The following is a 57,435-nucleotide window of genomic DNA, read 5'->3' as shown; positions in this document are numbered from 1 at the left end:
GCCTGACCGAATGGATCATGAGCCGCCCGCAGATCCAGGAGGAGGCCGTCGTCATGCTGGCCAACGAGCTGGAGTCCCGCGTGAACCCCGACGGCCTGGCCATCGTGATGGACGCGGACCACTTCTGCATGCACTGGCGCGGCGTGAAGGACATGGACTCCACCATGATCAACAGCGTGATGCGCGGCTCCTTCCTGAAGGATCCGACGTTGCGGGCGGAGTTCCTCTCGCTGATCCGCAAGAAGGGCTGAAGTCCGGAACCGCGGGAGGGCCCGAGGGCCGAGGCGACGGCGGGATGCCGTCGCGGGCCCGGCGCGTGCTCAGAGGCTGCGCGCCTCGCCGAAGCCGACGAAGCTCATCAGCACCCGCGTCGGGAACTGGCGCACCGCCTCGTTGTAGGCCGTCACGGCCTGGTTGAAGACCTGGCGCGAGAACGCGCGCTGGCGCTCGATCAGCTTGAGCTCGTCGACCGCGCCGCCCAGGTCCGGGTCGGCGCTGAGCTCGGCGTGATGCTCGACCAGCGACACCAGCCGCGTCAGCGCCGCGCCGTGCACCGCGGCGGCCACCGCCAGCTGCGCCACCGGATCGGCCGCATGCGGACGCGACCGCACCGCCTGCGCGGCGGCCTTGGCCTCGGCCTGCGCGGCGGCCAGCGCGTCCAGGCTGGCCTGCTCGCTGGGCAGGCGCTCGCGCAGCTTCTCCAGCAGCAGATCGGCCTGCGTGAAGCGGCGCGTCAGCGCGTCGTCGAATTGCGCGAAGGCCTTGGCGATGTCGCCGCGCAGCAGCATGACGCGGTTGTAGGCGCCGATGCACCAGAACAGCAGCACCGCGCCCAGGCCCCACAGCCACCAGTTCCAGTGCATCACGTCCCCAGCGACAGGCCCGCGGCCTTGGCCTGCTGGAACTCGCGCCAGCCCTTGGCGCGCAGCTCGCAGGCCGGGCAGTGGCCGCAGCCCCAGCCCCAGTCGTGGCGGGTGCTGCGCTCGCCCAGGTAGCAGGTGTGGGTGTGCTCGACGATCAGGTCGTTGAGCGCCTCGCCGCCCAGGGTCTCGGTGAGCGACCAGGTCTGGGCCTTGGTCAGGAACATCAGCGGCGTGTCCAGCGTCATCGGCGCGTCCAGGCCGAGCGACAGGGCCACCTGCAGCGCCTTGAGCGTGTTGTCGCGGCAGTCGGGATAGCCGGAGAAATCGGTCTCGCACATGCCGCCCACCAGCACCGACGCGCCGCGGCGGTAGGCCAGGGTCGCGGCGAAGGTCAGGAAGAGCAGGTTGCGGCCGGGCACGAAGGTGTTGGGCAGGCCGTTGGCCTGGAGCTCGATGGCGCGCTCCTGGGTGAGCGCGGTGTCGGAGATCTGGCCCAGCAGGCTGAGGTCGAGCAGGTGGTCCTCGCCCAGCTTGGGCGCCCAGTGCGGGAACCGGGCGGCGATCTCGGCGCGCACGGTCTTGCGGCAGTCCAGCTCGACGCGGTGGCGCTGGCCGTAGTCGAAGCCCAGGGTCTCGACCTCGGCGAAGCGGTCCAGCGCCCAGGCCAGGCAGGCGGTGGAGTCCTGGCCGCCGGAGAACAGCACCAGCGCCTTGCGGCGCGAGGCGTGGACGGGCGGGATCGGGGAAGTGGCGTCGGACATGGGGAACGGCGGGTTGATCAGGGATTCTTGGGCAGCCGGAAGTGTGCCAGCACCGTGCTACCGTCGCCGGCCACAGGGAGGAAATCCAATGCAACGACGTGTCCCGAAGCCGGGCCCGACCCAGGGTCATCGCATGTCCCGGAGGGGGCTGGCCGCTGCCATCGCCGCCGCCTGCGTCGCGTCGCCCGCCGCCTTCGCGCAGACGGCGCAGACGGCGCAGTCGTCCTCGATCACTCAGGTGCTGCTGTATCCCGGCGGCGCGCAGGTGGACCGCAGCTTGCGCGTGCCGGCTGGCGCGACGCAGGCGCGTTTCGCCTGCCTGCCGGCGGCCTTGGAGCGCGACGCGCTGCAAGTGCAGGCACCCACGGGCGTGAACCTTGGCGAGCTCAAGATCGAGCGCGTCGCCCGCGACTCTCTGCCCGAGTGCCGCCAGCGCGATCCGCGCGTGCGCGAGATCGAGCAGCAGCGTGCCGCGGTCGAGGCCGAGATCGCCGGCGTCGACGTCTCGCTCGGCTATCTCAAGGGGCTCTCGGACCGCGAGGCCCGGCCGGGTCCGGCGTTGGCCGCCAGTCTGGAGGCGCTGCGCCGCAACGCGCAGGATCTGACCTCACGAAAGCAGGTGTTGCAGGAGCGACTGACCGACCTCGGCCACGAACTGACCGCCGCGAAAGCCGCCGCGCCGACCGCGTCGACGCAGGTGTCCGTGGCGACGCTGCGTCTGTCGACCGCTCAAGCAGCCGACATCGGGCTGAGCTACCGCCTCTCGAGCGCCGGCTGGCAGCCGCAGTACCGAGCCCGTCTGGACACGGCGACCGGCGGCTTGGTGCTTGAGCGCCTGGCCCAGATCGCGCAGACCAGTGGCGAGGACTGGAACGAGGTGAAGCTCAAGCTGTCGACGGTCCGACCGCGGCAGGCGAAGGAGCTTGCGCCCTTGCAGCCCTGGACGATGTGGCTGCACCAGCCGTCCGCTCGCTCCCGTACGTTCCTCGACGACGCCGCGCCGGTGGCGGCGGCGGCTCCGGCCGCGCCGGATCTGAGTTCGGTCCAGATCACCGGCTCCGCCGTCGGACAGGTGCGTTTCGACCCCAGCGTCTTCGAAGGCGAGTTCGGCACCGAGTACGACTTGCCGCAGCGCGTGACGCTGCGCGCCAACGGGGCGATGTCGACGGTGGACCTGGGGCGGACGGCGGCGACCTCGCGCGTGCTGGTCCGGGTGCAACCCGCGACCGATGCCGCCGCCTATCTGCTCGCCGAGCTGCCACGACCGCAGGGTTCGTGGCCGGCCGGCCCGCTGCAGTTGTTCCGAGATGGCGCGCTGATCGGCGAGGTGCTGCTGCGTTTCGGAAGCGAGTCGACCTGGACCGTGCCGTTCGGGCTGGACGAGCGCATCCGCGTGCGGGTCGAGCCGGACAAGCGCGAGGGCGCGGACACCGGCTTCATCGGTGCGCGCCGCGAGGTGGTGCTGACGCGCCAGTGGCAGGTGGAAAACCTGCGCGGTCGGCCCGTGACGCTGCAGGTGCTGACCGCCGCTCCGGTGCCGCAGCACGAGGACATCCGCGTGCAGGCGCAGTACGCGCCTCCGGTGACGCAGGCGGACTGGCGCGATCGTCGCGGCATCCAGATGTGGGAGCTGCCGCTGGCGCCCAACGAGACGCAGCGCTTCCAGGCGACGTACAGGATCAGCGTGCCCAAGGATGCGATCGTGACGGGCATGCCCTGAGGAGGGGCCGCCCGGGCGCTCGGTCGCGGGCGTCTGACCGGATCAGCCCCGGATCTCGCCCTGTCCCAGCACCACCCACTTCATCGAGGTGAGGCCTTCCAGCCCGACCGGACCGCGGGCGTGGAACTTGTCGGTGGAGATGCCGATCTCCGCGCCCAGTCCGTACTCGAAGCCGTCGGCGAAGCGGGTGCTGGCGTTGACCATCACGCTGGCGGAGTCGACCTCCCGCAGGAAACGCATCGCGTGGACGTGGTTCGTCGTCAGGATCGCGTCGGTGTGGTGCGAGCCATGGCGATTGATGTGGGCGATGGCCTCGTCCAGCGAGTCCACCACCTTGATGCTGATCACCGGGGCCAGGTACTCGGTGTCCCAGTCCTCGGGCGTGGCGGGCTTGAGCAGCTCGCGCGGGACCGCTTCCAGGTGCGCCAGCGCGCGCTCGCAGCCGCGCATCTCGACGCCCTTGGCCGCGAACACCATGCCGATGCGCGGCAGGAAGTCCGCCGCCTGCTTCGCATGGACGAGCAGGGATTCGGTCGCGTTGCAGGGGCTGTACTTCTGCGTCTTGGCGTTGTCGACGACGGTCACCGCCAGGTCGACGTCGACCTCGGCGTCCACGTAGCTGTGGCAGTTGCCGTCCAGGTGCTTGATGACGGGCACCCGGGCCTCGCGGCTGATGCGCTCGATCAGGCCCTTGCCACCGCGCGGAATGATCACGTCGACGAAGGCCGGCATCGCGATCAGCAGACCGACCGCGGCACGGTCGGTCGTGTTGATCAGCTGCACCGCGTCGCGCGGCAGGCCGGCTTCCTCGAGCGAATCGGCCACCAGCGCGGCCAGCGCCAGGTTGCTGTGCAGCGCCTCGGAGCCGCCGCGCAGGATGCAGGCGTTGCCGCTCTTGATCGCGAGCGACGCCGCCTCGATGGTCACGTTGGGGCGGCTCTCGTAGATCATGCCGAACACGCCCAGCGGGACGCGCATCTGGCCGACGCTGATGCCGGTCGGGCGGCGCTTCACGCCGGTGATCTCGCCGATCGGGTCGGGCATGGCGGCGATCTGCTCGCAGCCTTCGGCGACGGTGGCCAGGACCTTGGGGGTGAGGCGCAGGCGGTCGACCATCGGGGCGTCGAGTCCAGCCTCGACGGCGGCCGCGAGATCGCGCTCGTTCGCGGCGGACAGCGATGGACCGGCTTCGCGCAGGCGGCGGGCGAGCGCGAGCAGGGCGGTGTTCTTCGCGGCGGTCGGGGCGGCGGCCATCAGCGTCGCGGCCGCGCGGGCCGCCTCGCCGACGCCGGTCATGTAGGCGTTGAGGTCGGTCATAGGGCGTCGATTCTGACCGATGGGCCGGAGGCGCCCTCCGGCGGGGCCATCGCAAGCGGAAAGTGGAGCCTTCGTGCGTGGGGGGAAAGGTGTTACCCATGTCCTGGCACGGGTGTTACCCATGTCCTGGCACATGCGCTCCGTACCCGCGAACCGCCCCATCTGGCTCCCTCTCCCGCAAGCGGGCGAGGGTGCCGTTTCTCACCCCGGGAATGTCCCAGGAAGGTGGTCCTTGCCTCGGTGCGAGCGCATCTTCTACAGTCGTAGTACGACAGCTGTAGAAGCGTAGGGATGGCGATGGACGAGATCAACGACAGCGACGGCAAGGGCGACGTCTCGCTCAGCGAGTTGCAGCTCGCGCTGATGCGCGTGCTGTGGACGCGCGGGCAGGCCAGCACCGCCGAGGTGGCGGAGGCGCTGCGTGAGCAGCAGCGGCCGCTGGCCCACACCACCGTGGCGACGCTGCTGACGCGGCTGGAAAAGCGCGGCCTGCTGCTGAGCGAGCGCGACGGTCGCGCGCTGGTCTACCGCCCCGCAGTGAGCGAGCCAGAGGTGCAGCGCTCCATGGTGTCGGGGCTGCTGAGCACGCTCTTCGGCGGCCAGCCGGCGGCGCTGCTCAGCCATCTGGTGGCGGAGGGCGAGCTCGGCGACGACGACCTCGCCCAGATGCGGGCGCTGCTGAACAAGAAGGGCGGGCGCCATGCTTGAACTCCTCACCAGCTGGTTGCTGAACTACCTGCTGCACAGCACCGTGCTGCTGGGTTGCGTCTGGGCGCTGGAACGCGCCGGCGCGCTCCAGCACCCCGCATGGCGCGAGCTCTGCTGGCGCTGGGCCTTCTTCGGCGCGGTGCTGACCGCCAGCGCGCAGCCGCTGCTCCAGGTCTCGGGTGTGGACCTCCCCGTCAAGGGCTTCGGCACCAGCCTCGAGGCCCCGCAAGCCGCTCCGGCCGCGCAAGCCCCGCAAGCTCCACAGGCGCAGAGGGCCGCGCCGGTCTCGGCGACGGCTCGTCGCGAGGCGAGCGCATCGACCGCTTCGCCGGCACCGTTCGTGCGGGCGCAGCCCCGGCCCGAAGCGAGTCCCCAACCCGAGGCCGAGCCAGGTAGGACGACCGCGCGCATCGACGCCACGACCGACGAGATCGATCAGGCCGCCAGCGCCGACGCCGCGGTGCCGACCACGGTGGCCGATCGCATGACCGTGGTGACCGACGGCCTCTTCGACCTCTCGGGCGAGAACGCCATGCGCCGCTGGGAGAGCCTGCGCGCCGTGGTGGCCGCCTTCGCGCTGGCCTGGCCGCTGCTGGCCGCCTGGGGCCTGCTGCTGACCTTGGCGCGCTGGATCGCGCTGCGCCGCCAGGTGCGGGCGCTGCCGCTGGTCGAAGATGCCGAGCTCCAGGCCGCCGCCGCCGATCTGGCGCAGCGCGCCGGGGTGGCGGTGCCGACCCTGCGCGTGAGCCCCTTGTGGCCCAGTCCGCTGGTCGCGCCCGGCGCCCAGATCTGCCTGCCCGCGACGCTGATGCGCCGCCTGGAGGCCGGCCAGCGCGTCGCCGTGCTGGCTCACGAGATCGCCCATCTGCGCCGCCGCGACGTGGCCTGGCGGCTGGCGGCCCGCCTGGTCGCGCAGATCGGCTGGCTGCAGCCCTTGAACCGTCTGGCCTTGCGGCGCCTGGATCTGCTGGCCGAGCTGGCCTGCGACACCTGGGCCGCCGAGGAGGCCGGCGCGATGCCGCTGGCGCAGGGCCTGTACGTCTGCGCGAGCGATCGCGTCGAGCACGCCGCGCGCCGCGACGCGCGTCGCCAGCAGGGGCCCTCGCTGCTGCGCTGGCTGCCCACCCGCGGCGCGGCCCCGATGCCGGCGCTGGCCAGCGCGATGGCCGCCGCCCGCTCCCCGTTGATGCAGCGCATGCACGCGCTGCTGGAGGATGGACCGATGAGTGATTCCCCTTCCGCCGCCAAGCGCCGCGTCGGGCGCTGGCTGATGGCCGGCGGCCTGTGCGCCGTGGCGCTGGCCGTGCCGATGATCGTGATCGGCAAGGTGCCGCGCATCAGCCTGGACATCGGCGGCGCGATGGCCAGCCTCTCTGGCGCCAAGGTCACGCGCCAGATCACCCGCATCGGCAGCCTGGAGCGCCACGTCACCTACGACGGGGAGCTGGTCTTCAACGACGAGGACAACGACCTCGTGTCGCTGGAGCACCAGCTGGTGGTGTCGGAACGGGCGGGGGGCGTCACGCGCAAGTTCGAGATCACCCGCGACGGCCAGAACGCGATGACCCGCAAGTACTGGGTCGACGGCGAGTCCAAGCCCATCGACGACGAGGCCCGCCGCTGGATCGGCGAGCAGCTCACCCTGGTCGCGGAATCGGCGCAGGGCAGCGAGAAGCGCGCGCGCCGGCTGCTCGCTCGGGGCGGTGTCGATGCGGTGCTGACCGACGTGGACAAGGCGCAGGATCCGATGACCCGGCGCAGCCGCATCGAAGGGCTGCTCGCCACCGGCCCGCAGGCGGACGAGACGATGACCCGGCTGATCGCGCTGACCAGCAAGTTCGGCAGCGACGACTTCCAGCGCCGCACCGCGCTGACCGCGCTGATCGAGCACCAGGCGTTGACGCCGGCCCACCAGCGGCAGCTGCTGTTGGCCGCCGATCAGTTGCATGGCGCGTTCGACCGGCGCGAGGTGCTGGTCGCGCTGGCCCCCCAGCTGTCGATGGACCGCGAGGTGCTCGCGGCCTGGCGGCAGACGGTTCAGGGCGTCGATGGCGACTTCGACAAGCGCACGGCCATCGTGGCGCTGATCGAGGAGGGGACGCCGGCGACGCGCGCCGAGCGCATCCGGGCGGCGCTGGACGCGACGCAGCTCGTGCAGGGCGACTTCGATCGCCGGACCGTGCTGGAGACGGTCAGCCAGCGCGAGGGCGGCGTCGCTGCCGGCGACGTCGCGCGCTATGCCGAGGCGGTGCGGGCCATGTCCAGCGACTTCGACCGTCGGGTGTCGCTGACGGCGCTGCTGGAGGGGAGCAAGGTCGATCGCGAGGTCGTGACGCAGGTGCTGCGCGCGGTGGAAGGCATGGGCAGCTTCGATCGCGCCGAGGTGCTGACGAGCCTGGCGTCGCACATGCCGTCGGATCCCGCGCTGGTCACGCAATGCCGGCATGCGGCGCGTGGGTTGAACACCCACGATCGTGGGCGCGTCGAGGAAGCGCTGGATCAGCTGACGCCGTCCTGAGGGGCGTCGCGAAGACCCTCACCCCCGCCCTCTCCCGCAAGCGGGAGAGGGGGCCGCCGGCGCTCAGGCGTGATCGTTCGGCACAAGATTGGCGCCAGGGCTCCCATCGCCCACGAAGAGGGAGAGGGGTTGGTCCAGAATGCACCCTATGGCGCTGCACACCTGGACCCTCTATCTGCTGGCCGTCCTCGGCCTGTCCCTCACCCCTGGCCCGAACAGCCTGCTGGTGCTCGCGCATGGCGCGTCGCACGGCAGTCGGCGGACGCTGTGGACCATCGTGGGCGGCGCCTTGGGCTTCATGTCGCTGATCGGGCTGTCGATGCTGGGCATCGGCGCGCTGCTGCAGACGACCGCGAGCGCGCTGCTGGTGCTCAAGATCGCCGGTGGCGCCTACCTGATCTGGCTGGGCATCCAGCTGTGGCGCTCCCCCGCCATCCAGTTGCGACCCGCGCAGGCCGATGCCGACACCCACGTCCGCGGCCGCGTGCTGTTCCGCCAGGGGCTGTTCTCGGCGGTCTCCAACCCCAAGGTGCTGCTCTTCTACGGCGCCTTCCTCCCGCAGTTCATCGACCCGCAGCGCGACCTCTGGATCCAGTTCGCGCAACTGGCCGTGACCTTCGTCCTCATCGAGGCGCTCGTCGAGTTCGTGATCGCCAGCCTCGCCCACCGGGTGCGCCCCTGGTTGGAGCGCTCGGGCCGCGGCTTCAATCGTGTCTGCGGCGTGCTCTTCGGCGCGATGGGCGCCGCGCTGCCGCTGACGCGTTGACCCGCTGACGCGCTGATGCGCGGACCCGCTGACTCCTGACTCCTGACTCGCTGATGCGCTGATGCGCTGAGAGGTCGTCGTCGCCCTGCGTGCAAGCCAGAGCGCCTCTTGCTCCCTCGCCCGCTTGCGGGAGAGGGCGGGGGAGAGGGTCTTTGGGATCGCCGCCGCCGCTCAAGCCGGCTCCGGAAATGAAAAAGGGGTGCCCCCGGGCACCCCTCGTCGATGGCGGCGGGCCCTCGAGCCCACATGCCGATCAGCGCTTCAGACGCGCTTCGCCGATCGCGACCTTGACGGTGTCCGCGACGTTCTCGGCGGTGAAGCCGAAGTGCTTGAACAGCACGTTGGCCGGCGCCGACTCGCCGTAGGTGTCGATGCCGACGACGGCCGACACGCCGTACTTCCACCAGTAGTCGGTCACGCCGGCCTCGACGGCCACGCGCGGCAGACCCGCCGGCAGAACGCTCTGCTTGTACTTGGCATCCTGGCGGTCGAAGATCTGCGTGCAGGGCATGGAGACCACGCGCACCGCGATGCCGGCCACGGCCAGCTGCTGCTGGGCCTGCAGCGCCAGCTGCACTTCCGAGCCCGTGGCGATGATCACCGCCTGGGCCTTCTTCTTCAGGCCGACGGCGGCCGGCTCGCTCAGGACGTAGCCGCCCTGGGTGATGGCGTCCACGGCCTCGCCGGTCTTGGCGGCGTAGGGCAGGTTCTGGCGGCTCAGGGCCAGCACGCTGGGGCGCTGACCATTGGCCAGGGCCATCGTCCAGGCCACGGCCGTTTCCGCCGTGTCGGCCGGACGCCAGACGTCCAGACCCGGGATCAGACGCAGGCTGGAGACGTGCTCGACGGACTGGTGCGTCGGACCGTCCTCGCCCAGGCCGATGGAGTCGTGCGTGAACACGTGGATCACGCGCTGCTTCATCAGCGCGGCCATGCGGATGGCGTTGCGGCTGTAGTCGCTGAAGGTGAGGAAGGTGCCGCCGTAGGGGATGAAGCCGCCATGCAGCGCGACGCCGTTCATGATCGCGGCCATGCCGAACTCACGCACGCCGTAGTTGATGTGGCGGCCACCGTTGGTGCTGCCGTCCGCCTCGATGCGGAAGGCGGGCGTGCTCTTGGTGTTGGTCAGGTTGGAGCCGGTCAGGTCGGCCGAGCCGCCCAGCAGCTCGGGCATGGCGGCGGTGAAGGCTTCCAGCGCGATCTGGCTGGCCTTGCGGGTGGCGACGGTCTCGGCCTTGTCGTGCGCGCCGATGACGGCTTGCGCGGCGACGTCCGCGAAGTTGGCCGGCAGCACGCCGGCGATGCGGCGCGAGTACTCGGCGGCCAGCTCGGGGAATTGCGTGGCGTAGGCGTCGAACTTGTCGTCCCAGGCCTTCTCGAAGCCGTCGCCGGCGACCTTGGCGTCCCAGTCGGCATAGACCTCGGCGGGCAGCACGAAGGGCTCGTGGGTCCAGCCCAGGGCTTCGCGGGTCAGCTTGATCTCGTCGGCGCCCAGGGGCTCGCCGTGGGCCTTGGAGGTGTTGGCGCGGTTGGGGCTGCCCTTGCCGATGTGGGTCTTGGCGATGATCAGCGAGGGCTTGTCCTTGCTGGTCTTGGCCAGGGCGATGGCGGCGTCCACGGCGTCGACGTCATGGCCGTCCACCGGGCCGACCACGTTCCAGCCGTAGGCCTCGAAGCGCTTGGCGGTGTCGTCGCCGAACCAGGGGCCGACCTGGCCGTCGATGGAGATGCCGTTGTCGTCGTAGATGGCGATCAGCTTGTTCAGCTTCCAGGAGCCGGCCAGCGAGCAGGCTTCATGGCTGATGCCTTCCATCAGGCAGCCGTCTCCCAGGAACACGTAGGTGTGGTGGTCGACGATGGCGTGGCCGTCGCGGTTGAATTCCTTGGCCAGCTGCTTTTCCGCCAGGGCCAGGCCGACGGCGTTGGTGACGCCCTGGCCGAGCGGGCCGGTGGTGGTCTCGACGCCCGGGGTGATGCCGACTTCCGGGTGGCCCGGGGTCTTGGAATGCATCTGGCGGAAGGCCTTGAGCTGCTCGATCGGCAGGTCGTAGCCGGTCAGGTGCAGCAGGGCGTAGATCAGCATCGAGCCGTGGCCGTTGGACAGCACGAAACGGTCGCGGTCGGCCCACAGCGGATTGGCCGGGTTGTGGCGCAGGTGGCGCTTCCACAGCGCGACGGCGATGTCGGCCATGCCCATGGGGGCGCCCGGGTGGCCGGAGTTGGCCTGCTGGACGGCGTCCATCGCCAGGGCACGGATGGCGTTGGCCATCTGGGTGGTGTTCGGGGTGGACGCGACGACTGCGGCGGTTTCGGCCATGGTGTGCTCGGGCAGGAGTTGGGGCAAACCCGGCATTCTAGTGACTCCCCGCAAACTCGCTTTGGGCGCATCGCGTTGTTGCGAATCCTCGCCATAGCTGGGCTATGGCTCCGGTTCGCGCCTAGCGCCGCATCCCAAAGCGAGTCCGCGGGGAGTCACTGGACCGAGCCTGTGGCGAAGGGGCCTGCTGCGTCCTGTTGGCGGACCTAAACTGCCGGTCCTTATCTCAGGACCTGATTGATGCGAGCCATGATCCTCGCGGCCGGGCGCGGCGAGCGCATGCGGCCGTTGACCGACCACACGCCCAAGCCGCTGCTGAAGGTGCGCGGCAAGCCGCTGATCGAGTGGCACATCGAGGCCTTCGCGCGCGCCGGGGTCCGGGACATCGTGATCAACACGGCCTGGCTGCACGAGCAGTTCGAGGCGACGCTGGGCGATGGATCGCGCTTCGGCGTGCGGCTGCATTACAGCCACGAGGGCGAGCGATTCGGCCAGGCGCTGGAGACGGGCGGCGGCATCGCGACCGCGCTGGATTTGCTGTGCGCCGACGGCGACGACGCGTTCTGGGCGGTCTCGGCGGACATCTTCATGCCGGAGTTCGTGTTCGATATGGCGCAGGCGAAGACCTTCGCCGAGAGCGCGCTGCTGGCGCATCTGTGGTTCGTGCCCAAGCAGCCGCGGCATCCGGCCGGGGATTTCGGGATCGACGCCGAGGGCTTCGCGACCCTCGATGGCGACAAGCAGGTCTACAGCAACATCGGGCTGTACAAGCGCGCGTTCTTCGACGGCGTGAAGCCGGGCGTGCATGAGCGCATCCGGGTGGCGCTGGATCGTGCGATCGCAGCCCGCGCGGTCAGCGCGGAGATCTACGAAGGGCCCTGGGTGAACGTGGGGTCGGTGGACCAGCTGGAGGAGCTCAACGCGGTGCGTTGAGGCCGGGTGCGGCAAGGCCTGACCCCTTTGGGGAAGGCCACACCCCCTTCGCTCCCCTTGATGGTGGGGCAGCACTTTGAGTCATGGATCCGCCGAGCGATCGGCTGCACGATGGCCTTCTCTTTCGACCTTGTCTGGAGAAGTCCCGTGGAGATCTTTCATCGCACCTCGCTGGCGGAAGAGCTGGCGACCTTCGTCCTCGATGACCGTCTGGCACCGGCCAGCTCCGGCCTCTTTCTCTCCGCACGCCGTCGAACCGGGAAGTCGACCTTCCTCCGCTACGACCTCGAACCCGAGCTGCTGAGGCGTGACGCCATCGTCATCTATGCCGACCTGTGGAAGGAGCGGGCAAAGGATCCGGCCCTCGTGATCACGCAGGCCATCCGCGCGGAGCTGGAGAGGCACGACGGTGTGGTCGTGCGCCTCGCCCGGCTGTCCGGCTTGGAGCGGGTCGCCGTGGGAGGGCTGGCCTTCTCCATGGACCGGGTGGGCTTGGGCGGCGACGTGTTTCTTGCCGACGCCTTGGCGGCGCTGTCCGACGAGACGCGACGCATGATCGTGCTGATCATCGACGAGGCGCATCACGCGCAAGCCACGCCGCAGGGCATCGACGTGATGTACGCGCTCAAGGCCGCGCGGGACCAGCTCAACATGGGCCCGCATCACGGCTTGCGGATCGTGGCCACGGGATCGAGTCGCGACAAGCTGGCGGTGCTCGTGGACTGGAAGGACCAGGCCTTCTTCTGCGCGCCCATGCAGGAGTTCCCGCCGCTGGGCGTCGACTACCTGGACTGGATCTGCGGCCTGGCCCCGGCATCGGCCGCGTTGACCGTCGACGGGCTGGCGCCGATCTTCGAGCGTGCCGGCCATCGACCGGAGTGGATGCACGCCGGCCTGATGGCACTGGAGCGTCGCAAGGACTGGACGCCGGGCCATGCACATGAGGTGTTCGCCCAGGTGGTCGAGGCGAGGGCAAGGGCGCGTGTCCACAACCTGCTGGGCCAGGTGGGGCTGCTCAGCCCGCTGGAGTCGGCCGTGTTGCGCGTGATGGCCGCGCAAGGTCAGAACTTCGTGCCCTTCTGGACCCGGACGATGGAGACCTATCGGATGGTCATCGAGGTCGACGATGGCAACGCCAGCGCGGAAGCCATCGACTTGGCGAGCGTGCGCCAGGCGCTGGAGACGCTGAAGGACAAGGGATTCCTCTGGCGCTCCGTCCACGGCTCCTACGCGCTCGAGGAGTTCGGCATCAAGGAAGCGCTGGAGGAGGGCGGGCTGCTCACCGAATCGACGAGGCGGGTCACGCGGATGGGGCGCCAACCGGCGCTCAGCGCCGGCGCGATCGAATGAGGTGACAGGCCGGCTGACGAGGGCTCATGGCCTCTATGCTGCGAGGCCCCGCATCCTCGACCTGAAAGGCAGCTGATGAGCAATCTCCGCGTCTCGGAACTTCGCGCGTTCGTCCCCGCGACGGACTTCGAGCGGTCCAGGCAGTTCTATCAGGACTTCGGTTTCACGATGGACTGGTCCGAGGGCGAACTCGCGTACTTCCACTTCGACGATCAAGTCTGCTTCCTGCTGCAGGACTTCAATCAACCGTCGTTCGCCTCCAACTTCATGATGCACATGGTGGTCGAGGACGTGGACGCCTGGCGTCAGCGGGTCGTGGACAGCGGCATCGCCGAGAAGTACGGCGTGCGCGTCACCGAGATCGAGTCGCAGCCCTGGGGCATGCGGGACTTCCTCGTCTTCGATCCCTCCGGCGTGCTGTGGCGGATCGGCGCGGACGAGGCGTGACGCCGGGCGTTCACGGCCCGGCGCCCGCGCTCAGCGCGACGCGGCCGGACGGCCCGCCCAGCGCTCGCATTGCTGGCGCACCAGCTCGTTGAGCAGCTGCTCCCGCTCCACCACGCCGCGCGCCCAGGTCGCGTCGTTGCCCTGCCAGCGCATCTCCTCGCGGACGAAACGCAGCGCCGGCTCGGCCCGCAACGCCACCGCGTGCGGCTCCAGCGCGTGCAGCGTGACGTTCAGGTCCTCGCGCAGGCTGCGGTGCTCCCCCGTCTTGGGATCGACGAAGGTCCCGTCGAGGCCGAAGCGGCAGGCCTGGAAGCGGTTGAAGGTGTAGGGCAGATAGTCGTCCTCGGCCAGCGCGAAGGGCTGGTCGTGCGAGATCCAGCGCGCCAGGCACTGGATCAGCGCCGCGAGCGCGGAGGCCTTCTCGATCGTCAGCGGCGTGTCCAGCACGCGGACCTCGATGGTCCCGTACTCCGGCTTGGGGCGGATGTCCCAGTAGAAGTCCTTCATGCTCTTCACGACGCCGGTGTGCGTCATCTTCTCGAAGAACACCAGGAAGTCGTCCCAGGTCAGCACGAAGGGCGCGCGCCCCGACAGCGGGAAGGCGAACACCGAGTTCAGCCGCGCCGAATGGAAGCCCGTGTCGTTACCCTGCACATAGGGCGAGGACGCCGACAGCGCGATCAGATGCGGGATGAAGCGCGACAGGCCGTGCAGCAGGCGCAGCGCGTGGTCCGGGCCTTCGCAGCCGATGTGCACGTGCTGGCCGAACACGGTGAACTGCTTGCTCAGGTAGCCGTACAGGCCGGAGATCTCCTGGAAGCGGGGCTTGTCGAAGATGCGCTGCTTGCTCCAGTGCTGGTACGGGTGGGTGCCGCCGCCCGACAGGCCCAGGTTGAGCTTGTCGGCCGAGCGCACCAGCGCGTCGCGCGTGATGGTCAGCTGCTCCAGCACCTGCTCGTAGCTCGTGCACACGTTGGTGCAGAGCTCGATCATGCTGTCGGTGATCTCGGGCGTCACGTCGCCGGGCACGGTCTCGCCGGCCATCAGGCGCAGCAGGTCCTTGGAGCCCGGCATCAGGTCGTAGTCGTTGCGGTTGACGATCTGGAGCTCCAGCTCCACGCCCATCGTCAGCGGCTTCGAGGTGGCAAAGGCTTCCAGACTCATCGCTTGGCCTCCCGTGCCGGCGTTTCATGCGGTTGATGCTCGCCCGCGAGGCGCAAGCCCCATTGCACGGCGATCGGCCCGATCAGCTCCATCAATGCGATCGTGGACAGGATGACCGGCGCCAGCTGCGCCGCGATGGCGGGGTGGTGCGCCTGCATCTCGGAGAACAGCACCAGCATCGTGCCCGACACCGGGCTCAGGCAGACCGCCAGCGCGATGCCCTGGCGCGCGTCGATGCCGCTGATGCGGGCCGTGCCGACCAGCGCCAGCGACTTGGCCAGCAGGCGCAGTAGCAGCAGCGCCAGGGCCAGCACCGCGCCCGAGGCCAGCGCCTGCAGCGTCCACGCGGAACCGACCGCGACGAACAGCATCAGCACCAGCACCCCGCCGGCGGTGCCGAAGTGGCGCGGCCAGACCCAGGGACGCTCGGTCGTGTTGCGCAGGATCATGCCGGCCAGCAGCGGCACCAGCAGCGTCGACAGGTTGAGCACGCGGGCGGTGCTCAGCGCCACCAGCACCAGGCCCAGCAGCATCAGCACCGAGTTCTCGTTGCGCAGGTCCAGGCGCCGCATCAGCCACGCGGTCAGACGCGCCAGCAGGAAGGCCACGATGATCGAGCCGATGAACGCGTACAGCGGCTGCGCGACGGCTTCCAGCCAGTCGCCTTTCGTGTCCAGCTGCAGCCAGCCCAGCAGCAGCTTGTGCGCGAGCACGCCGTAGATCGTGTTGAGCGAGGCCATCGCCAGCATGCGCTCGCTGACCTGTCCGGCCGCGCGCAGCTCGGCGCCGACGCGCCCGATCACCGCCGCGCTGGCCGCGGTGGTCAGCACCGCGCAGCTGATGGCGAGCAGCGGGCTCACGCCCAGCAGCGTCAGGCCGTAGCCGACGGCGACGAAGCTCAGCGTGGCCTCGGCCGCGCTCGCGGCCAGCAGGGCCTTGTTGTGACGCAGCCAGCGCAGGTTCACGCGCGAGCCCATCTCGAACAGCAGCAGCGCCAGCGCCAGGTCCACCACCAGACGCAGCCGCGCGTCGAGCGCGCCGTTGGCGAAGATGCCGTGGCCCATCGCGGCCAGCACCATGCCGATCACGCTGTAGCCGACGACGCGGGGCAGGCCCAGGCGACGGTTGACGAACTCGCCGAGCAGGCCGGCGGCCACCATCGTGAGCGAGGCCCAGAACAGCCAGTCGGGCCGCGGAGGCCAGGCGCTGAACTGCAGGAAGGTCGCAAGGTCGTTCATCAAAACGGAGGTTCTCCTCGGTTCGTGGACGGCGGGCCATTCTAGGCCGCAGGTCCTTCGGGTTTTGTGCGGGTCGCGCTCCGCGTCGGCAGTCTTTACCGATCGATCAGATGCGTTCAGGCATGGGACGCGCAAGAAATGCCGCCGTCATGTCCATGACGGACAGATCCATCGGCTCCCAGGGCGCTCCCTCCTTGCGCCAGCGGTGCCGTGCGACGTCTCTCCGGTCTCGCGCATGGCAAACGGCGGTACCGGGGGCGGCGTCCCGCGGGACCCACGGGCAAGGCCCGGTGCCGTCGAGTGTGCACCGCAGGGTCAGTTCATGCCGTCCGGCGCGGGGTTCGACAGCGACGCGGAGCGCACGGTCGTCAGCTCGCCACCGGCCAGCCAGTCGGCCAGCGGCTCGCCGGCATGGCGGCGCAGGTCGAGCTCGTCACCGCGCGCCGCCTCGAGGATGCCTTGCCAGCCGTTGCGGCCGCCGCGCTTGACCGCGTACAGCGCCTCGTCGGCCAGGCCGACGACGGTGGCCCAGTCCAGCGCGCGCGGATGCGCCGGCGACAGCGGGAAGGCCGCGAAGCCGACCGAGCAGGTGACCTCGATGCGACGGCCGTCGCCCAGGTCGAAGGGGCGCTCGCAGACGCGCGTGCGAGCCCGCTCGGCCAGCTCGGCCGCATGGTCGCGCGAGGTGTCGCGCGCCACGATCAGGAACTCCTCGCCGCCCCAGCGCACCAGATAGTCGGCCTCGCGGAACACCTCGGCCAGACGCTCGCGCATCTGCGCCAGCACCGCGTCGCCGGCCGCGTGGCCGAGGCGGTCGTTCAGCGCCTTGAAGTGGTCCAGGTCGAGCAGGAAGAAGATCAGGTCGGCGTCGTCGGGCACCGGGGCGCCGGTGGCGCGCGTCTGCTCGTGACGGCGCACCGAGAGCGCCACGTCCGCGTCGATGTGCTGCGTCACGAAGCGCCGGTTGCGCAAGCCGGTCAGCGGGTCCGACAGGCTGGATTCCTCCAGCGCCGCGGTCTTCACGCGCAGGTCGGCCGACACGCGCTCCAGCTCCGCGGTGCGCGCGCGCACCTTGAGCTCCAGCGCCAGCTGCGAGCGTCGCAGGTAGGAGGTTCGCATCGCCACCAGCAGGTAGACCAGCCCGATCACCGCCGCGCCGCCCAGCGTGCGCGCCCACCAGGTCTGCCACCAGTCGGGCAGCACCCGCACCGGGATGCTCAGCTCCAGCGGGCTCCACACGCCGTTGCGGTTGGTGCCGCGCACGCGCAGCACGTAATGGCCCGGGTCCAGGTTGGAGTAGCCCGCCACGCGCAGCGTCGCGTCGGTGCTGATCCACACCGGATCGAAGCCCTCGAGCCGGTAGGCGTAGCGGTTGCGCTCGGGCTCGCTGTAGTCGAGCGCGGCGAACTCCAGGCTGAAGCTGCGGTTGTGCGCGTCCAGCGTCAGCCCCTGCTCGGGCAGCCGGCCGGCGGCCAGGCGCTGGCCGTCGACGCGCAGCTCCGACACCGCCAGCGGCGGCTGGTAGGCCCAGGGCTCGAAGCGCTCCGGCGCGACCACCAGCACGCCCTTGCTGCCGCCGAACAGCAGCCGCCCGTCCTGGGTCTTGAGGTAGGCGCGGAACCAGCCGGTGCCGATGTCGACGCCGTCCGCGTTGGTCAGTTCGTAGTAGCTGTCGCGGCGCGGGTCGTAGACGAAGTCCTGCGTCCAGATGCGGCCGTCGCGGTCCTCGAGCAGGTTGGCGCCGAAGGCGCGGCCGATCACGCCGTGGCGCTCGCTGATGCGCTCGAACTCCGCTTCCTTGCCGTCCCAGCGCGTCAGGCGGTGCAGCCCGGACGCGGTGTCTATCCACAGCCGCCGCTGGGTGTCCACCAGCAGGCCGACGATGGAGTGGTGGCTCATGTCGTGGCCCGGACGGGCGCGGGCGGCGATCAGCTCCTTGGCGTCGGGGTCGAGGCGGTACAGCCCCTTCTCGGTGCCCACCCACAGGCCGCCGTCCTCGGTCTCGGACAGCGCGTTGACGTCGCCGGTCAGCGGCACGCCGCCCTGTTGGGTCAGCCGCGTGGGCAGCGCGGCGCCGGGGTCGAGCCGGTAGAGCCCGTCCTGGGTGCCGATCCACAGGATGCCGTCGCGGCCCGCGAGCAGCCGCCGCGCGCGCCCGGCGCCGGCCTGGATCACGCGCAGCAGGTGGCGGTCGCGGGTGTACTGGTGCAGGCCGCCGTCGCTGCCCAGCCAGATGGTCCCGTCCTTCATCTGGACGAGGCTGGAGATGCGGCCGCCCGACAGTCCGCCGCGCTGGCCCGGCGAGGGCCTCAGCACGGCGATGGAATGCAGGCGCTCGTCGAGGATGGTGACGCCGCTCTCGTTGCTGCCCAGCCAGATCTCCCCAGTGTCGAGCTGCACCATCGCGCGGGTGCTGGGATCGATCAGCTGCGGCTGGGTGCCGGGGTCGCGGCCGCGGATCCAGGTGCTGGTGTTGGTCGGGTCGTGGCGCTGCAGGCCGCCGCCGTAGCCGCCGGTCCAGATCCAGCCGGCACGGTCGCGCAGCAGCGCGCGCACCTCGTTGCCGCCCAGGCTGGCCCGATTCAGCGGGTCGTGCTTCATCGCGCGCAGCAGCTCGCCGTCCTCGACGCGGCGCAGCTCCACGCCGCCGTTGCGACCCAGCCAGAGGTGTTCCTTGTCGAGCGCGACGACGCTGTTCACCGAGCCGTTGACCGCGTCCTGCGCGCGCTCGACGAAGGTGCCGGCGCCGGTCTTCGGATCGACGATGACCAGATCGCCCTGCTGGGTGCCGGCCCAGATGCGGCCGTCGGGCGCCTCGAACAGGCTCAGCACGATGCGGCCGGCCAGGCCGGTCTGGCCCGGCGTGGAGAACACGGGCTCGAAGCGCTCCGACCCCGCGCGCTTGCGCGACAGCCCCTGCCAGGTGCCGGCCCAGAGCGTGCCCTCGTGGTCGACCACCAGGGCCTGCACCCGGTCGTCGGGCAGGCTGCCGGGCTGGGCGTCGTGGCGGAAATGCTGGAAGCGGCCGTCGACCGGGTCGTAGCGGTCCAGGCCGTGGCCGATGGTGCCGATCCAGAGCTTGCCTTCGCTGTCCTCGGCCAGCGCGCGGATGGTGCCGGCGGCGACCGCGCCGCGCGGTTGCTGCGGGCTGGCGTCGGAGCGGAACAGCGACAGCTTCTCGCTGGCCGGGTCGTAGGCCGCGAGGCCGTCGGCCTCGGTGCCGATCCAGATGCGGCCGTCGCGGGCCACCAGCAGGCAACGGATGAAGCCCAGGCTTCGGGCGGAGCGCACGCCGTTCTCCAGCGGCGCGCCGGGCAGGCGGAAGTGGTAGCCGTCGAAGCGCACCAGGCCCGCGCCGGTGCCGATCCACAGGAAGCCGGCGCGGTCCTGCGCCAGCGCGGAGATCACGTTGAGCGGGACGGGCGCGTCGATGCCGACGGTCTCGAAGCGGGGTTCGGCCAGTGCTTGCGCGGCGCGTTCCTCGCCGGGCGACAGGGGCGCGGCAAGGCTCCGCGTCACGGGACCGAAGGCCAGCGCGACGACGGTGCACAGGACAGGCAGAAGGGAAACGGCACGTCGTCGCAGCATCGCGGCGCATGCTAGCCCGGCACGCCCCTGAAATGCGGCGCAGGCGCGACAGGCACGCCCCTTTGATGGGGGGCTTCGGGGGCGGTCTGCGGACAAACCCGTAGGAGCGCTCGAAGACCCTCACCCCAGCCCTCTCCCGCAAGCGGGCGAGGGGGGGTCTGGCGCGGGGCCTGTTCACTCCCTCTCCCGCGGGGCGGGAGAGGGCAGGGGAGAGGGTGGGAGGGTGGCAGTACCCGAGCCGAAGAGGGTCAGGCCTTGCCCCTCCTCATTTCGCCAGCGGCAAGGTGATCGCGTCGATCTTCGCCACGATCTCCGGCGTCAGCTTGGGCGTGACGGCGAGCGCGCCGAGGTTGTCCTGCAGCTGCGACAGCTTGCTCGCGCCCAGGATCACGGTGGACACGCGCGGATTCCGGTTGATCCACGCGATCGCCAATTGCGCCAGCGTGCAGCCCAGCGCCTTCGCGATGGCGTCCAACTGCCCGACCGCCGCGTTGCGCGCCGGATCCTGAAGCTGCTCGCGGATCCAGGACATGCTCTCCAGCGCGCCGCGGCTGCCGGCCGGGATGCCGTCGCGGTACTTGCCGGTCAGCAGGCCCGAGGCCAGCGGGCTCCAGGTCGTCAGGCCCAGGCCGGTCTCGTCGTACAGGCGGGCGTACTCCTGCTCCACGCGCTGGCGGTGGAAGAGGTGGTACTGCGGCTGCTCCATCACCGGCTTGTGCAGGTGGTGGCGCTCGGCGATCTCCCAGGCGGCGCGGATGTCGGCGGCGCTCCACTCGCTGGTGCCCCAGTACAGCGCCTTGCCCTGCGTGATGATGTCGCTCATCGCCCGCACGGTCTCCTCGATCGGGGTGTGCGGATCCGGGCGGTGGCAGTAGATCAGGTCGATGAAGTCCAGCTGCATCCGCCGCAGCGAGCCGTCGATCGCCTGCATCAGGTACTTGCGGTTCAGCGTGTCCTTGCGGTTGACGGTGGTGTTGCTCTCGCGGCTCAGGCCCCAGAAGAACTTGGTCGAGACGATGTAGTCCAGGCGGTTCCACTTCAGCGCCTTGAAGGCCTGGCCCATCACCACCTCGCTCTCGCCCTGGGCATAGACCTCGGCGTTGTCGAAGAAGTTGACGCCGGCGTCGAAGGCGGCGGCCAGCATCTCGGTGGCCGACCGGGTGTCGACCTGGTTGTGATACGTGACCCAGGAGCCCAGGGACAGCTCGGACACTTGCAGGCCGCTGCGGCCCAGTCGACGGTATTGCATGGGGAATCCTCTCTGTGCGGCGCTCTGCGCGATGCGGGTTCTGCGGACAGCGCGCGAGGGTAACGGACTCGCCTGCGCGCGTCTGTCTCCGGCGGGAAAAGCCCCGGCTCGGCGCGCCGGCTTGCGCGTCCGCCCCGCCCCGCCTCGGCACTGTCCGGTCCGGTCAAGCGCGCGCCACGGCGCGGGGCGCTCCGCGACGCGCGGGGATGCGCGTCCGGAGGGGCCGGCGCTATAGTGCCCGTGCCGGCCGCCCGACGCGGCCGGTCGCCGTTCCAGGGTCCATCGCCCGATCGCCCCACCGCCATGTCCCAGCCTCACGATTCCGGTCCGCTCGCCGGTCACGCCCATGCGCCGACCCCTGGCGCCTCGTCCCCCGTCTTCGATGCCGCCGCCCCGGCGCTGCGCCTGGCGGTGATCGGCGCGGGACCGGCCGGACTCGCGCTGGCCCTGCTGGCCGCGCGCTACCTGCCGCGGGCGCAGATCAGTCTCTTCGACGCCCGTCCGCTCGAGCGCGACGTCTCCGGCGATCCGCGCACCCTGGCGCTGTCGCTGGGCAGCGTGCAGCTGCTGCAGCGCCTGCGGGTGTGGCCCGCGACGCAGGCCCAGGCGATCCGTGAAGTCCATGTGAGCCAGGCGCCCCCGACCTTGTCGGGCGCCTGGTTCGGCGATTCGGGCGAGCCCGAGGTCAGCATCTCCGCCACCGAGCAGCGCGTCCCGCAACTGGGCGCGGTGCTCGCCTACGGCCAGCTCGTCGCCCCGCTTCAGGCCGCCTGGCAGCAGGCCTCCGCGCGTGAGCCGCGGCGGCTGATCAGCCGCTTCGGCCAGCCGGTCGATGGCATCAAGCAGGACCGGCCCGACGAGATCGAGGTCGACGCCGGCATCGTCGAGCGCTACGACCTGGCGGTGGTCGCCGAGGGCGGCGTGTTCTCCGACCAGGCCCGCAAGGCGGTGACCCACGACTACCAACAGAACGCCTGGGTGGGCACGGTGACGCTGTCGCCGACCAGCCCGGCCGGCGTCGCCTATGAGCGCTTCACCCGCCGCGGGCCGCTGGCGCTGCTGCCGCTGCCCGACCGCGACGGCCAGCGCCGCGCCGCGCTGGTCTGGTGCCAGCCGCAGGGCGAGGACGAGGTGGCCGAGCTCGACGACGCGCAGCGTCTGGCCGTGATCCAGCACCACTTGCCCGCCCGCGTCGGCCCGCTGCTGGGGATCTCCCCGCTGAAGTGCTTCCCGCTGGGCCTGAACGCCGAGCGCACCCTGGTCGAGGGCCGCCGCATCCGCATCGGCAACGCCGCGCAGACGCTGCACCCGGTGGCGGGACAGGGCCTGAACCTGGGCCTGCGCGACGCCTTCGCGCTGGTCGACGCGCTGCGCCGCGACCCGGGGATCGATGCCGCGCTGCGCCGCGTCGAATGGCAGCGCGCGCCGGACCGCTGGACCACCATCGTCACCACCGACTTCCTCGCCCGCACCTTCGCCTGGCGCTGGCCGGGCCTGCCGGCCGCGCGCGGCCTGGGCCTGGCCGCGCTGCAGGCGCTGCCGCCGCTCAAGCGCGCGCTGGCGGGGCAGATGATGTTCGGCCGGCGCTGATGTCCGCGTCCCCGACGGACCACGCCCGGCCGGGCACGCCGGCCTATCGCCGCATCACCTTCGCGCTGTTCCTGGCGGGCTTCACCACCTTCTCGCTGCTCTACAGCGTGCAGCCGCTGCTGCCCTTGTTCGCCGCCGAGTTCCACGTCGGCGCCGCCGCGAGCGCCTTGTCGCTGTCGCTGGCCACCGGCGCGCTGGCCTTCGCCATCCTCTGCGCGGGCGCGCTGTCGGAGAGCATGGATCGGCGCCGGCTGATGTTCGGCTCGATGGCGATGGCGGCGCTGCTCAACCTGATCGCCTCCGTGGTGCCGAGCTGGCACGCGATGCTCCTGGCGCGCGCGGTCGAGGGCCTCGTGCTGGGCGGCGTGCCGGCTGTCGCGATGGCCTACCTGGCCGAGGAGATCGATGCCGGCGGCCTGGGCCGCGCGATGGGGCAGTACGTCGGCGGCACGGCCTTCGGCGGGATGATGGGCCGCGTCGGCGTGAGCCTGCTCAGCGATCACTTCGGCTGGCGACCGGCGCTGTTCATCGTCAGCGTGATCGGCCTGGCGGCGGCCGCGGGCTTCTGGTTCCTGCTGCCGCCGTCCAGGCATTTCGTGCGGCGCACCGGGGTGAAGTTCTCGGAGCACGTGGCCGTGTGGCGCGGGCACCTGACGCATCGCTCGCTGCCGCTGCTGTTCGCGATGGGCTTCCTGATGATGGGCATGTTCGTCGCGGTCTACAACTACGCCGGCTTCCGGCTGATGAAGCCGCCGTTCTCGCTGAGCCAGAGTGCCATCGGCCTGATCTTCTGCGCCTACCTGTTCGGGATCGTGGCCTCGGCCACGGCGGGGACGCTGTCGGACCGCTTCGGTCGCGCGCCGGCGCTGCTGTCGGGCATCGCGCTGGCGATCAGCGGCGTGCTGCTGAGCCTGTCGACCTGGCTGCCCGCGGTGATCCTGGGGATCGTGCTGCTGACCATCGGATTCTTCGTGGCGCACTCGGTGAGCAGCGCCTGGGTCGGCGCGCTGGGCGGGCGCAGCAAGGGCCACGCGGCCTCGCTCTACCTGCTCGCGTACTACGTCGGCTCGAGCACCTTGGGTGCGATGGGCGGCTGGTTCTGGGACCACAGCGGCTGGGCCGCGCTGGCCGGCTATGCGTTGACGCTGCTGGCCGTCGCGGCGGCGGCGGCGTGGACGCTGCGCGCGCGCCAGTCCATGCAGGTGAATTGACGCAAGAACAGGTCATTTCGGATCCGCTCGCGATTTGAAGAATCCGGCGTCTCACGACTCGCGAGACGCCCATGCCCCACGACGCGCTCCTGACCCGGCCGGCCGCGGCCCAATCCACGCGCGCCACCATCGCGCCGATCACGCCAATCGCGGCGATTCCGCCCAGCGCCTGGGCGGCGTTGTTCCCCGAGGAAGCGCGTCACTTCTCCCGTCCCGCGCACGCTCGCCCGGCCGCTCCGTTCCGGGACGAACTGCTCGATCCCGAGCCCGGCCTCGATCCAATGCGGGCGGGGCGTTGCGCCTTCATCCAGGCCTTCACCCGGCCGCTGGACCAGCGATTCCTCGCCGAGTTCCTGGTGGACTTCAGTTGGGCGTCCTCGTTGCTGGAAGGCAGCAGCTACTCGGTGCTGGACACGGCGGCGCTGGTCGAGTGCGGCGAGCGAAATCCGGCCAAGCGCATGGATGAGGCCGTGCTCGCGCTCAATCATCAGCGCGCGGCGCAGTACCTGTGGGCGCAGCGGAACCTGACGCTGGACAACGTCTGCCGGATGCATGCCCTGTTGACCGACGACCACGGCCTGTCGGAACTCTGCGACTGCGACCACTTCCTGCCCGTCGAGCAGCGCGGCCGGCCGCGCGAGTACCAGGAGATCAGCCTGCACCAGTCGGCCTACCTGCCGCCGTTCCGTCCCGGGACGGGGCACGCGACCGCGTTGCTGGAGCGGGTGCTGGCGATCGCGCGGACGCTGCATCCGGTGCAGGCGGCCTTCTACCTGCTGACGCGGATGGCCTACATCCAGTCCTTCTCCAATGGCAACAAGCGCACCGCGCGCATCGCAGCCAATCTGCCGCTGCTGCAGTCGGGCATGCTGCCGCTGTCCTATGTCGACGTCGACAAGGCCGAGTACCTGCGCGGGATGGTCGCCTTCTACGAGCTGGGCAGCACCCGCATCATCGAGCGGACCTTCCTTCGCGCGTACGTGAGATCGATCGTGCGGGCGAGTCTGCCGGCCGAGATCCGGATCGGCCTGGACCTCGACGCCATCGGCGAGGCGCTCATCGCCTACATCGATACCGGACAGGGGCCGTCCGACGCCTGGGCGGCAGGCTTCCTCGGCTGAGACGGCCACCCTGTCCACCTAGCTGACACGAGGCTGAATGCGCTGCTCGGGGTTTCCGAGTACGTAATCGCATGCGTGCAATTCCCGGTGCTTCATGCACCATGTTTCAAGAAGGCTGACGCCGGGCGTCCGGCTGTTTGTTGTACCGACGCTCTCGGGTTGGCTTCCGACCCCCACGTGACCCAGATCTACGGAGACAAACATGAAGTTCAGCGCGCGTTGGATCACCGCTACCGCCCTGGCCGCCGCCAGCTTCGCCGCCTTCGCGGCCGACCCGATCAAGATCGGCGTCGCCGGTCCGTTCACCGGGGGCTCGTCCTCCATGGGCGTCAGCATGCGTGACGGCGTGCGACTGGCCACCGAGGAAATCAACAAGAGCGGCGGGGTCTTGGGCCGCCAGATCCAGCTCGTCGAACGCGACGACGAGGCCAAGAACGAGCGCGGCGTACAGATCGCCCAGGAGATGATCAACCGCGAGAAGGTCGTCGCCACCGTCGGCTTCATCAACACCGGCGTGGCCCTCGCGGCCCAGCGCTTCTATCAGGACGCCAAGATCCCGGTGATGAACAACGTGGCCACCGGCTCCGTCATCACCCAGCAGTTCAAGGACCAGCCCGACAACTACGTGTTCCGCAACGCGGCCCACGACTCCATCCAGGCGCCGATGATCGTCGAGGAGGCCATCACCCGCCGCGGCTTCAAGAAGGTCGCCATCCTGGCCGACTCCACCAACTACGGCCAGCTCGGCCGCCAGGATCTGGAGAAGGCGCTGGAGCTCAAGGGCATCAAGCCGGTCGCCGTCGAGAAGTTCAACATCAAGGACGTCGACATGACGGCCCAGTTGCTCAAGGCCAAGGAGGCCGGCGCCGAGGCCATCCTGACCTACGGCATCGGCCCCGAGCTGGCCCAGATCGCCAACGGCATGACCAAGCTGGGATGGAAGGTCCCGATGATCGGCAGCTGGACGCTCTCGATGGCCAACTACATCGACAACGCCGGCCCCGGCGGCGAGGGCGCGCGCATGCCGCAGACCTTCATCCAGGAACCGACCACGCCCAAGCGCCAGTCCTTCATCGTCAACTACCTGAAGACGTTCAACCCGAAGAACAGCCGCATCGACTCCCCGGTCTCGGCCGCGCAGGGCTATGACTCGATCTACCTGCTGGCCGCCGCGATCAAGCAGGCCGGCAGCACCGACGGCCCCAAGATCAAGGCCGCGCTCGAGGACCTGAAGGCCCCGGTGGACGGCGTGGTCACGACCTACAACAAGCCCTTCTCCAAGACCGACCACGAGGCCATCACCGCCAACATCCCGGTGTTCGGCGAGGTCAAGGGCCAGCGCGTGGTCTACGCCTATCCGGACGACTTCAAGAAGGCCTCCGAGGTGCGCGTCAAGGACGTCAACGCCAAGGGCGCCCTGACCCAGAAGAAGTGATTCCAGGAACGGCCGCCTCGCGCGGCCGTGTCCGCTTCGGCCGCCGTCCCGGGCCATGATTCCGGGAGCCGTCCTCGCGACGGCTCCTTCGTTCAATCCAGCAGTTCCGGATTCCCATGCAGATCCTGACCCAACTGGTGTTCAGCGGTATCGCGCTCGGCATGATCTACGCGGTCATCGCCTTCGGCTACCAGCTGACCTTCTCCACCTCCGACACCCTGAACTTCGGCCAGGGCGACGCGCTGATGCTGGGCGCCCTGGTGGGCCTGACCCTGGTCGGCCACGGCGTCAACTACTGGCTCATGATCCCGCTGGTGTGCCTGTTCGGCGCGCTGCAGGGCGCCTTCGTCGAACGCATCGGCGTGCGGCCCGCCATCAAGATCAAGTCCGAGTTCGGCTGGATCATGTCCACCATCGCGCTGGGCATCATCTTCAAGAACGTGGCCGAGAACGTCTGGGGCCGCGACGACCTGAAGTTCCCCTCCCCGCTGCCCGAAGCCCCGATCAAGCTCCTCGGCGCCAACGTGCTGCCGATGGAGATCCTCGTGGTCGTCGGCGCGCTGCTGATGATGCTGGCGGTGGAGCTCTTCAACCGCCGCTCGATCTACGGCCGCGCGGTGGTCGCGACCTTCAACGACCGCGACGCCGCCAAGCTGATGGGTATCAACACGGGGATGGTGATCACCTTCTCCTACGCGCTGTCCTCGCTGACCGCGGCCTTCGCCGGCGTGCTGATCGCGCCGCTCACGCTCACCGGCGCCACCATGGGCGCGGTGCTGGGGCTGAAGGCCTTCGCGGTGGCCATCATCGGCGGGCTGACCTCGGGCATGGGCATCATCGTCGGCGGGATCATCCTGGGCATCGCCGAGACGACCACCGGCTTCTATCTCTCCACCGGCTACAAGGACGTGCCGGGCCTGGTGCTGCTGCTGATCGTGCTGGCGCTCAAGCCGGCCGGCCTGTTCGGCAAGACCGCGATCAAGAAGGTCTGACGACATGAGCACCACGTCCTCCAACTCCTCGTCGTCGTCCACGGCCACCGCGAGCCCGACCGCCGCGCGTCCCCGCATCGATCCGAAGAAGGCGGTCGGCGCGATCCTCGCGGTGATCGCGCTGTTCGCCTTCCCGCTGGTGTCAGGCAACCCGTATTACATCCACCTGGTCGAGACCATCATGATCTACGCGATCGTGCTGTTCGGTCTGGACATCGTGGTGGGCTACACCGGTCAGGTGTCGCTGGGTCACGCGGGTCTGTTCGGCATCGGCGCCTACACGGCCGGCGTGCTGATCACCAAGTTCAACCTCTGGGTGCTGGTGACGCTGCCCGTGGCGGTCGGCGTCACCGCGGGCTTCGGCGCACTGCTGGCGCTGCCGGCGCTGCGCGTGACCGGCCCCTATCTGGCGATGGTGACCCTGGCCTTCGGCACCATCATCCAGATCCTGATCAACGAGATGGACTTCCTGACCAACGGGCCCATGGGCATCACGCTCACCAAGCCCAAGCTGCTCGGACACCAGCTCGACGAGACCGAGTTCTACTGGCTGGTCGCCGTGCTGCTGATCGCGTCGCTGGTCTTCGTTCACCGGGTCTTGCGATCACACCTGGGCCGGGCCTTCGAGGCGCTGCGCGGCAGCCCGGTGGCCTCGGACTGCATGGGGGTCTCGGTCTATCGCTACAAGGTCTACGCCTTCGTCGTGAGTGCCGGACTCGCGGGGCTGGCGGGCGCGCTGTACGCCTATTCGGAGCAGTACATCTCGCCCAACACCTACAACTTCGAGCTGACGGTGATGTTCCTGCTGGCCATCATCATGGGCGGCCGCAAGACCCGCACCGGCGCGCTGCTGGGCGCCGCGATCATCGTGCTGCTGCCCAAGCTGCTCGACGACCTGCAGCTGTTCCGCTACGTGTCGGTGGCCTTCGCGGTGCTGGTGACGGTGGTGACGGTGATCGCGCTGCGGCGCGGCAAGATCGGCGCGACGCAGGCGGCCATCCCGGTGATCGGCAGCATCGCGCTGGCGGCGCTGTCCTTCGTGCTGCAGACCATGACCGACTGGCGGCTGTCGATCTTCGGCTTGATCACGCTGTTCGTCGTGTACTACCTGCAGGACGGCATCGTGGGCTTCGTGCGCGGCGCCTTCCACATGAAGGCCAAGCCGGTGGGCGAGGGCGGCCCGGTGGCCGAGAAGCCCGCCGACGCCATCGCTGCCGCCGGGGAGGGGCGCGGCGCGGGCCAGGTGCTGATCGACGCGCGCGGCGTGCTGATGCAGTTCGGCGGCCTGAAGGCGCTGAACAACGTGGACCTGCAGGTGCGGCGCGGCACGGTGCACGGGCTGATCGGGCCGAACGGCTCGGGCAAGAGCACGATGATGAATGTGCTCACCGGCATCTACGTGCCCACCGCGGGCGACCTGAAGTTCGGCGAGCGCTCGCTGGTGGGGCGCACGTCGTCGGACATCGCGCTGTCGGGCATCGCGCGGACCTTCCAGAACGTGCAGCTCTTCGGCGAGATGAGCGCGCTGCACAACGTGATGGTGGCGCTGCATCACAGCTTCGGCGCCAACCTGCTGCAGGTGGCATTGCACTCGCCGCGCTACAACGCGGAGGACGCCAAGGCGCGGGCCCGCGCGCTCAGCCTGCTGGAGTTCGTCGGCCTGGCCGACCTGGCTTTCGAGGAGGCGCGCAACCTCCCGTACGGGAAGCAGCGTCTGCTCGAGATCGCCCGGGCGCTGGCGCTGGATCCGCAGCTGTTGCTGCTGGATGAGCCGGCGGCGGGGCTGACCGCGCCCGACATCAAGGAGCTGATGCGCATCATCGGCAAGATCCGCGACCACGGCATCACGGTGATCCTGATCGAGCACCACATGGACGTGGTGATGGGCATCTGCGACACGGTGTCGGTGCTGGACTTCGGCCAGAAGATCGCCGAGGGCAAGCCCGCGCAGGTGCAGGCCGATCCCAAGGTGATCGAGGCCTACCTCGGCGGCCAGGCGGGTTGAGGAGGGCGCGACGACATGCTGAAGATCGACAAGCTGCAGGCCGGCTACGGCAAGGTCGAGGTGCTGCACGGCATCTCGGTGGAAGTGCCCAAGGGCAAGGTGGTGACGCTGATCGGCTCCAACGGCGCCGGCAAGACGACCACGATGCGCGCGGTGTCCGGGATGATCGCGCCCACCTCGGGCGAGATCACGCTCAACGGCAAGCGCATCGACGGGCTGGAGTCGTACCACATCGCCCGGCTGGGGCTGGCGCATTCGCCGGAAGGCCGGCGCGTGTTCGCGACCATGAGCGTCACCGACAACCTGCGGCTGGGCGCCTTCCCACGCTACACCGGCGCGCGGCCCAAGGGGGATGTGGAGGCCGACCTCGAGAAGGCGATGGAGCTGTTCCCGCGACTGAAGGAGCGGCGTCAGCAGTTGGCGGGCACGCTGTCCGGTGGCGAGCAGCAGATGCTCGCGATGGCGCGGGCGACCATGCTCAACCCCGAGGTCGTGCTGCTGGACGAGCCTTCGATGGGCCTGGCGCCCATCCTGGTGGACGAGGTGTTCCGCATCATCGAGCGGCTCAAGGGGCAGGGCGTGACCATGCTGCTGGTGGAGCAGTTCGCCGCGGCGGCGCTGGCGGTGGCCGACTACGGTTACGTGCTGGAGAACGGGCGCATCTCGCTGCATGGGCCCGCGGAAAAGCTGCGCACCGACCCGGCGGTCAAGGCGGCCTACCTGGGCGGCGGGCATTGACGGGGGCGTGCGGTGTACGCCGCACGCCACAGCGTGGTGCGTTGGGACTCCCCGGTTCGCGGGATCAATGAGTCCAAACTGATACTTTTGCCTCCAAAAGTGTCAGTTCGGGTACCAGGCGGCGATATCAGGGATACGCTTTGCGGCTTGAATGCGCGGATGTCGCGCGGCCCCCGCCGTGCAAGCGCTGACCGTGATGCCGAAGTTGTCCTTGCCCCACCGCCCCCGCCGCAATCTGGTGATCCTGCGAGCGGGCGACCGCTCCCTGCATTCGCAATGGATCGCGGATGAGGATCGCAACTTCGACCTGCTGGTCTCCTATTACGGCGCGGTGCCCGACCTGTACCGGGACGCGGCCGATCTCTACGAGGCGCGCCGCGGCCCCAAGTGGCCCTGCATCGCGGAACTGCTCGACGAGCAGCCCGAGCTGGTGGACGCCTACGACGCGATCTGGCTGCCCGACGACGACCTGGCCGTGGACACGGCCACCGTGTCGCGCATGTTCGACCTCTTCCATGCGCACGGCCTGCAGCTGGCGCAGCCCGCGCTGACGCGCGAGTCCTACTTCAGCTTCGACACGCTGCTTCGGCACCCGGGCTACCTGCTGCGCTACATGGGCTTCGTCGAGGTGATGGCCCCCCTGTTCTCGCGCGACGCGATGCGGCGCTGCCGCGCCACCTTCCATGAGAGCCGCATCGGCTGGGGGCTGGATTTCGTCTGGCCCACGCTGATCGACAACCCGGACGGTCACCGCATCGCGGTGATCGACGACACGCCGGTGTGGCACACGCGGCCGATCGGCGGCGGGGACCTCTACAAGAACAACCCGGACGCGGATCCCATGCGCGACGCGCGCCGCCTCCTGGCCAAGTACGGCTGCGAGGGGACGCGCGTGCGGGCGAAGTACGAGTTCCACGGCGGGATCCGGCTCGTGCAGCCGGCCTGGCGCGACCGGCTGATGCTGGCGCTGCGCGGGCTCAACGCGCGGCGGCGCTGGAAGCGCCGCGAGCGGGCCGAGGCCCGGGCCGGGCAGGCCGCCGCGACGCCCGCCGCGCCCAAGTCCTGAGCCTCGCGGGCCCCCGGTGACCTGGGACGGGCGCGCCGCCGGCGAGGGCCGCGGACCCGCTCAGACGAACATGCCGCCGGAGGCCTCGATGCGCTGCGCGGTGATCCAGTGGTTGTCGTCGGCCAGCAGCGAGGCCACGACCGGACCGATGTCGTCCGGCAGGCCGGCGCGGCCCAGCGCGGTGACCGAGGCCACCATCCGATTCACCTCGGCGTTGTCGCGCACGGCGCCATGGCCGAAGTCGGTCTCGATGGCGCCGGGGGCCAGCGTGTTGACGCGGATGCCGCGGGCGCCGAACTCCTTGGCCATGTAGCGGCTCATCACCTCGACGCCGCCCTTCATCACGGCATAGGCGCCGTAGCCCGGGAGGGCGAATCGGGCCAGGCCGCTGGAGACGTTCAGGACGCTGCCGCCGTCGTTGATCAGCTGGAGCAGCGTCTGCGTCAGGAAGAACGGGCCCTTCAGGTGGACGCGCATCAGCTCGTCGAACTGGGCCTCGGTGGTCTCGGCGATCGAGGCGTGGGCGCCGATGCCGGCGTTGTTGACCAGGTGGTCGATGCGGTCGCGCTGCCAGTGCTCGCGCAGCGCGCCGCGCAGGGCCTCGGCGAAGGCGGGGAAGGAGGCGCTGTCGCCGGTGTCCAGCCGGAGCGCGGCGGCGCGGCCGCCCAAGGCGCGAATCTCGTCGATCACCGCCTGCGCCTCGTCGGCGCGGCTGCGGTAGGTGATGACGCTGTCGACGCCGCGGCGCGCCAGGTGCAGCGCGGCGTTGCGGCCCAGGCCGCGGCTGCCGCCGGTGATCAGGGCGACGCGGGAAGCGGAAGTGGGGGTCGTGATGCTCATGACGGATCCTTGGGGGGGCCGATGTGGCCGGGTGATCGGGGAGGGCGAGTCGTCCGGCGGGGCCGTGTCACGGCGCCGAATCGATGGGATGCACTGTATTGATCGTCCAATGGCGTATAAATCGCCTTGGAACGATTTGACCGTTCGTCCAGGGTGAACAAATGAGCGATCTCGCCTCCGCTTCGTCGTCTTCCACGACGCCCGTTCCGTCGATCGAGACGCTGCAGGTCTTCGTCCGCGTCGCGGAGCTGGCCAGCTTCACGCAGGCGGCGCAGAGCCTGGGGTTGCCCAAGGCGAGCGCTTCCACCGCGGTGCAGCGGCTGGAGGCCAGCCTGGGCACGCGGCTGTTCCATCGCACGACGCGCCGGGTGCAGCTGACGCAGGACGGACAGGCCTGCTACGAACGCTGCAAGGACCTGCTGGCGGACCTGGACGACATGCAGACCCTGTTCCAGCCGGCGGCCAGCGGGCTGCGCGGCCGGCTGCGGGTGGACATGCCGATGCGCGTCGCGCATGACGTGGTGATGCCGCGGCTGCCGGAGTTCCTGTCCGCGCATCCGGCGCTGGAGATCGAGCTCAGCAGTACCGATCGGCGCGTGGACCTGGTCCGCGAGGGCTTCGACTGCGTGCTGCGGGTCGGACCGCTGAGCGACTCGACGCTGGTGGCGCGACCGCTGGGGGCGATGGAGATGGTCAACCTCGCCAGCGTCGAGTACCTCGCCCGGCACGGCGAGCCGCGCATGCTGGAGGACCTGGCCACCCATCGCCTGGTCCAGTACGCGACCACGCTGGGCCAGCGCTGCCCGGGCTTCGAGTGGCGCGACGCGGCCGGCGTGACGCACTTCCTGCCCATGGCCGGGACGCTGACGGTGAGTGACTCCGGCGCGTACACGGCCGCCTGCCTGGCGGGGCTGGGGATCATCCAGGTGCCGCGTCACGGGCTGGAGCGGGAGGTGCTGGACGGCCGGCTGCGCGAGCTGCTGCCGGACTTCCTGGCCGCGCCGATGCCGGTGCACCTGCTCTATCCGCACCGGCGCCAGCTGCCGCGGCGGGTCCATGTCTTCATGCAATGGCTGGCCGAGCTGCTGGGCCCGCGGCTGTTGCCGCTATCCTCTGCCCCTTCGGACGTCACGGCGTCCTGATACCGTCGCCGGCGGCGATCCCCACCGGGTCGCCGCTTGCCGACACCGATCCCCGTTCCCTCCGGTCCCGCGCCCGCGCGGGTCGGGCCTCCCCAGCGTCAGCCTTCCGTCGATCGCCTTGGACCTGCATCACCTCTCCCAGCTCGCTCGCGCCGCGTTGCAGTCCGGCGATGCCGCCGCCGCGCAGGCGCCCGGCGAGGAATGGCTGCTGTTGGCGCTCGAGGCCCAGGACGCGGCGGCCCAGGCGCAGGCGCTGCTGCATCTGGCGCGCTGCGATCGCGCGCTGCATCGCCCCGGCGACGCGCGCGGCCGCAGCGAGCTGGCGGCGCGACTGTTCCGGCACCTGGGCGACGCCTCGGGCGAGGCGGGCGCGCTGTCGGTGCTGGCGCACAGCGCCTCGCTGGCCGGCCACCACGAGGAAGCGATCGAGGCGGCGCTGCTCGGCCTGCGGCTGGCGCAGCTGCGCGGCGACGGCGCGGCGCTGGTCGTCGCGCTGCAGGACCTGGGCGCCTGTCACGTGTGGGCGCGCAATTTCGACAAGGCGGCCGAGGTGCTGCGCCAGGCGGCCGACGCGGCCAACGCCTGCAAGCCGCGGCTGAGCCCGCTCGGCGCCTGCCTGTGGCTGGCGATGGGCACGCTGCTGTCGTACGCCGGCGAGCGCGAGCAGCGCGGCCAGCTGCCGCCCCTGGGCGCGCTGGAGGGGCATCTGATCAACGCGCGTCATCTGCTGCCCGAGGGCGATGCGGAGACGCAGTGCTGGTGGACCCTGATGCAGACGCTGGCGCAGATCTGGAAAGGCGCGTCGGCGCTGGCGCAGCCGGAGCTGCAGCAGGCGCTGACGCTGCTCCCCGAGCAGGAGCGGCACTGGCTGGCCGCGCTGGCCGGCTGGGTGCAGGCGGAGCTGGCCTGGGCGCGGCGCCTGTGGCCGCAGGCGCGGCGCGCGGCGGCGCAGCTGGTGACGCAGGCGGATGCCGTGCAGCACGAGCCGCTGGCGCAGCTGGGCGAGCTGATCGCCAGCCAGATCGAGGAACAGCAGGGCCAGCCGCAGCGGGCGCTGCAGCGCATGCGCGCGCTGCGCGAGCGCGAGACGCGGGTGCGGATCGCCAGTCTCGCGAGCCGCGAGGAGGCGGTGCAATGGCAGCTCGACGCGCGCCGCAGCGAGCGCGATCGCGCGCAGCTGGCCGACGAGGCGCAGCGGCTGGAGAAGCTGTCGATGGAAGACCCGCTGACGGGCCTCGCGAACCGACGCAGCTTCGAGGCACATGCGCGCGCGCAGCTGCAGGCGGGCGGCGTGGTGAGCCTGGCGCTGATCGATGTCGACCACTTCAAGCAGGTGAACGACCGGCACTCGCATCTGGTCGGTGATCAGGTGCTGAGCCAGATCGCGCGGCTGATGCGCCAGCACGTGCGGGAGCACGATGTGGCGGCGCGTCTGGCGGGCGACGAGTTCGTGCTGCTGCTGCGAGGCGCGAGCGAGGAGATCGCGCAGGCGGCCTGCCGCCGCCTGGACGAGGCGGTGCGCAAGCACGACTGGACGTCGGTGTCCGAGGACTTGCGCGTGAGCATCAGCATCGGAGCGGCGCAGCGCCAGGACGGCGACACGCTGGAGACGCTGATGGCGCGCAGCGACGCCGCCATGTACGCCGCCAAGCGGGAACGCCAGGGCGCGGCGCCGGAGAAGGTCCGACTCAGCGACGACGGGGAGGGCGAGGGCGACTCGCCTGACTGAATCGAGCCAACGGTTCTGAGGGAGGGGCGGCCGGGATGGCCGTGTTCATCGGGGTTGTGGCGATTGGAGACACGCGGTGAAACGCAAACTCCTGCAGGCGTCGAGGCGCGGATCGCTGCCTAGACTTCCCTCTCTCATTGCTTCTTGGAGCTTCCCGTGAATGCACAGCATCCCGCGTTCGCCGCTGCCGGCGATGACGATGCCGAATGGGTGGGTGACGGCTTGCCTGCCCCCGACTTGGCCGAGCGCATGGCCGCCTACGTGGCCAGTTATCCCGACATGCAACACCCCCTTCCCGACGATGCGAAGAGCGCCGCCGAGTGGATCAACGAAGGGAGGGAGCTCTATGGTTGTCGTTGATGCTTGCGTCGCCATGAGCTGGGTGGCACCTCATTCGAAGGCGGATGAGGAGTACGGCGCACGGGTGTCCGAACATGGACGCAACACGCCGCACTCGCTGATTGCTCCTGCGGTGATGACCGCGGAGTGCAGTCATGCGTTGCTTCGACGAAGCCGCCGAGATAGTTGGAGTCGCACGCGGCTCGTATCGGCCACGGAGCTGATCGTTCAGCACGCGGTCCGGCTTCGTCGCAACCCGCGCTCCGTTTCGGAGCAAGTGTGCTTTGCCCTTGAGCACCACGTGCAGGGTTTCGACGCGCACTACCTGGCGCTCGCCATGGAGACAGGTGCCGCGATCGCGACGGTCGACAAAGGGCTGCGAGCTGCCGCCGAGCGATTCAATGTGCCGGTCTTCTGAGCGGTGTCGGCAGGGGCGCCTCAGTGCCCCTGTTCCCGCGCCCGCTTGAGCAGCAGCTCCTTCTCCCGCGCGTTGCCGGTCATCGCGGCGGCGCGCTCGAACTCCTCCTTCGCCTCGGCGTTGCGGCCGAGCTTGGCCAGCAGGTCCGCGCGGACGCTCGGCAGCCAGTGGTACTGCTTCAGCGCCGGCTCGTCCCTCAGCTGATCGACCAGCTCCAGCCCCACGGCGGGACCGTAGGCCATCGCTAGCGCCACCGCGCGGTTGAGCTCGATCACCGGCGACGGGATGCGCTCCGCGAGTTCCTCGTACAGCGCGGCGATGCGCTGCCAGTCGGTGTCCTCCGCGCGCCGTGCCCGCGCATGGCAGGCCGCGATCGCCGCCTGCAGCGCGTAGGGGCCGACCCGAGGTCCGGGACCCAGCGACGCGCCGGCGTCGGCGGCCAGGCGATCGGCCATGACCAGCGCCTCGAGCCCGCGCGCGATCGCCTCGGCATCCCAGCGTGAGCGATCCTGCTCCAGCAGCAGCACCGGCTGCCCCAGCGCATCGACGCGCGCCGCGCTGCGCGAGGCCTGCAGCTCCAGCAGGGCCAGCAGGCCCAGCACTTCCGACTCGCGCGGGGCCAGGCGCACCAGCATGCGGGTCAGCCGCAGCGCTTCGTCGCACAGGTCCTGGCGGATCCACTGCTCGCCGCTGGTGGCGGTGTAGCCCTCGTTGAAGATCAGGTAGATGACCTCGAGCACGGCCCCCAGCCGCTCCGCCAGCTGCGCGCCCAGCGGCAGCTCGAAGGGGACCTTCGCGTCGCCCAGCGTGCGCTTGGCGCGGACCAGCCGCTGCGCCACCGTGGGCTCGGGTTGCAGGTAGGCGCGGGCGATCTCGGCCGTGGTCAGGCCGGCCACCATCTTCAGCGTCAGCGCGACCCGCGCTTCCAGCGACAGCACCGGATGGCAGGCGCAGAACATCAGCCGCAGCACGTCGTCGCCGATCTCGCGCGCGGCGCGGTCGTCGTCGAGGTCGTCCACGAAGTCCGGCACGATCATGGCCTCGCGCGCGTCGAGCTCATGACCCAGCTGCTCCAGCTTGTCGCCGCTGAGCTTCACATGCCGCAGCCGGTCCAGCGCGCGGTGCTTGGCCGTGGTCATGAGCCACGCCGCCGGCTTGTCCGGCAGACCCTGATCCGGCCAGGTCTCCAGCGCCGCGACCAGCGCGTCCTGCGCCAGTTCCTCGGCCAGCGAGACGTCTCGCATCAGGCGCGTCAAGGCCCCGATGATCTTGGCCGACTCCTGCCGCCAGGTGGTGGTGATCGCGCGATGGATGTCCTGGGTCATGCGCGCGATCGTACGACGCGCCTTCCGGCGCGCCGGACGTCAGGCGCCAGGGAGCTGCGTGATGTCCATGTACATCAGCTCCCAGATGTGCCCGTCCGGATCCGCGTAGGCCTGCGAGTACATGAAGCCCATGTCCTGCGGCGCGCGCGGCACGGTGCCGCCGGCGGCCAGCGCCTTGGCGATCAGCTCGTCCACCTGGGCGCGGCTCTCGCAGGACAGGCAGGTCAGCACTTCCGTCGCCTCGTGGGCGTTCGAGATCGGCCGCGGCGTGAAGGTCTGGAAGAAGGACTCCACCAGCAGCATCGCGTAGATGTCGTCCGAGATGATCATGGACAGCGCCTGCTCGTTCGAGAACTGCGGGTTGAACGCGTAGCCCATGGCCGAGTAGAAGCGCTTGCTGCGCTCCACGTCCTTGACGGGCAGGTTCACGAAGATCTGTTGATGGCGCATGGCGTCGCTCCTGGGTGGTAGGGTCCGGTCGGGATGAGGGCATGGTGTCCTCCGGTGATCGCGCCCCGTGCTCGGGGCGTCTTCACGGGGACGACGATGCAGGGCCGCCGGTTTCGACAGCAGCCGGAAAAAAGCTTGCGGCCGGCGGATCCTCCCGGATCCGACCGGATCAGACCTTGGCCGGCGCGTTCGACTCCGCGAAGCAGGGCACCAGGGACCGCACCTCGACCTCGCACCACTCGGCCGCCGGGCACTCCCGGGCGATGGCGAGCGCCTCCTCGCGGGTCTTCACGTTCAGCCAGAAGAAGCCGCCGACCATCTCCTTGGCTTCGGCGAAGGGACCGTCGATGGTGGTGACGCGGCCGGCGCGCTTGGTGACGCGGGTCGCGCCGTTGACCGACTGCAGCGACTGCGCGCCCTGCAGCAGGCCTTGCGCCGCGAGCTGCTCCGCATAGGCGGTCATCGCGGCGTAGGCGGCCTGGCCTTCCTCCGGTGTGCGGGCCTCGCGTTGGCCCACGGGTTCGTTGATCAGCAGGATGTAGCTCATCGGATGTCTCCCTGGCGGATGCCGGATCGGTGTCGCCGGATGGCGTGCGCGGGCCATTGGACACCATGCGGGTGGGGGCGGGCGCGAAAGACCCTCACCCCCGCCCTCTCCCGCAAGCGGGAGAGGGAGCCACCCCGGCCAGGGCACGCATCGCGCCGCTCGCCTCACGCTCCTGGCTCGCCTCGCCTCTGCCGGTCATGAGGTCGGCAGCCGATCACGCCTCCCCCTGTCGATCCGCGCCGGGGGCTGGCCATCCGTCGTTTCCCGGCCCCGGGGCGTCACCCGGGCTCCCTAAACTGCGCCGCATGACTGCCGATCCCAAGCCCTCCCTCTGGCGAGACTCCCGCCGCCTGCGTGCCTCCTGGCACGCCTGGATCAGCGCCGAGGCCATGCCCAGCGGCCCCGAATGGCTGCAATGGGTCTGGACGCTGCTGTTCTCGGCGGGGTTGGCGGTCGGGTTCACGGTGCTGGGCTTCGTCATGAACGCCCGCAAGCTCTCGGACTGGCTCAACGCCGGCTCTTGGGCCACCTGGTACTGGCGCAACCTGGTCGTGTGCGTGACCATCGGCGCCGTCATCCACGTGATGTTCTCGATCCTGATCCCGCTGGTCGGTGGCCGCGAACGCATCCTGCAGTGGCCGCGCTGGGGTCGCACGATGTTCTTCTCCGGGCTGCCGCTGGTGGGCGTGGTGATCGGCTGGGTGCCGGGCATGTGGTTGGCGGGCATGGCCGGCTGGGTGCGGCTGGACTGGTCGCAAGGGGGCCGGGTGATCGGCCTGACGGCGTTGATGGGACTGGTCATCTCCTTCCTGATGCACCACTGGTTCGCGGCCAAGAACCGCGAGCTGGTGGCCGAGCGCCGCGCCACCGAGACCCAGTTGCGCCTGCTGCAGGGCCAGATCGAGCCCCACTTCCTGTTCAACACCCTGGCCAACGTGCACTCGCTGATCGACTACGACGCGCCCAAGGCCAAGGCGATGCTGGGAGCCTTCACCGCCTACCTGCGGGCCTCGCTGGGCGGGCTGCGGCGCGAGAGCGGCCCGCTCGAGGACGAGCTGGCCCTGGCCGAGGCCTACCTGACGGTGCTGCGCACGCGCATGGAGGATCGGCTGCGCTTCGAGATCCATGCCGATGCCCAGGCGCGCCGTGTCGCGCTGCCGCCGATGCTGCTGCAGCCGCTGGTGGAGAACGCCGTGCACCACGGCCTGGAGCCCAAGATCGATGGCGGGACGGTGCGCGTCGACGCCTCGCTGCGCGAGGGCTTCCTGGTCGTCGAGGTGCGCGACGACGGCGTCGGGCCGGGCGCCTCGCGCCGCGGCGGCAACGGCATCGCGCTGGACAACATCCGCGAGCGCCTGATGGCGCAGTACGGCGACGCGGCCTCGCTGAGCCTCGAACCCGCCGACCCCGGTTGCCTCGTCACCTTGCGCGTACCGCTTGCGTCCTGAACCCACGCGCCGGCCTCGACCGACCCCAGCTTCCCGACGATCCGATCGACCCCTGGACGCCCGCCCGACCGGTCCCCGACCGCGTCGCCGACGATTGACTGCTTCGTTTCACAAGCCATGACTGCAATGACCGCCGCCACTGCCACCGCCACTGCGCCGACCGCGCTGATCGCCGACGACGAACCCCACCTCGCCCGCGCGCTCGCCGCGCAGCTCGAGGCGGTCTGGCCGGAGCTCCGGATCGTGCATGTCGCCCGCAACGGCCAGGAGGCCGCCGAGCGCATCGCCGAGCTTCAACCGGACCTGGCCTTCCTGGACATCCAGATGCCGGGCCTGACCGGGCTGGAGGTGGCCGAGGGCATCGAGGGCGCGACGCGGGTGGTCTTCGTGACCGCCTACGACCAGTATGCGGTGCAGGCCTTCGAGCAGGAGGCGATCGACTACGTGCTCAAGCCGGTGGAGGCGGACCGCCTGGGCCGCACGGTGGAGCGGATCCGGCGCGCGCTGGCGAAGGCGGTGGACACGGCGTCGGACGCCGACGCGCGATTGCTCGCGGCCCTGCAGCGCCTGCAGTCCCCCGGCGGCGCGGCCGGCGCTGCAGGCTCGTCCCGTGCGGCGCCGATGCGCTGGGTCCGTGCGACCCAGGGCGACGTGACGCACCAGGTGCCGGTCGACCAGGTGATGTTCTTCCGCGCCGACGACAAGTACACCTGTGTCCAGACCGCGACGACCGAGTACCTGATCCGCACCCCCATCCATGAACTGGCCGCGCAGCTGGACGGGGACCGCTTCTGGCAGGTGCACCGCTCGACCATCGTGAACCTGGACCACGTCGCGGGCACCCGCCGCGACGAGCTGAGCCGGCTGTTCGTCCGCATCCGCGGGCATGCGAGTGAACTCCCGGTCAGCCGCGCCTACGTACACCTCTTCAAGGCGATGTGAGCGACGGCCGGCGCGCGCACCGCTCGGCGCATCGCCCGGCGCGCGTCCCGCCCGCGCCGGGTGCCGGGCCTTCACACGGCCCGCCTACACTGCCGGCCTCATGCAGTCGTCCCTCGATCCCCGTTCGATCACCGTCATGACCGCGCTGATGGCGGCGGTGCTGGGCGCGGTGCTGCTCGGCGTGCGCCGCAACTACCCGGCGGGCATCCGCGGCCTGCTGCCCTGGGCGTTGGCGCCCATGGCCTGCGCGGCGGCGGCCGGCGTCTACGCGATGCAGGGGCTGGCGCCGGACTTCGTCGTCGCGCAGACCGGCAACGCGCTGCTGCTGACCGGCTGCGGGCTCTTCTACTTCGGCACTCAGCGCTTCCACGGGCGGCGCGTGACCTGGCGCTTCTGGGGCGCGATCGGGCTGGCCTCGCTGGCGGTGCTGACCTGGTTCCTGATCCATCCCGACTACCGGGTCCGCCTGGTCGTCTTCACCGCGACCATGAGCGCCTGCGTGTTCGCGCACGCGCGGCTGCTGGCACGCGAGGGGCGCGGCTTCGCGGCGCGGCTGGTGCTGGTCACCCTGCTGCTCCAGGCCGCGGTGCTGGTGCTGCGCGGTCTGGCGGCGTTCTGGGTCGACGGGGCGGCGTCCTCGCGCTTCGCGATGACGACGGTCCAGACCGTCTACATCGCCAGCTACTGCTTCAGCGTGCTGCTGCTCAGCGTCGGCGTGCTGCTGATGGCCAGCGAGCGGGTGCGGGAGGAGTTCGAGCTGCTCGCCACCCGCGACGCGCTCACCGGCGCGCTGACGCGCCGCGCGGTCCTGCAGGCGGGCGAGGACGAGTTCGGCCGCTGGCTGCGCTACGGCCAGCCGCTGTCGCTGCTGCTGCTGGACCTCGACCACTTCAAGCAGATCAACGATCGCCACGGCCATCTGACCGGTGATCGCGTGCTGGCGGCGTCGGTGGCGACGATGCGCGAGGAACTGCGCGTCAACGACCGGCTGGGTCGCTACGGCGGCGAGGAATTCGTGATCCTGCTGCCCTCCACCGCGGCGGACGCGGCGCGGGCCTCGGCCGAGCGCATCCGCGCCGCGCTGGCGGCGCACGAGCCGGCGCCCGGCGTTCCGCCGTGCTCGGCCAGCATCGGCGTGGCCTGGTCGCAGCCCGGCGACACGGGCCTGGACGCGCTGCTCGCGCGCGCGGACGAGGCGCTCTACCGGGCCAAGGCCCAGGGCCGCAACCGCGTCGAGTGATCGGCGAGGCGGGTGATGCGCGGTGTGGCCGCGCGGGCGCTCAGCGCGCCGACCGCCTCACTTGAAGAACCAGTACCCCACCGCGATCGCGCCGACCAGGCCGACCAGGTCCGCGAGCAGGCCGCAGGTCAGCGCGTAGCGGGTCTTCTTGATGTTGACGCTGCCGAAGTACACGGCCAGCACGTAGAACGTCGTCTCGGTCGAGCCCTGGATGATCGCGGCGAGCTTGCCCTCGAAGCTGTCCACCCCGTAGGTCTTGAGCACGTCCACCATCAGGCCGCGCGCGCCGCTGCCCGACAGCGTCTTCATCAGCCCGATCGGCAGGGCGGGCACGAAGTCCGTCGGCAGACCCAGCGCGCCCACGCCGGCGGCGATGCCGCGCACGATGTAGTCCATGCAGCCGGTGACCCGGAACACCGAGATCGCCACCAGGATCGCGATCAGGTAGGGAATGATCTGCACCGCGACGCCGAAGCCCTCCTTGGCCCCTTCGACGAAGGACTCGTAGACGTTGATCCGGCGCCAGGCGCCCACGGCGATGAACATCACGATGATGCTCAGGATCACGCCGCTGCCCAGCAGGCCGATCAGCTTGGACATCACCTCCGGCGGATAGCTGTGCAGCCAGGCGAAGACGCCGCCCATGATCGCGACGAAGCCGCCCACGAAGGCCAGCACCGGCGCGCTGAACAGGTTGATGCGCTGCACCCAGGCCACCGCGACCAGGCCGGACATGAAGGAGATGAAGGTGGCGATCAGCGTGGGCAGGAAGATGTCCGCCGCGTTGAAGCCCACCAGGCCCTGGTCCACCGCCATCGCCTGGCGGATCGCGATCACCGAGGTCGGGATCAGCGTGATGCCGGCGGTGTTCAGCACCAGGAACATGATCATCGCGTTGGACGCGGTGTCCTTCTGCGGGTTCAGGTCCTGCAGCTCCTTCATCGCCTTCAGGCCCAGCGGCGTGGCGGCGTTGTCCAGGCCGAGCATGTTGGCCGAGAAGTTCATGACCATCGAGCCGCCCGCCGGATGGCCGCGCGGCACGCCGGGGAAGATCTTGGCGAAGAAGGGCCCCATCGCCCGCGCGAAGAGCTGGATCACGCCGGCGTTCTCGCCCACCTTCATCAGGCCCAGCCACAGGCTCATCACGCCGACCAGGCCCAGCGAGATGTCGAAGCCGGTCTTGGCCGTGTCGAAGATCCCCGTCAGCACCTGCGTGAAGATGGTCGTGTCGCCCTGGAACAGCCGCACCACGGCGACCGCGAAGCCGATCAGGAAGAACCCGATCCAGATGAAGTTCAGCACCATGGGCGCGCATTATTCCGGCGCCGGAGGGCCCGGGCCGCGCGACTGGGGATTGCGAGCATCACCTTGTGGTGGGCGGCCATAACCGCCGGGGTCTCGCGGGGCGCGTCGGCCGCGTGGGCGCCGCCGGCGACGGCGACGGGGAGAGGGTCAGGCTTCCTCGAGGAAGCGCTCGCGGACTTCCACCACCTTGGGCAGCACCGACACGAAGAGCTCCACCAGCGCCGGGTCGAAGTGCCGGCCGGCCTGAGCGCGCAGATGCTCGACGGCCTGTTCCACCGGCCAGGCCGGCTTGTAGGGGCGGATGCTGGTGAGCGCGTCGAAGACGTCCGCGATGGCGACGATGCGGGCCTCGATGGGAATCGAGTCGCCCGCCAGTCCTTCCGGATAACCGCTGCCATCCCACTTCTCGTGGTGCGCCAGCGCGATGCGCCGCGCCATGCCCAGCAGGCCGCCGGTGTGCTCGCCCAGGATCTCGGCGCCGATGGCGGGGTGCGTCCGCATCACCGTCCATTCGGCCTCGTCCAGCGGACCGGGCTTCTGCAGGATGGCGTCGGGAATGCCCAGCTTGCCGATGTCGTGCATGGGCGCGGCGTGCAGCAGGTCGTCCGCCTCCTGCGCCGACCAGCCCGCCGCCAGCGCCAGCAGCTGCGAGTAGTGGCTCATGCGCACCACGTGCCAGCCGGTCTCGTTGTCCTTGTACTCGGCCGCGCGGCCCAGCCGCTGCACGATCTGCAGCCGCGTCTCGCGCAGTTCCTCGGCGCGCACCAGCGACAGGTGGGTGCGCACGCGCGCCCGCACCACCGGCGGGCTGACCGGCTTGGCGATGTAGTCGACCGCGCCGGCGTCGAAGCCCTCGGTCTCGTCGCGCGTGTCGGCCAGCGCGGTGACGAAGATCACCGGCGTCTGCCGCGTCGCCGGCTGCGACTTCAGCACCCGGCACACGTCCAGTCCGGACAGGCCCGGCATCATGATGTCCAGCAGGATCAGCGCCGGCGCCTCGGTGCGCGCCAGCTCCAGCGCCTTCTGTCCGTCGCGCGCGAACAGCAGCCGGTAGTCGTCCTGCAGCACGTGCCGCAGCACCTGCAGGTTGGCGGGTTCGTCGTCGACCAGCAGCAGCTTGGGCCGGCGGTCGGCCGGCGCGGGCGTGCCCGATCCGGCGGCCGAGCCGGTCGCGGCGAGCGGGGCGTTCAGGGAATCGCTCATGGCCTCAGGAGGGGATGCCCTGCCGCAGTTGCTGCTGCAGGGACTGCAGCGCCAGCAGCGCCGCGTCGAAGTCGAAGTCGTCCAGCGCGCGCGCCAGCGGCGCCACGCGCGCCTCGCCCAGCACGCCGCGCAGGGCGGCGAAGGTGTCGTCGTCCAGCTCGCTGCGGCGCAGCGCGCCGGCCAGGCGCTCGATCAGGACCTCGGCGCCGTCCTCGCGGCGCGCGGCCTCGCTGGGCGCGGCGGCCACCGGGGTGGCCGCGCTGGTGCCGTCCAGCGCGGCGATCGCGTCCAGCGTGCGTTGCAGCGTCAGCGCCAGGGTGTCGATCAGGGCCATCAGGTCGTCCTGACGGCCCAGGCGCAGCGCGGCTTCCACCGGCTGGGCGGCGTTCAGCAGCGCGGGCAGCGCCAGGCTGCCGGCCACGCCGCGCCAGCGGTGCACCAGGCCGCGCAGCTCGATCCACTGGCGCGCCTGCGTCAGCTGGTGCAGCCGCGCGACGCCGTCGCGCTGGTCCTCGGCGAAGCGGCGCAGGCCGCGCTGCCAGGCGGTCACGCCGCCCCACAGGCGCAGGCCCTGCTGCCAGTCGATGGCGTGGGTCTCGGCGTTCTCGGCCTCGTCCAGGTTGGTGAAAGCGGAGTGGCGCGTGGCGGGCACCGGTCCGGCCGAGGCCGCGGACAGGCCGGGCTTCAGTCCGAGCACGCGGGCGATCTCGGCGAAGAGGCGGCCCGGCTCCACCGGCTTGACCGCGAAGCCGTCCATGCCGGCGGCCAGCGCGGCCTGGCGGTCCTCCTCGAGCACGCTGGCGGTCAACGCGACCACCGGCGTGTGGCCGCGACCCTGCGCGACCTCGAAGTTGCGGATGCGGCGCGTCGCGCCCAGGCCGTCCAGCAGCGGCATGTGCACGTCCATCAGCACGGCGTCGAAGCGCTGGTCGGAGAAGGCCTTGAGCGCCTGCAGGCCGTCCTGCGCCAGCGTGACCTGGTGACCCTCGCGACCCAGGATCAGCTGCAGCAGCTCGCCGTTCTGCGCGACGTCGTCGGCCACCAGCAGCTTGAGCGGCGGCAGGTGGACGACCTCGTCCTGCTCGGCGGCCTCGGCCTGGGCCGATTCGCCGGCCGGCAGCGGCAGCCACACGTGGAAGACGCTGCCCGCGCCGAGCTCGCTCTCGACCGTGATGCGGCCGCCCATGCGCTCGACCAGCTGGCGCGAGATGGTCGTGCCCAGGCCGGTGCCGCCGAAGCGGCGCGTGGTGGAGGCGTCCGCCTGCGCGAAGGCGTCGAAGATGCGGTCCAGCCGGTCCGGCGCGATGCCGATGCCGGTGTCGATCACGGCCAGGTGGATGTGGCCGCCCTCCTGGCGCATGTTCAGCGTGACCTGACCCTGCTCGGTGAACTTGATCGCGTTGCCGACCAGGTTCAGCAGCACCTGCTGCACGCGCAGCGGGTCGCCCTTGAAGAAGCGGGGCTCGTGGTCCGGATAGTCCAGGTGCAGGCCGATGCCCTTGCGCTGGGCCAGCAGGCGCAGCGAGTTCAGCGCCTGCTCGCACACGGTGCGCAGCGAGAAGTCGACCGACTCCAGTTCCATCGCGCCCTTGTCCAGCTTGGCCGTGTCCAGGATGTCGTTCAGCAGGCCCAGCAGCGAGCGGGCCGAGCCGCGCACCGTGGTCAGGTGGCGCCGCTGCGCCTCGGTCAGCGTGGTGTCCAGCAGCAGCTCGGTGAAGCCCAGGATGGCGTTCATCGGCGTGCGGATCTCGTGGCTCATGTTGGCCAGGAAGGCGCTCTTGGCGGCGGCGGCGGCCTCGGCGCGCTCCTTGGCGTCCTCGAGCTGGCGCTGCAGGCGCTTGGGCTCGGTGATGTCCAGGATCACGCCGTCGATCCACTGCGGCGCGCCCTGCGCGTCGCGCACCGCGCGACCGCGCTCGGAGACCCAGCGCTCGCCGGCCTCGCGGGTGTGGACCCGGTACTCGACCGAGTAGGGCGCGTCGGCCGCGAGGGCGGTGGACACGGCGTCGTTGACGCGGTCGTGATCATGGCGATGGATCAGCGCGGCGAAGTGCTGGCGACCTTCCAGGAAGTCCTGGGCGGTCCAGCCGGTCAGTTCCTCGACCGCGTCGTTGATGACCAGCATGCTCCAGTCCGAGTCGATGCGGCAGCGGAAGGTCACGCCGGGGCTGTTGGCGATGACGGTGCGGTACTGGGCCTCGCTGTCGCGCAGGGCCTGCTCCATGACGGCCTTGCGGGCGCGTTCCTCGAGCAGGTCGGCGTTCAGCCGGCGCAGCATCAGCAGGCCGTTGGCGCCGGCGGTGATGGCGCTGATGGCCAGCGCCATGACGGTCACGGCCAGGGCCAGCCAGCCGGCGTTCTCGATGCTGGTGTTGCAGGGGCCGTCGGGCAGGCCGACGAAGCGCGCCGCGCCCATGGCCGTGTAGTGCATGCCGGCGATGGCGCCGCCCATGACCACGCCGCCCAGCGCGATCGCCCAGCGGCGGCTGAGCACGCCCGCCAGGCCGAAGCGGATCCACAGCGCCAGCATGGCCAGCAGCACCGCCACGACGATGGAGGCGGCGAACCAGGCCGGGTCGTAGCGCAGCGCGACGCTCATCTCCATCGCCGCCATGCCCATGTAATGCATGGTGCCGATGCCGGCGCCCACCAGCACGCCGCCCAGGATCAGGCGCCAGATCTCCAGCGTCTTGCGCGCCAGCATCGCCAGCGCGACCCAGGACGCGGCCAGGGCCGGGATCATCGACAGCGCGGTGATGCCGGCGCCGAAGCTGATCTGGGCGCAGAGCTCGAAGGCGAGCATGCCGATGAAGTGCATCGCCCAGATGCCGCCGCCCATCGCCAGCGCGCCGGTGGCGAGCATGGACTGGCGGCGCCAGCCGGTGGTGACCTTGGCCATGCCCGCGACCTGCAGCGCCAGCGCCGAGGTCAGCGCCGCGACCGCCAGCGACAGCAGCACCAGGCCGAGGTCGTAGCGGCCGGTCAGCAGCATCGTGGGAGCGCCGTCGCGGAACAGGAAGAACTGCGGGAGCAGCGCGGTGAGGTCGGACACGGGAGGGGGCGGAGGAAGTGGCCCGACATGGTGCCGCGAAGCACCCCGGACCACGAGGCACAAATACGCGCTTGATCAGCCCCAAATGAAAGCGCCCTGCGATGCAGGGCGCTTAGCAACACATTTGCCACGCATTCACGGCGTGGCGAGCGGGACCGGGATCGGCCCGCGCGGCAGTCGTCAGAAGGCCGGGACGACGGCGCCCTTGTACTGGGTCTGGATGAAGCGCTTCACCGCGTCGCTCTGCAGCGCGGCGGCCAGCTTCTTCACGGCCGGGGCGTTCTGGTTGTCGTCACGGGTGACCAGCCAGTTGGCGTAGGGCGACTCGGCGCCCTCGATGGCCAGCGCGTCCTTGGCCGGGTTCAGCTTGGCTTCCAGCGCGTAGTTGGTGTTGATCAGCGCCAGGTCCACCTGCGGCAGGATGCGCGGCAGCGTGGCGGCCTCGATCTCGCGGAACTTCAGCTTCTTCGGGTTCTCGGCGATGTCCTTGGTGGTGGCCAGGATGTTGGACTTGTCCTTGAGCTTGATCAGGCCGGCCTTGTCCAGCAGCAGCAGCGCGCGGCCGCCGTTGGTCGGGTCGTTGGGGATGGCGACGGTGCCGCCGGCCGGGATGGCGGCCAGGGTCTTGTGCTTGGTCGAGTAGGCGCCGAAGGGTTCCACGTGCACGGCCACGACGCCGACCAGGTGGGTGCCCTTGCCCTTGTTGAACTCGTTCAGATAGGGCTTGTGCTGGAAGAAGTTGGCGTCCAGGCGCTTCTCGGCGACCTGCACGTTGGGCTGCACGTAGTCGGTGAAGACCTTCACGTCCAGCTCGACACCCTGCTTGGCCAGCTCGGGCTTGACCAGGTTCAGGATCTCGGCGTGCGGCACCGCGGTGGCGGCGACGGTCAGCTTCTCGGCGGAGGCGGCGCCCGTGGCGGCCAGCGACAGGGCGGCGATGGTGGCGGCGAACAGCTTCTTCATGTGCTCAAACTCCTCTGAAGACTTCGATCGATGTCGAATCGGTGGGAACGAACCTGACGAGGGTCAGGTCTTGCGGCCGTGGCGATGGCGTGCGGCCGGTGGCGGATGCAGCGCGTCGGAACGCGCGGCGGTGATGGGGGAGGCGGGGTTCGGAAAATCCGACGATCAGCGGTGGGAGACCTTTCGCACCAGCCAGTCGCCGAAGGATTGCAGCAGTTGCACCAGCACCAGCAGCGCGACCACGGTCACGACCATGACCTCGGTCTGGAAACGCTGGTAGCCGAAGCGGATGGCCAGGTCGCCCAGGCCGCCGCCGCCGATGACGCCGGACATGGCGGTGTAGCCGACCAGCGTGATCGCGGTGACGGTCAGCGCCGACACGATGCCGGGCAGGGCCTCGGGCAGCAGCGCCTGGGTGACGATCTGGCGGGTGGTCGCGCCCATGGCCTGGCCGGCCTCGACGATGCCGCGGTCCACGCCGCGCAGCGCGGTCTCGACCAGGCGCGCCAGGAAGGGCGTCGCCCCCACGACCAGCGGCGGGATCGCGCCGGCCACGCCCAGCGAGGTGCCGGTGATCAGCAGCGTGAGCGGGATCAGCACGATCAGCAGGATGACGAACGGGAGCGAGCGCAGCACGTTCACGACGAACGAGAGCAGCCCGTAGACCTTGGGCGAGGACACGAGACGGCCGCGGTCGAACAGGTACAGCGCGATGCCCAGCGGCAGGCCCAGCAGCGCGGTGAACAGCAGCGAGCCGCCCAGCATCAGCAGCGTGTCGCCGCCGGCCAGGAAGATCTCGGTCCAGTCGATGGCCTGGAGGGTCTCCAGCCAGGTCGGTGCGGTGGCGAGGCTCATGCGCGGAGCTCCTCGACCTGGACGCCGCGATCGGACAGCAGCTTGCGGGCGGCGGGAAGGTCGCCGCCGCTGATGGCGATGGTCAGCTGCCCGTAGGGCTGCCGCTTGATGCGGTCGATGCGGCCGGCCAGGATGCCGAAGTCCAGATGGGCGTGACGGGCGACCTCGCCGAGCAGCGGCTCGTAGGTGCGTTCGCCAAAGAAGGTCAGGCGCCAGAGCGCGCCGGTGACATGGGCGTAGTCGTCGCGCTGGGCGCCTTCGTCGACGTGCTCGGAGGCGAGGACGAAACGGCGGGCGGTGTCGGAGCGCGGGTGCAGGAAGACCTGCGCGACCGGGCCCAGCTCGACGATGCGGCCGGCCTCGAGCACCGCGACGCGGTCGCAGACGCGGCGCACCACGTCCATCTCGTGGGTGATCAGCACGATGCTGAGCCGGAGCTCGTCGTTGAGCTCGGCCAGCAGGTCGAGGATGGACCGCGTGGTCTCGGGATCCAGGGCGCTGGTGGCCTCGTCGCAGAGCAGCACGCGCGGCGCCAGCGCCAGCGCGCGGGCGATGCCGACGCGCTGCTTCTGGCCGCCGGACAGCTGCGAAGGGTACTTGTCGGCCTGGTCGCTCAGGCCGACGCGGGCCAGCAGCTCCTGGACGCGCGGCGCGATGCGGGCGGCGTCCCAGCCGGCGATGCGCAGCGGCCAGGCCACGTTCTGGGCGACGGTGCGCGAGCTCAGCAGGTTGAAGTGCTGGAAGATCATCGCGATCTTCTGGCGGGCGGCGCGCAGGCCGGCGGCGTCGAGCGCCTGGAGGTCCTCGCCGTCGACGATGACGCGGCCGCTGTCGGGGCGCTCCAGCAGGTTGATCACCCGCAGCAGGGTGCTCTTGCCGGCGCCCGAGGCGCCGATGATGCCGAACACCTCGCCCGGTTCGACGCGCAGTTCCACGCCCTGCAGGGCAGGCACGCGGCGTCCGTCGACGTCATAGGATTTGTGGAGTTGTTCGAGCTGGATCACGGACGATGAAGGACGCTGGAGGCAGAAGCCCGCATGCGTCTCTTGTGGGCGGCAGTCGCCGAAAAGTCGTGATCCTTGGGGATTACCCGCAATTTGGCAAGCATTGAATGCTTATATGCATATGCCGACGTGGGAAATCTGCTGATTTCGAATATGGAGAACGCGCGGTTCGCCTCGCGCGGGCGGAGGGCGCGCGAGGCGGCTCCGCCGGGAGCGGCGGGTCGACGGCCCGGCGAGCGGGGCCGGTCACCGGCCTCAGTTCGGCAGCGGCAGGGAGGCCAGCTCCCGCATCAGCTCGGCGATGTTGTTGCGCAGCGCCGATTCCGTAGCGATGCGCAGCTGCTCGGTCGGGTTGAGGCTGTCGTCGATGCCGGCCTTCTGCGTGGTGCGCAGCACCCGCTGGTAGATGACGTTGCCGCCGCCGGCCGCGCGCTCGGTCAGCGTGTAGCGGACGGAGACGGCGACCTCCGGCGCGATCGGCACGTTGGGCTGGGCCAGGGCCAGCATCTCGACCTTGAGCTGGTAGCGCCCGGTGTCGGGCACGTCGGGCATCAGGCCCAGGCGGCGCAGCGACTCCTGGTAGGTCTGGTTCAGCGTCATCGCGTTGATGCGGCTGCCCCACCAGCGCGAGGTTTCCTCGCCGCCCTGCACGGGCAGCAGGTCGATGTTGCGACGCAGGGCCGGGCTCAGCCAGGAGCGCAGCTGAAGCGAGTCCATGTCCGTCAGCGAGGACTCCAGCGGCCGCGCCGGCGAGCCGCAGCCCGCGAGCGCCGCGCAGGCGCAGGCCGCGGCGGCCAGCAGGGCCAGCCGTGGGGAACGGATGGAAGGGGCGGGGCGGCGGTCGATCATGCCGGGCATCTTGCCTCCCTGGACGCCGGGGAGATCCCCGGAAGTGGACCGGAATCGAGGGTCAGAGCCGCACCGGGCCGGCCGCGCGCGGGCGCGGCCGGCGGGTGCCGGCGATCACAGCCGGCGGTGCTGAAGCGCCGGCAGCTGCTCGCGGACCTGCGCGATGCGCGCGGGATCGAGCGCGGCGATGGCCAGGCCTTCGCCCTCGGGCACGCAGGCCAGCACCTCGCCCCACGGGTCGACGATCATGCTGTGGCCCCAGGTGCGGCGGCCGTTCTCGTGCGTGCCGCCCTGCGCGGAGGCGATCACGTAGGCCTGGTTCTCGACCGCGCGGGCGCGCAGCAGCAGCTCCCAGTGCGCCTGGCCGGTCGTGTAGGTGAAGGCCGCCGGGACGCTGATCAGGTCCAGCGGACCGCCCGGGCCGAAGCTCATCGCGCGGAACAGTTCCGGGAAGCGCAGGTCGTAGCAGATCGACAGGCCGACGTGCAACGACGGCCCGCCCGGCAGCCCGGCGTGGAAGGTGGTCGGCGTCTCGCCGGCCTCGAGCACGCGGGCCTCGTCGTAGCGCTCGCGGCCGTTGTCGTAGCAGAACAGGTGCAGCTTGTCGTAGCGCGCCGCCATCGTGCCGTCCGGCGCGAACACGCAGGTGGTGTTGCGCACACGGTCCGCGGGAATGGGGGCGCCGTCGAGCGCCATGGGCAGCGTGCCCCCCAGAATCCAGATCCCGTGCTCGCGCGCGAGGCGGCCGAGCAGGCCCTGGATGGGCGCGCCGAAGTCGCCGGGCCGCTCGGCGAAGGGCAGCTTGTCGGTGTCCTTGTGACCCATCAGGCAGAAGTACTCGGGCAGCGAGACGAGCCGGGCGCCCTGGCGCGCGGCCTCGCCGATCCAGTGCGCCGCGCGCTCGAGGTTCTCCTCCAGCCGCGTGCCGGCGACCATCTGGATGGCCGCGATCGTCACGGGCGCGGCCTTCGCCGAGGCGCCCGCGCCGGAGGTCGGGGCCGCGGGGGTGTGGGTGCTGGTGCTCATTGGACGGACTCCCCTTGCGCGGTGGCCGCGCCGTTGTAGCTGCCCTGCGGCTGCGCGCGACGCGGCAGCTGCTCGATGCGCGGATCGGTCCAGGTGCCGGTGACGCGGAATTCCTCGGTGTTGGCGGCGGCCAGCGGCTTGCGCAGCAGCCATTGCGCGAGGAAGGCGCCCAGGCCGATGGCCGGGTTCACCGCCGCATAGGCGAGCGCGGCGCCACCGGCATTGATCTCGGGCAGCACCAGCACGTGCAGGTCCTGCGTCTCGGCCGCCAGATCGGCGCTGCCTTCCATCAGCACCGCCGCCTGCAGACCCTTCATGCGCAGGTTGTCGCTGCGCGCCACGCCCTTGGCGATGCGGATGTCCCCGGTGACGTTGTCGAAGGCGAAGCCCTCGGAGAACACGTCGCGGAAGTCCAGCATCAGGCGCCGCGGGATGGATTGCAGGCTCAGCACGCCCAGCAGGCGGCCCACGCCGGGCTCGGCCTTCAGGAACTGGCCGGAATCGACGGCGATGTTGAGCTCGCCGCTCATGCTCGCGTAGTCCGGGGACAGCGGCGAGCCCTGCCACGAGACCTTGCCCACGACCTGGCCCTTGCCGCCGCGCAGCACCTGGCCCTGGCCGAGCCGCTCGGCCAGCTTGCCGCCGTCGGCGATGTCCAGCTTCCAGTCCAGCTCGGTGCGGCGCTGCGCGCGGCCGGGCTCGGGCGCCCACTGGCCGCTGGCGGACAGCGTCGCGTCGGCGCTCTTGAGCAGCAGCCGGTTGAGCTTCCACTCGCGCGCGTCGCCCTGCTGGCGGGCGTCGATCTCCAGCCGGCCCAGGTGCTTGCCGCGCAGCTCGAAGTCCTCGACGACGATGTCCAGCGCCGGCACCGAGCGCGGCTGCTTGTCCAGCAACTGGTCGACGGTGTCGGCGTCGCTCTTGGGGACGGACAGCCGGGACAGCCGCGCGTAGATGCGGCCGGGCTGGTTGGGCTTGGCGGTGCGCAGCTCGATGAGGCCGCTGAGCTGCTCCGCGTCCACCGAGACCCGCCAGCCCGCGCCCGCGTCGTGCGACAGGCCCGCGGTGACGCGGTTGAGCGTGCGTCCGGCGGCCTGCAGCGTCTGCGCCTTGATCGTCAGCTGGTTCGGGACGTAGCCGTCCTCGGCGCTGCTTTCCAGGTCGGTGTCCTTGTTGCCGGTCAGCGCGGGCAGGGCGGTCTGCCAGGCGTCGGCGTTGAACTGGTCGAAGGTCGCCCGGGCGACCACGCCCTGGGCCGGCAGCTCGGGCAGCTTCTCGCGGATGCCGATCGCGCCGCGCAGAACCTTGGGATCGTGGCTGATGTCGCGCTGGTACAGCGCGGACAGCGGGCCGACGTCGGCGCGCAGCTCGTCGCGCGAGGTGCCAGCCGGCGCGCTCACGGCACGGGTCGTCACGCGCAGCGGCCAGGATTCCTCGGGCGTCTTGCGCATCGGGGCCGGCAGGTCGACCGCGATGCCCTGCATCGGGCTGGTCACGGTGATCTCGGTCTGGCCCTTGACGATGCCCAGCTCGAAGCGCACCGGGGTCTGGCCCGTCATGGCCGAGGCCACGCGCTGCAGGCCCAGCTCGGGCGCGTTGCGCAGCGCCTCCGCCGTGACCGCGCCCTGGGCGACGAAGCGCATGTTGCCGTCCGGCAGGCTGCCGCCCTCGAAGCTGGCGTCGCCGCCCAGCACCCGGGCCTGCCCGCCGCGGATCTGCACGCCCTTGTCGTCGAAGTCCACCCGCGCCTTGGCCTGGGCCAGCAGCGGCGTGTCGGGGCGGATGCGCACATCGTTGCCGGTCAGCGTGACCTGGCCCTTGACGGTGGAACTGTCGATGTTCATCAACGGCAGCCGCAGGTTGAGCTTGAGCGCCATCGGTCCCGTGGCCGTCGTGTTGTCCAGCACATGGCCGGTCAGCCCGGCGACGGGCGAGGCCTTCACGTAGCGCAGGCCGTCGACGAGCGCGCCGCGCGCCTGGCCGTCGATCTCCAGCACGGGCGAGTGGTGGTACAGGTCGGCCACCAGGCCCTGGACGTTGGTCAGCTCCACGCCCATCAGCCTGGCGCGGGCGTTGCGGATGGCCATCGAGGCGCGGTCGAAGACCAGCTCGGCGTTGAGCTGCTCCATCGCCGGCCAGGGCGAGGCGAAGGCGGGCTGGTCGTTCTCGGCGGGGTGGCTGGGCACGTAGGCCAGGGTCAGGTCGCGCACCTGGCCGGCGATGTGGAACTGGCCCTTGCTGCGCGGCTGGTCGAAGGGGAACTCGTCCACCGGGCCCTGGAAGCGGGCCTGGATCTTGTGCACCGTGCCGTCGCGGATGGCGTCGCGCACGTAGCGGCGCGCCTCGGCGCCCATGGTGACGGGGAGGTAACGCAGCACGCGCGGCGCGCGGACCTCCTCGATGCGGCCGGTCAGGTCCAGCTTGCCGGAGTCGTTCGGGCGCTTGCCGTCGCCGCTCTGCCAGGAGCCGTCGATCTCGGCGCTCAGGTCGTCGTTGACCAGGCGCACGCCGCTGAACTGCACGGTCCACTGGGTGGGCGGCACGGCGGGAACGGCCGTCGACGTGGCGACGGAGGCCGATGGCGCCTTCGCGGGCAGCGCGGCGGGCACCGCCGACGACGCGTCCGCCACCATGCGGACCGCCGTGGGCGAGGCCACTGCGAGCGGATTGACGATCGGCACGGTGGCCGGCGCGCGCTTGCCGGCGGGCGCGATCGGCAGGGGGCGCAGGGCGCGCCAGCTCAGGGTCGCGTCGCCCTGCTTGAGCGGGACCGTCGCCTCCTCGAAGATGCCCGGGAGCGTCACCTGGCCATTGCGGATCGCCAGCGTGGCGGTGCCGCCCTGATCGGTGGCGTCGAACTGCAGGTCCGCGCCGGCCAGACCGGGGCGGCCGGTCGGCGGCGCGGCGCCGGCCGATGCGGGCAACTCGGGCGCGGCGGCGCTCAGTTGCAGGCCCTGCAGGCGACCGCGGGCGCGGTAGGCGCGCGGGGCCTCGACCGGGCCTTCCCAGTGGAGCTGCAGCGCGTTCAGCAGACCGGCCGGATTCATGTCGGCGACGAGCTGCCGCTGCGATTCGGCCAGCGGCAATCGCGCCAGGATCTGCGCGCCCAGCGCCAGGTCCAGTTGCTGCGCGTTGAAATCACCCCCCGTGAGCGCGCCGGTCCTGGCGTCGCGCCTGAGCTCCAGCGCCCAGTCCGAGCGCGGCCAGTCCAGTCCGTCGCCGCCCTTGAAGCCGAGCTGCCTGGCTTCCAGCGACACCGACTGCGGCGACTGCTTCAGGATCAGTCGACCGCCGATCTGTGCCAGGGACAGCTCCGGCAGGTCCGGGGCTACCCGCAACTGCACCGAGCGCAGGCCCATGTCCAGCGTCAGGCTGCGCGGCTGGCCCTTGTCCAGGTCCAGCCAGGCGCGCAGAGCGCCGTCGCCCTCGGTCAGCTCGAAGGGGAGGTCCACGTAGCGGCGGAGCTCGCGCACGTCGGTGCGGGGCAGGTCGCCGTAGAGCTGGCCGCTCCAGTGCTGCAGCGCGCCGGGGCGCTCCAGCAGCGACTGGGTGAACTCGCCGCGCAGCGTGAAGCGCTCGCCCCAGCCGGTGGGCGGGGTCGCGTCCAGGCGCAGGCGGTGGCGGCGCAGACCGTTGCGCAGCACCAGGTTGAGGTCGAAGAGCTCCAGCGGCGGCGCGGCGCGCAGCTCGTCCACCCAGCGGATGCGGCCGTGGAGGATGACGAACTCGTGCTGCTCGAAGAACCAGTCGGTGGCGGCCTCGGAGGTGGGGGTGTCGCCGCCGCCGTCGACGCTCAGGCCGGCGACGAAGACGCGGCCCTGCGCGTCACGGCGCAGCAGCAGCTCGGGGCTGTCCAGCAGCAGCTGGGAGAAGCGCAGCTCGAAGGCGAGCAGGGAGCGGGGGGAGACCGCGGCGCTGACGCGCGGGAGGCGCAGCGCGTCGCGGCCGTTGGCGTCGACGATGCGCACGTCGCGCAGGTCCATCGCGGGGATCCAGCCCGACGAGTTGGCGCTGATGCTGCCGATCCGGACCGGTACCCCCAATGCCTTGGTGGCTTGTCGTTCGAGCTCGGGCCGCCAGTCGTCGATGTGCGGCAGAATCGCCCAGTGCAACGCCAGCCAGGCCGCCATCAGCAGGGTGACAAGACCCAGAAGAGGGATGCCGACCCAGAGGGCGCAGCGTGTCCACAAGCGTCGCGTCGCGACCGCGGAACCGGAGTCAGAACTGGTGACGGCGGACGAAGACATGTAAGAGGGAACGGCGGACGCCGAATCTAGCACAGGCATTTCCGGCCACGAGCCAGCGAGAGCTTTCTTTACCGATGGATTCAGTTGCCCAGGCAAGCGCCGACGCGACGGGCCTTCCGGCCCCCGCCGCGACCGCGGACCACAGCCGATTCGTTCAGCGCATCCGACGCCGCTATGCGGCCGAGTTGCCCTTGCTGCCACCGGGCTTGCCCGATGACGTGGCCATGCGCGCACTGGTCGGGCGCTTCCGGCAAGAAGGGCGCCCGCTCCCCGCCGCGCTGCGCGTGATGCGCCAGCTGGTGATGGAGCGGCTGGCCGTGCTCGACGTCGAGCAGGGCGCGCCGATGACCGACGTCACCCAGGCGATGACCCATCTGGCCGAGGTGGCGCTGGACATCGGCCTGGCGCATTGCCGCGCCGAGCTCGACGCCCAGTACGGCGCGCCGCGCGACGCCGCCGGCCAGGAGATCGACTTCTGGGTGGTGGGCATGGGCAAGCTGGGCGGACGGGAGCTCAATGTCTCGTCCGACATCGACCTGATCTATGTCTACGAGGACGACGGCCAGACCGACGGGGTCGACGGCCGTCACCGCATTTCCGCGCACGAGTACTTCGCCCACCTCTCGCGCCGCCTGTCGACGCTGATCGGCGACGTGACCGAGGACGGTCAGGTCTTCCGCGTCGACCTGGCGCTGCGCCCGAACGGCAATTCCGGCCCGCCCGCGGTGAGCATGGGCATGCTGGAGGAGTACTTCCTGGTCCAGGGCCGCGAGTGGGAACGCTTCGCCTGGCTCAAGAGCCGGGTGATTGCGCCGCGCGAGAGCGTCAAGAGCGGTCGCGCGCTGCAGCTGCGCAGCCTGGTGACGCCCTTCGTCTACCGGCGCTATCTGGATTACGGCGTCTTCGAGGGCCTGCGGCAACTGCACCGCAAGATCCGCGACGAGGCCCAGCGCCGCGCCGCCGGCCGGCCCGAGCGGGCCAACGACGTCAAGCTGTCGCGCGGCGGCATCCGCGAGATCGAGTTCATCGTCCAGCTGCTGCAGGTCGTGCGCGGCGGACAGTTCCCCGAGATCCGCACCCGTTCCACGCTCAAGGCGCTGACGCGTCTGGCCGCGCGCGGCCTGATGAAGCCGGAGACGGCCACCGCGCTGGCCCAGGGCTACGACTTCCTGCGCCGGGTCGAGCACCGCATCCAGTATCTGGACGACCAGCAGACGCACTGCCTGCCGGCCGCCGACGAGGACATCGGCTGGATCGCGCGCAGCCTCTGCCTGACCTGCAACAGCCACGCCTGCCCGCTGCTGGACAAGTTGATGGAGGTGCGCGAGCTGGTCGCCACCGAGTTCGACGCACTCCTGCATGACGGCGTCGCGCCGAGCAACGGCGGCTGCAAGAACGGCATGTGCGGCGGGCCGCC

45 protein-coding genes (1 of these 45 only partly in view) are annotated in these 57,435 nt (G+C 70.6%); 24 read left to right on the top strand and 21 right to left on the bottom strand.

What is annotated here, in order from left to right; genetic code table 11:
• Positions 1–251: the end of a GTP cyclohydrolase I gene (folE, locus tag MCHT01_RS23250; protein ID WP_067069428.1), read on the top strand. The gene continues 466 nt to the left of window position 1, outside the view; only the last 251 of its 717 coding nucleotides appear in the window; its start codon lies beyond the left edge, outside the window; the stop codon is at positions 249–251.
• Positions 252–320: 69 nt separating this feature from the next.
• On the opposite strand, the gene MCHT01_RS23245 is transcribed toward folE, so the two are convergent.
• Together MCHT01_RS23245 and queC are read right to left on the bottom strand one after the other, a co-directional pair.
• Positions 321–863, bottom strand: coding sequence for a LemA family protein (locus MCHT01_RS23245; RefSeq protein ID WP_067069425.1), 543 nt, complete (start codon positions 861–863; stop codon positions 321–323).
• The gene (gene queC / locus MCHT01_RS23240) at positions 863–1,624 is read right to left on the bottom strand and encodes a 7-cyano-7-deazaguanine synthase QueC (RefSeq protein WP_067069422.1); all 762 of its coding nucleotides are present in this window, start codon (positions 1,622–1,624) and stop codon (positions 863–865) included. The genes MCHT01_RS23245 and queC overlap by 1 nt, the downstream gene beginning before the upstream one ends.
• 88 nt (positions 1,625–1,712) lie before the next feature.
• Here queC and MCHT01_RS23235 point away from each other — a divergent pair, with 88 nt between their 5' ends.
• A complete protein-coding gene (locus MCHT01_RS23235) occupies positions 1,713–3,344 on the top strand; it encodes a DUF4139 domain-containing protein (RefSeq protein ID WP_067069419.1) in 1,632 nt (543 codons plus the stop codon).
• Between the two features lie 42 nt (positions 3,345–3,386).
• Here the strand turns inward: MCHT01_RS23235 and MCHT01_RS23230 are convergent, their stop codons facing one another.
• Positions 3,387–4,661: a glutamate-5-semialdehyde dehydrogenase gene (locus tag MCHT01_RS23230; RefSeq protein WP_067069417.1), complete on the bottom strand. Its 1,275-nt coding sequence runs from the start codon at positions 4,659–4,661 to the stop codon at positions 3,387–3,389.
• A 291-nt stretch (positions 4,662–4,952) separates the two neighbouring features.
• Here MCHT01_RS23230 and MCHT01_RS23225 point away from each other — a divergent pair, with 291 nt between their 5' ends.
• The 3 genes from MCHT01_RS23225 (at position 4,953) to MCHT01_RS23215 (ending at position 8,653) form a co-directional block, all read left to right on the top strand.
• The gene (locus MCHT01_RS23225) at positions 4,953–5,369 is read left to right on the top strand and encodes a BlaI/MecI/CopY family transcriptional regulator (RefSeq protein ID WP_218017939.1); all 417 of its coding nucleotides are present in this window, start codon (positions 4,953–4,955) and stop codon (positions 5,367–5,369) included.
• Positions 5,362–7,887, top strand: coding sequence for a M56 family metallopeptidase (locus tag MCHT01_RS23220; protein ID WP_067069414.1), 2,526 nt, complete (start codon positions 5,362–5,364; stop codon positions 7,885–7,887). The genes MCHT01_RS23225 and MCHT01_RS23220 overlap by 8 nt, the downstream gene beginning before the upstream one ends.
• Before the next feature lie 148 nt (positions 7,888–8,035).
• Positions 8,036–8,653, top strand: a complete 618-nt coding sequence (locus MCHT01_RS23215; protein ID WP_067069412.1) for a LysE family translocator — start codon at positions 8,036–8,038, stop codon at positions 8,651–8,653.
• Between the two features lie 253 nt (positions 8,654–8,906).
• On the opposite strand, the gene tkt is transcribed toward MCHT01_RS23215, so the two are convergent.
• Complete coding sequence (gene tkt / locus MCHT01_RS23210) at positions 8,907–11,006, bottom strand: transketolase (RefSeq protein WP_084453272.1); 2,100 nt, start codon at positions 11,004–11,006, stop codon at positions 8,907–8,909.
• Positions 11,007–11,210: 204 nt separating this feature from the next.
• Between tkt and murU the strand changes: the two genes are divergently transcribed.
• The 3 genes from murU (at position 11,211) to MCHT01_RS23195 (ending at position 13,700) form a co-directional block, all read left to right on the top strand.
• Entirely contained in the window at positions 11,211–11,903 is a 693-nt protein-coding gene (murU, locus tag MCHT01_RS23205) for an N-acetylmuramate alpha-1-phosphate uridylyltransferase MurU (protein WP_067069409.1), read from the top strand.
• Positions 11,904–12,050: 147 nt separating this feature from the next.
• Positions 12,051–13,253 (top strand): ATP-binding protein, encoded by a 1,203-nt coding sequence (locus tag MCHT01_RS23200; RefSeq protein ID WP_067069406.1) that lies wholly within the window; start codon positions 12,051–12,053, stop codon positions 13,251–13,253.
• 75 nt (positions 13,254–13,328) lie between these two features.
• The gene (locus tag MCHT01_RS23195; RefSeq protein ID WP_067069403.1) at positions 13,329–13,700 is read left to right on the top strand and encodes a VOC family protein; all 372 of its coding nucleotides are present in this window, start codon (positions 13,329–13,331) and stop codon (positions 13,698–13,700) included.
• Positions 13,701–13,730: 30 nt separating this feature from the next.
• On the opposite strand, the gene MCHT01_RS23190 is transcribed toward MCHT01_RS23195, so the two are convergent.
• The 4 genes from MCHT01_RS23190 to MCHT01_RS23175 all read right to left on the bottom strand — a co-directional run bounded on the left by MCHT01_RS23190 (position 13,731) and on the right by MCHT01_RS23175 (position 20,939).
• A complete protein-coding gene (locus MCHT01_RS23190; RefSeq protein ID WP_067069401.1) occupies positions 13,731–14,864 on the bottom strand; it encodes a YbdK family carboxylate-amine ligase in 1,134 nt (377 codons plus the stop codon).
• Positions 14,861–16,102, bottom strand: a complete 1,242-nt coding sequence (locus tag MCHT01_RS23185) for a cation:proton antiporter (RefSeq protein ID WP_245643594.1) — start codon at positions 16,100–16,102, stop codon at positions 14,861–14,863. Before MCHT01_RS23185 ends, MCHT01_RS23190 begins: the two co-directional genes overlap by 4 nt.
• Before the next feature lie 315 nt (positions 16,103–16,417).
• The gene (locus MCHT01_RS23180) at positions 16,418–19,690 is read right to left on the bottom strand and encodes a ligand-binding sensor domain-containing diguanylate cyclase (RefSeq protein WP_067069396.1); all 3,273 of its coding nucleotides are present in this window, start codon (positions 19,688–19,690) and stop codon (positions 16,418–16,420) included.
• A gap of 265 nt (positions 19,691–19,955) precedes the next feature.
• A complete protein-coding gene (locus MCHT01_RS23175) occupies positions 19,956–20,939 on the bottom strand; it encodes a potassium channel beta subunit family protein (protein ID WP_067069394.1) in 984 nt (327 codons plus the stop codon).
• A gap of 303 nt (positions 20,940–21,242) precedes the next feature.
• Here MCHT01_RS23175 and MCHT01_RS23170 point away from each other — a divergent pair, with 303 nt between their 5' ends.
• The 8 genes from MCHT01_RS23170 to MCHT01_RS23135 all read left to right on the top strand — a co-directional run bounded on the left by MCHT01_RS23170 (position 21,243) and on the right by MCHT01_RS23135 (position 31,097).
• Positions 21,243–22,529 carry an FAD-dependent monooxygenase gene (locus MCHT01_RS23170; protein WP_084453271.1) on the top strand — a complete coding sequence of 429 codons (1,287 nt, stop codon included), beginning with the start codon at positions 21,243–21,245 and terminating at the stop codon, positions 22,527–22,529.
• Positions 22,424–23,740, top strand: a complete 1,317-nt coding sequence (locus MCHT01_RS23165) for an MFS transporter (RefSeq protein WP_067069653.1) — start codon at positions 22,424–22,426, stop codon at positions 23,738–23,740. The genes MCHT01_RS23170 and MCHT01_RS23165 overlap by 106 nt, the downstream gene beginning before the upstream one ends.
• 71 nt (positions 23,741–23,811) lie before the next feature.
• Complete coding sequence (locus MCHT01_RS23160; protein ID WP_067069391.1) at positions 23,812–24,861, top strand: Fic family protein; 1,050 nt, start codon at positions 23,812–23,814, stop codon at positions 24,859–24,861.
• A gap of 202 nt (positions 24,862–25,063) precedes the next feature.
• A complete protein-coding gene (locus MCHT01_RS23155) occupies positions 25,064–26,296 on the top strand; it encodes an ABC transporter substrate-binding protein (protein ID WP_067069388.1) in 1,233 nt (410 codons plus the stop codon).
• Between the two features lie 116 nt (positions 26,297–26,412).
• Complete coding sequence (locus MCHT01_RS23150; RefSeq protein ID WP_067069385.1) at positions 26,413–27,288, top strand: branched-chain amino acid ABC transporter permease; 876 nt, start codon at positions 26,413–26,415, stop codon at positions 27,286–27,288.
• A gap of 76 nt (positions 27,289–27,364) precedes the next feature.
• Complete coding sequence (locus tag MCHT01_RS23145) at positions 27,365–29,293, top strand: branched-chain amino acid ABC transporter ATP-binding protein/permease (protein ID WP_067069648.1); 1,929 nt, start codon at positions 27,365–27,367, stop codon at positions 29,291–29,293.
• Positions 29,294–29,308: 15 nt separating this feature from the next.
• Entirely contained in the window at positions 29,309–30,031 is a 723-nt protein-coding gene (locus MCHT01_RS23140) for an ABC transporter ATP-binding protein (RefSeq protein WP_067069383.1), read from the top strand.
• A 196-nt stretch (positions 30,032–30,227) separates the two neighbouring features.
• Entirely contained in the window at positions 30,228–31,097 is an 870-nt protein-coding gene (locus tag MCHT01_RS23135) for a DUF707 domain-containing protein (RefSeq protein WP_067069645.1), read from the top strand.
• Between the two features lie 60 nt (positions 31,098–31,157).
• Here the strand turns inward: MCHT01_RS23135 and MCHT01_RS23130 are convergent, their stop codons facing one another.
• Entirely contained in the window at positions 31,158–31,937 is a 780-nt protein-coding gene (locus tag MCHT01_RS23130) for an SDR family NAD(P)-dependent oxidoreductase (protein ID WP_067069381.1), read from the bottom strand.
• Between the two features lie 161 nt (positions 31,938–32,098).
• On the opposite strand from MCHT01_RS23130, the gene MCHT01_RS23125 reads away from it, so the two are divergent.
• From MCHT01_RS23125 to MCHT01_RS26930, 4 genes are all read left to right on the top strand, one after another.
• Entirely contained in the window at positions 32,099–33,079 is a 981-nt protein-coding gene (locus MCHT01_RS23125) for a LysR family transcriptional regulator (RefSeq protein WP_067069377.1), read from the top strand.
• 118 nt (positions 33,080–33,197) lie between these two features.
• Positions 33,198–34,808 carry a GGDEF domain-containing protein gene (locus tag MCHT01_RS23120; RefSeq protein WP_067069375.1) on the top strand — a complete coding sequence of 537 codons (1,611 nt, stop codon included), beginning with the start codon at positions 33,198–33,200 and terminating at the stop codon, positions 34,806–34,808.
• Positions 34,809–34,964: 156 nt separating this feature from the next.
• Positions 34,965–35,168, top strand: a complete 204-nt coding sequence (locus tag MCHT01_RS26935) for a hypothetical protein (protein WP_067069372.1) — start codon at positions 34,965–34,967, stop codon at positions 35,166–35,168.
• The gene (locus tag MCHT01_RS26930) at positions 35,155–35,565 is read left to right on the top strand and encodes a type II toxin-antitoxin system VapC family toxin (protein WP_218017938.1); all 411 of its coding nucleotides are present in this window, start codon (positions 35,155–35,157) and stop codon (positions 35,563–35,565) included. Before MCHT01_RS26935 ends, MCHT01_RS26930 begins: the two co-directional genes overlap by 14 nt.
• A gap of 20 nt (positions 35,566–35,585) precedes the next feature.
• Here the strand turns inward: MCHT01_RS26930 and MCHT01_RS23110 are convergent, their stop codons facing one another.
• The 3 genes from MCHT01_RS23110 to MCHT01_RS23100 all read right to left on the bottom strand — a co-directional run bounded on the left by MCHT01_RS23110 (position 35,586) and on the right by MCHT01_RS23100 (position 37,887).
• On the bottom strand, positions 35,586–36,890 hold the full coding sequence (locus tag MCHT01_RS23110) for an RNA polymerase sigma factor (RefSeq protein WP_067069369.1): 1,305 nt from the start codon (positions 36,888–36,890) through the stop codon (positions 35,586–35,588).
• Positions 36,891–36,929: 39 nt separating this feature from the next.
• Complete coding sequence (locus MCHT01_RS23105; protein WP_067069367.1) at positions 36,930–37,340, bottom strand: VOC family protein; 411 nt, start codon at positions 37,338–37,340, stop codon at positions 36,930–36,932.
• 169 nt (positions 37,341–37,509) lie between these two features.
• Complete coding sequence (locus tag MCHT01_RS23100; RefSeq protein ID WP_067069364.1) at positions 37,510–37,887, bottom strand: YciI family protein; 378 nt, start codon at positions 37,885–37,887, stop codon at positions 37,510–37,512.
• Positions 37,888–38,192: 305 nt separating this feature from the next.
• Between MCHT01_RS23100 and MCHT01_RS23095 the strand changes: the two genes are divergently transcribed.
• The 3 genes from MCHT01_RS23095 to MCHT01_RS23085 all read left to right on the top strand — a co-directional run bounded on the left by MCHT01_RS23095 (position 38,193) and on the right by MCHT01_RS23085 (position 41,517).
• On the top strand, positions 38,193–39,335 hold the full coding sequence (locus MCHT01_RS23095) for a sensor histidine kinase (protein ID WP_245643591.1): 1,143 nt from the start codon (positions 38,193–38,195) through the stop codon (positions 39,333–39,335).
• A gap of 117 nt (positions 39,336–39,452) precedes the next feature.
• Entirely contained in the window at positions 39,453–40,277 is an 825-nt protein-coding gene (locus tag MCHT01_RS23090) for a LytR/AlgR family response regulator transcription factor (protein WP_245643589.1), read from the top strand.
• A gap of 100 nt (positions 40,278–40,377) precedes the next feature.
• Positions 40,378–41,517: a GGDEF domain-containing protein gene (locus MCHT01_RS23085; RefSeq protein ID WP_067069357.1), complete on the top strand. Its 1,140-nt coding sequence runs from the start codon at positions 40,378–40,380 to the stop codon at positions 41,515–41,517.
• A gap of 57 nt (positions 41,518–41,574) precedes the next feature.
• On the opposite strand, the gene MCHT01_RS23080 is transcribed toward MCHT01_RS23085, so the two are convergent.
• From MCHT01_RS23080 to MCHT01_RS23040, 9 genes are all read right to left on the bottom strand, one after another.
• Positions 41,575–42,822 carry a nucleoside recognition domain-containing protein gene (locus MCHT01_RS23080; protein ID WP_067069354.1) on the bottom strand — a complete coding sequence of 416 codons (1,248 nt, stop codon included), beginning with the start codon at positions 42,820–42,822 and terminating at the stop codon, positions 41,575–41,577.
• Positions 42,823–42,969: 147 nt separating this feature from the next.
• On the bottom strand, positions 42,970–44,025 hold the full coding sequence (locus tag MCHT01_RS23075) for an HD-GYP domain-containing protein (RefSeq protein WP_084453268.1): 1,056 nt from the start codon (positions 44,023–44,025) through the stop codon (positions 42,970–42,972).
• A 4-nt stretch (positions 44,026–44,029) separates the two neighbouring features.
• On the bottom strand, positions 44,030–47,077 hold the full coding sequence (locus MCHT01_RS23070; RefSeq protein WP_067069352.1) for an MHYT domain-containing protein: 3,048 nt from the start codon (positions 47,075–47,077) through the stop codon (positions 44,030–44,032).
• 180 nt (positions 47,078–47,257) lie between these two features.
• Entirely contained in the window at positions 47,258–48,040 is a 783-nt protein-coding gene (locus tag MCHT01_RS23065) for a MetQ/NlpA family ABC transporter substrate-binding protein (RefSeq protein ID WP_067069350.1), read from the bottom strand.
• 165 nt (positions 48,041–48,205) lie between these two features.
• The gene (locus MCHT01_RS23060) at positions 48,206–48,895 is read right to left on the bottom strand and encodes a methionine ABC transporter permease (RefSeq protein WP_148661684.1); all 690 of its coding nucleotides are present in this window, start codon (positions 48,893–48,895) and stop codon (positions 48,206–48,208) included.
• The gene (locus MCHT01_RS23055) at positions 48,892–49,899 is read right to left on the bottom strand and encodes a methionine ABC transporter ATP-binding protein (RefSeq protein WP_067069347.1); all 1,008 of its coding nucleotides are present in this window, start codon (positions 49,897–49,899) and stop codon (positions 48,892–48,894) included. Before MCHT01_RS23055 ends, MCHT01_RS23060 begins: the two co-directional genes overlap by 4 nt.
• Positions 49,900–50,154: 255 nt before the next feature.
• The gene (locus MCHT01_RS23050) at positions 50,155–50,748 is read right to left on the bottom strand and encodes a hypothetical protein (RefSeq protein ID WP_148661683.1); all 594 of its coding nucleotides are present in this window, start codon (positions 50,746–50,748) and stop codon (positions 50,155–50,157) included.
• A 114-nt stretch (positions 50,749–50,862) separates the two neighbouring features.
• Entirely contained in the window at positions 50,863–51,774 is a 912-nt protein-coding gene (locus MCHT01_RS23045) for a carbon-nitrogen hydrolase family protein (RefSeq protein ID WP_067069343.1), read from the bottom strand.
• Positions 51,771–56,018 (bottom strand): YhdP family protein, encoded by a 4,248-nt coding sequence (locus tag MCHT01_RS23040; RefSeq protein WP_439956183.1) that lies wholly within the window; start codon positions 56,016–56,018, stop codon positions 51,771–51,773. Before MCHT01_RS23040 ends, MCHT01_RS23045 begins: the two co-directional genes overlap by 4 nt.
• 74 nt (positions 56,019–56,092) lie before the next feature.
• Between MCHT01_RS23040 and MCHT01_RS23035 the strand changes: the two genes are divergently transcribed.
• Positions 56,093–57,435: [protein-PII] uridylyltransferase family protein (locus MCHT01_RS23035; protein ID WP_501193230.1), on the top strand; the 1,343-nt coding region annotated here is incomplete at its 3' end.

It is taken from the genome of Mitsuaria chitosanitabida ATCC BAA-476 = NBRC 102408, from assembly GCF_001598255.1.
Lineage (GTDB): Bacteria > Pseudomonadota > Gammaproteobacteria > Burkholderiales > Burkholderiaceae_C > Roseateles > Roseateles chitosanitabidus.
This window is presented reverse-complemented; position numbering and strand designations above follow the sequence as displayed.

What these genes read in the sequence shown, in the direction of transcription:
- MCHT01_RS23245 (WP_067069425.1), bottom strand. Translation starts at nt 863, where the DNA reads ATGCACTGGAACTGGTGGCTGTGGGGCCTGGGCGCGGTGCTGCTGTTC.
- queC (WP_067069422.1), bottom strand. Translation starts at nt 1,624, where the DNA reads ATGTCCGACGCCACTTCCCCGATCCCGCCCGTCCACGCCTCGCGCCGC.
- MCHT01_RS23235 (WP_067069419.1), top strand. Translation starts at nt 1,713, where the DNA reads ATGCAACGACGTGTCCCGAAGCCGGGCCCGACCCAGGGTCATCGCATG.
- MCHT01_RS23230 (WP_067069417.1), bottom strand. Translation starts at nt 4,661, where the DNA reads ATGACCGACCTCAACGCCTACATGACCGGCGTCGGCGAGGCGGCCCGC.
- MCHT01_RS23225 (WP_218017939.1), top strand. Translation starts at nt 4,953, where the DNA reads ATGGCGATGGACGAGATCAACGACAGCGACGGCAAGGGCGACGTCTCG.
- MCHT01_RS23220 (WP_067069414.1), top strand. Translation starts at nt 5,362, where the DNA reads ATGCTTGAACTCCTCACCAGCTGGTTGCTGAACTACCTGCTGCACAGC.
- MCHT01_RS23215 (WP_067069412.1), top strand. Translation starts at nt 8,036, where the DNA reads ATGGCGCTGCACACCTGGACCCTCTATCTGCTGGCCGTCCTCGGCCTG.
- tkt (WP_084453272.1), bottom strand. Translation starts at nt 11,006, where the DNA reads ATGCCGGGTTTGCCCCAACTCCTGCCCGAGCACACCATGGCCGAAACC.
- murU (WP_067069409.1), top strand. Translation starts at nt 11,211, where the DNA reads ATGCGAGCCATGATCCTCGCGGCCGGGCGCGGCGAGCGCATGCGGCCG.
- MCHT01_RS23195 (WP_067069403.1), top strand. Translation starts at nt 13,329, where the DNA reads ATGAGCAATCTCCGCGTCTCGGAACTTCGCGCGTTCGTCCCCGCGACG.
- MCHT01_RS23190 (WP_067069401.1), bottom strand. Translation starts at nt 14,864, where the DNA reads ATGAGTCTGGAAGCCTTTGCCACCTCGAAGCCGCTGACGATGGGCGTG.
- MCHT01_RS23185 (WP_245643594.1), bottom strand. Translation starts at nt 16,102, where the DNA reads ATGAACGACCTTGCGACCTTCCTGCAGTTCAGCGCCTGGCCTCCGCGG.
- MCHT01_RS23180 (WP_067069396.1), bottom strand. Translation starts at nt 19,690, where the DNA reads ATGCTGCGACGACGTGCCGTTTCCCTTCTGCCTGTCCTGTGCACCGTC.
- MCHT01_RS23175 (WP_067069394.1), bottom strand. Translation starts at nt 20,939, where the DNA reads ATGCAATACCGTCGACTGGGCCGCAGCGGCCTGCAAGTGTCCGAGCTG.
- MCHT01_RS23170 (WP_084453271.1), top strand. Translation starts at nt 21,243, where the DNA reads ATGTCCCAGCCTCACGATTCCGGTCCGCTCGCCGGTCACGCCCATGCG.
- MCHT01_RS23160 (WP_067069391.1), top strand. Translation starts at nt 23,812, where the DNA reads ATGCCCCACGACGCGCTCCTGACCCGGCCGGCCGCGGCCCAATCCACG.
- MCHT01_RS23155 (WP_067069388.1), top strand. Translation starts at nt 25,064, where the DNA reads ATGAAGTTCAGCGCGCGTTGGATCACCGCTACCGCCCTGGCCGCCGCC.
- MCHT01_RS23150 (WP_067069385.1), top strand. Translation starts at nt 26,413, where the DNA reads ATGCAGATCCTGACCCAACTGGTGTTCAGCGGTATCGCGCTCGGCATG.
- MCHT01_RS23140 (WP_067069383.1), top strand. Translation starts at nt 29,309, where the DNA reads ATGCTGAAGATCGACAAGCTGCAGGCCGGCTACGGCAAGGTCGAGGTG.
- MCHT01_RS23135 (WP_067069645.1), top strand. Translation starts at nt 30,228, where the DNA reads ATGCCGAAGTTGTCCTTGCCCCACCGCCCCCGCCGCAATCTGGTGATC.
- MCHT01_RS23130 (WP_067069381.1), bottom strand. Translation starts at nt 31,937, where the DNA reads ATGAGCATCACGACCCCCACTTCCGCTTCCCGCGTCGCCCTGATCACC.
- MCHT01_RS23125 (WP_067069377.1), top strand. Translation starts at nt 32,099, where the DNA reads ATGAGCGATCTCGCCTCCGCTTCGTCGTCTTCCACGACGCCCGTTCCG.
- MCHT01_RS26930 (WP_218017938.1), top strand. Translation starts at nt 35,155, where the DNA reads ATGGTTGTCGTTGATGCTTGCGTCGCCATGAGCTGGGTGGCACCTCAT.
- MCHT01_RS23110 (WP_067069369.1), bottom strand. Translation starts at nt 36,890, where the DNA reads ATGACCCAGGACATCCATCGCGCGATCACCACCACCTGGCGGCAGGAG.
- MCHT01_RS23105 (WP_067069367.1), bottom strand. Translation starts at nt 37,340, where the DNA reads ATGCGCCATCAACAGATCTTCGTGAACCTGCCCGTCAAGGACGTGGAG.
- MCHT01_RS23100 (WP_067069364.1), bottom strand. Translation starts at nt 37,887, where the DNA reads ATGAGCTACATCCTGCTGATCAACGAACCCGTGGGCCAACGCGAGGCC.
- MCHT01_RS23095 (WP_245643591.1), top strand. Translation starts at nt 38,193, where the DNA reads ATGACTGCCGATCCCAAGCCCTCCCTCTGGCGAGACTCCCGCCGCCTG.
- MCHT01_RS23090 (WP_245643589.1), top strand. Translation starts at nt 39,453, where the DNA reads ATGACTGCAATGACCGCCGCCACTGCCACCGCCACTGCGCCGACCGCG.
- MCHT01_RS23085 (WP_067069357.1), top strand. Translation starts at nt 40,378, where the DNA reads ATGCAGTCGTCCCTCGATCCCCGTTCGATCACCGTCATGACCGCGCTG.
- MCHT01_RS23080 (WP_067069354.1), bottom strand. Translation starts at nt 42,822, where the DNA reads ATGGTGCTGAACTTCATCTGGATCGGGTTCTTCCTGATCGGCTTCGCG.
- MCHT01_RS23075 (WP_084453268.1), bottom strand. Translation starts at nt 44,025, where the DNA reads ATGAGCGATTCCCTGAACGCCCCGCTCGCCGCGACCGGCTCGGCCGCC.
- MCHT01_RS23065 (WP_067069350.1), bottom strand. Translation starts at nt 48,040, where the DNA reads ATGAAGAAGCTGTTCGCCGCCACCATCGCCGCCCTGTCGCTGGCCGCC.
- MCHT01_RS23060 (WP_148661684.1), bottom strand. Translation starts at nt 48,895, where the DNA reads ATGAGCCTCGCCACCGCACCGACCTGGCTGGAGACCCTCCAGGCCATC.
- MCHT01_RS23050 (WP_148661683.1), bottom strand. Translation starts at nt 50,748, where the DNA reads ATGATCGACCGCCGCCCCGCCCCTTCCATCCGTTCCCCACGGCTGGCC.
- MCHT01_RS23045 (WP_067069343.1), bottom strand. Translation starts at nt 51,774, where the DNA reads ATGAGCACCAGCACCCACACCCCCGCGGCCCCGACCTCCGGCGCGGGC.
- MCHT01_RS23040 (WP_439956183.1), bottom strand. Translation starts at nt 56,018, where the DNA reads ATGTCTTCGTCCGCCGTCACCAGTTCTGACTCCGGTTCCGCGGTCGCG.